Source organism: Hymenobacter coccineus, assembly GCF_001816125.1.
In the GTDB taxonomy this organism is placed as follows: domain Bacteria; phylum Bacteroidota; class Bacteroidia; order Cytophagales; family Hymenobacteraceae; genus Hymenobacter; species Hymenobacter coccineus.
Genome location: NZ_MDZA01000011.1, coordinates 1 through 57,671, shown reverse-complemented (window position 1 = coordinate 57,671; position 57,671 = coordinate 1). Strand labels below are relative to the sequence as shown.

Annotated in this window: 36 protein-coding genes and 3 pseudogenes (1 of these 39 running past the window's edge); 19 read left to right on the top strand and 20 right to left on the bottom strand. The window is 61.1% G+C overall.

From position 1 onward, the window contains the following. Both BEN49_RS00960 and BEN49_RS00955 read left to right on the top strand, forming a co-directional pair. Positions 1 to 240, top strand: partial view of a helix-turn-helix domain-containing protein gene (locus BEN49_RS00960; protein ID WP_070739473.1) — the final stretch only. The gene continues 690 nt to the left of window position 1, outside the view; the window shows 240 of its 930 coding nt (coding positions 691–930); its start codon lies beyond the left edge, outside the window; the stop codon is at positions 238 to 240. A gap of 109 nt (positions 241 to 349) precedes the next feature. Continuing rightward, complete coding sequence (locus BEN49_RS00955) at positions 350 to 1,228, top strand: SDR family oxidoreductase (protein WP_070739470.1); 879 nt, start codon at positions 350 to 352, stop codon at positions 1,226 to 1,228. Positions 1,229 to 1,275: 47 nt separating this feature from the next. Here BEN49_RS00955 and BEN49_RS00950 read toward each other — a convergent pair whose 3' ends face one another. The 3 genes from BEN49_RS00950 to BEN49_RS00940 form a co-directional block, all read right to left on the bottom strand. Next, a complete protein-coding gene (locus tag BEN49_RS00950; RefSeq protein WP_070739467.1) occupies positions 1,276 to 3,426 on the bottom strand; it encodes a glycoside hydrolase family 97 protein in 2,151 nt (716 codons plus the stop codon). Positions 3,427 to 3,528: 102 nt separating this feature from the next. After that, a complete protein-coding gene (locus BEN49_RS00945; protein WP_125916379.1) occupies positions 3,529 to 3,897 on the bottom strand; it encodes a hypothetical protein in 369 nt (122 codons plus the stop codon). A gap of 292 nt (positions 3,898 to 4,189) precedes the next feature. Next, positions 4,190 to 4,669 carry a BLUF domain-containing protein gene (locus BEN49_RS00940; RefSeq protein ID WP_070739461.1) on the bottom strand — a complete coding sequence of 160 codons (480 nt, stop codon included), beginning with the start codon at positions 4,667 to 4,669 and terminating at the stop codon, positions 4,190 to 4,192. Positions 4,670 to 4,925: 256 nt separating this feature from the next. Here BEN49_RS00940 and BEN49_RS00935 point away from each other — a divergent pair, with 256 nt between their 5' ends. Beyond that, complete coding sequence (locus BEN49_RS00935; protein ID WP_070739458.1) at positions 4,926 to 6,206, top strand: PQQ-dependent sugar dehydrogenase; 1,281 nt, start codon at positions 4,926 to 4,928, stop codon at positions 6,204 to 6,206. Between the two features lies 1 nt (position 6,207). Beyond that, positions 6,208 to 6,672, top strand: a complete 465-nt coding sequence (locus BEN49_RS00930) for a c-type cytochrome (protein WP_070739455.1) — start codon at positions 6,208 to 6,210, stop codon at positions 6,670 to 6,672. Positions 6,673 to 6,769: 97 nt separating this feature from the next. Here BEN49_RS00930 and BEN49_RS00925 read toward each other — a convergent pair whose 3' ends face one another. Together BEN49_RS00925 and BEN49_RS00920 are read right to left on the bottom strand one after the other, a co-directional pair. Then, positions 6,770 to 8,032, bottom strand: coding sequence for a sensor histidine kinase (locus tag BEN49_RS00925; RefSeq protein ID WP_070739452.1), 1,263 nt, complete (start codon positions 8,030 to 8,032; stop codon positions 6,770 to 6,772). A 195-nt stretch (positions 8,033 to 8,227) separates the two neighbouring features. Continuing rightward, positions 8,228 to 8,905: a response regulator transcription factor gene (locus tag BEN49_RS00920; RefSeq protein WP_070739449.1), complete on the bottom strand. Its 678-nt coding sequence runs from the start codon at positions 8,903 to 8,905 to the stop codon at positions 8,228 to 8,230. Positions 8,906 to 10,321: 1,416 nt separating this feature from the next. Between BEN49_RS00920 and BEN49_RS26465 the strand changes: the two genes are divergently transcribed. Both BEN49_RS26465 and BEN49_RS00915 read left to right on the top strand, forming a co-directional pair. Beyond that, positions 10,322 to 10,657, top strand: a complete 336-nt coding sequence (locus BEN49_RS26465; RefSeq protein ID WP_125916375.1) for a hypothetical protein — start codon at positions 10,322 to 10,324, stop codon at positions 10,655 to 10,657. Positions 10,658 to 12,760: 2,103 nt separating this feature from the next. Beyond that, the gene (locus BEN49_RS00915) at positions 12,761 to 19,318 is read left to right on the top strand and encodes a T9SS type A sorting domain-containing protein (protein ID WP_125916373.1); all 6,558 of its coding nucleotides are present in this window, start codon (positions 12,761 to 12,763) and stop codon (positions 19,316 to 19,318) included. Positions 19,319 to 19,797: 479 nt separating this feature from the next. Here the strand turns inward: BEN49_RS00915 and BEN49_RS00910 are convergent, their stop codons facing one another. After that, entirely contained in the window at positions 19,798 to 21,432 is a 1,635-nt protein-coding gene (locus BEN49_RS00910) for an IPT/TIG domain-containing protein (protein ID WP_158022699.1), read from the bottom strand. A gap of 1,862 nt (positions 21,433 to 23,294) precedes the next feature. Here BEN49_RS00910 and BEN49_RS00905 point away from each other — a divergent pair. Together BEN49_RS00905 and BEN49_RS30715 are read left to right on the top strand one after the other, a co-directional pair. Further along, a complete protein-coding gene (locus tag BEN49_RS00905) occupies positions 23,295 to 23,681 on the top strand; it encodes a DDE-type integrase/transposase/recombinase (protein WP_070739440.1) in 387 nt (128 codons plus the stop codon). A 69-nt stretch (positions 23,682 to 23,750) separates the two neighbouring features. Next, positions 23,751 to 23,915 (top strand): annotated as a pseudogene (locus BEN49_RS30715) (integrase core domain-containing protein); the annotation flags it as partial. 121 nt (positions 23,916 to 24,036) lie between these two features. On the opposite strand, the gene BEN49_RS00900 reads toward BEN49_RS30715, so the two are convergent. The 3 genes and pseudogenes from BEN49_RS00900 to BEN49_RS30710 all read right to left on the bottom strand — a co-directional run. Next, on the bottom strand, positions 24,037 to 24,465 hold the full coding sequence (locus BEN49_RS00900) for a response regulator (protein WP_070739437.1): 429 nt from the start codon (positions 24,463 to 24,465) through the stop codon (positions 24,037 to 24,039). Positions 24,466 to 24,497: 32 nt separating this feature from the next. Then, positions 24,498 to 26,945, bottom strand: a complete 2,448-nt coding sequence (locus BEN49_RS00895) for a PAS domain-containing sensor histidine kinase (RefSeq protein ID WP_083325648.1) — start codon at positions 26,943 to 26,945, stop codon at positions 24,498 to 24,500. 162 nt (positions 26,946 to 27,107) lie between these two features. Then, positions 27,108 to 27,548, bottom strand: a pseudogene (locus BEN49_RS30710) (transposase); the annotation flags it as partial. Between the two features lie 1,011 nt (positions 27,549 to 28,559). Between BEN49_RS30710 and BEN49_RS00880 the strand changes: the two are divergent. The 7 genes and pseudogenes from BEN49_RS00880 (at position 28,560) to BEN49_RS00855 (ending at position 39,175) form a co-directional block, all read left to right on the top strand. Then, entirely contained in the window at positions 28,560 to 31,715 is a 3,156-nt protein-coding gene (locus tag BEN49_RS00880) for a PAS domain S-box protein (RefSeq protein ID WP_070739425.1), read from the top strand. 340 nt (positions 31,716 to 32,055) lie between these two features. After that, positions 32,056 to 32,439, top strand: coding sequence for a Tn3 family transposase (locus BEN49_RS00875; RefSeq protein ID WP_070739422.1), 384 nt, complete (start codon positions 32,056 to 32,058; stop codon positions 32,437 to 32,439). Continuing rightward, positions 32,436 to 32,507, top strand: coding sequence for a hypothetical protein (locus tag BEN49_RS31125; protein WP_438831765.1), 72 nt, complete (start codon positions 32,436 to 32,438; stop codon positions 32,505 to 32,507). Before BEN49_RS00875 ends, BEN49_RS31125 begins: the two co-directional genes overlap by 4 nt. 899 nt (positions 32,508 to 33,406) lie before the next feature. After that, the gene (locus BEN49_RS00870) at positions 33,407 to 34,744 is read left to right on the top strand and encodes a TolC family protein (RefSeq protein WP_125916369.1); all 1,338 of its coding nucleotides are present in this window, start codon (positions 33,407 to 33,409) and stop codon (positions 34,742 to 34,744) included. A gap of 42 nt (positions 34,745 to 34,786) precedes the next feature. After that, on the top strand, positions 34,787 to 35,734 hold the full coding sequence (locus BEN49_RS00865) for an efflux RND transporter periplasmic adaptor subunit (RefSeq protein ID WP_070739416.1): 948 nt from the start codon (positions 34,787 to 34,789) through the stop codon (positions 35,732 to 35,734). A gap of 262 nt (positions 35,735 to 35,996) precedes the next feature. After that, positions 35,997 to 37,454: pseudogene (locus tag BEN49_RS29105) on the top strand (efflux RND transporter permease subunit); the annotation flags it as partial. Between the two features lie 200 nt (positions 37,455 to 37,654). After that, complete coding sequence (locus BEN49_RS00855) at positions 37,655 to 39,175, top strand: efflux RND transporter permease subunit (protein ID WP_317040371.1); 1,521 nt, start codon at positions 37,655 to 37,657, stop codon at positions 39,173 to 39,175. Here BEN49_RS00855 and BEN49_RS00850 read toward each other — a convergent pair. From BEN49_RS00850 to fbaA, 8 genes are all read right to left on the bottom strand, one after another. Beyond that, entirely contained in the window at positions 39,172 to 39,669 is a 498-nt protein-coding gene (locus tag BEN49_RS00850; protein ID WP_070739407.1) for a hypothetical protein, read from the bottom strand. The two genes, BEN49_RS00855 and BEN49_RS00850, sit on opposite strands and share 4 nt — an antisense overlap. Continuing rightward, complete coding sequence (locus BEN49_RS00845; protein WP_070739405.1) at positions 39,670 to 41,091, bottom strand: DUF3696 domain-containing protein; 1,422 nt, start codon at positions 41,089 to 41,091, stop codon at positions 39,670 to 39,672. Between the two features lie 108 nt (positions 41,092 to 41,199). Then, positions 41,200 to 42,231, bottom strand: coding sequence for a YncE family protein (locus BEN49_RS00840; RefSeq protein ID WP_083325645.1), 1,032 nt, complete (start codon positions 42,229 to 42,231; stop codon positions 41,200 to 41,202). A 212-nt stretch (positions 42,232 to 42,443) separates the two neighbouring features. Next, a complete protein-coding gene (locus BEN49_RS00835) occupies positions 42,444 to 43,283 on the bottom strand; it encodes a phosphatase PAP2 family protein (protein ID WP_070739402.1) in 840 nt (279 codons plus the stop codon). 290 nt (positions 43,284 to 43,573) lie between these two features. Then, entirely contained in the window at positions 43,574 to 44,860 is a 1,287-nt protein-coding gene (locus tag BEN49_RS00830; RefSeq protein ID WP_070739399.1) for a metal-dependent hydrolase family protein, read from the bottom strand. A gap of 105 nt (positions 44,861 to 44,965) precedes the next feature. Beyond that, positions 44,966 to 45,913 carry a DUF4062 domain-containing protein gene (locus tag BEN49_RS00825; protein WP_070739396.1) on the bottom strand — a complete coding sequence of 316 codons (948 nt, stop codon included), beginning with the start codon at positions 45,911 to 45,913 and terminating at the stop codon, positions 44,966 to 44,968. A gap of 62 nt (positions 45,914 to 45,975) precedes the next feature. After that, complete coding sequence (locus BEN49_RS00820; RefSeq protein ID WP_070739393.1) at positions 45,976 to 48,195, bottom strand: penicillin acylase family protein; 2,220 nt, start codon at positions 48,193 to 48,195, stop codon at positions 45,976 to 45,978. 198 nt (positions 48,196 to 48,393) lie between these two features. After that, positions 48,394 to 49,479 carry a class II fructose-bisphosphate aldolase gene (fbaA, locus tag BEN49_RS00815; protein WP_070739390.1) on the bottom strand — a complete coding sequence of 362 codons (1,086 nt, stop codon included), beginning with the start codon at positions 49,477 to 49,479 and terminating at the stop codon, positions 48,394 to 48,396. 310 nt (positions 49,480 to 49,789) lie between these two features. On the opposite strand from fbaA, the gene nagA reads away from it, so the two are divergent. Further along, positions 49,790 to 50,911: an N-acetylglucosamine-6-phosphate deacetylase gene (gene nagA, locus BEN49_RS00810; protein WP_070739387.1), complete on the top strand. Its 1,122-nt coding sequence runs from the start codon at positions 49,790 to 49,792 to the stop codon at positions 50,909 to 50,911. 81 nt (positions 50,912 to 50,992) lie between these two features. Here the strand turns inward: nagA and BEN49_RS00805 are convergent, their stop codons facing one another. Both BEN49_RS00805 and BEN49_RS00795 read right to left on the bottom strand, forming a co-directional pair. Beyond that, positions 50,993 to 52,144: a cytochrome-c peroxidase gene (locus BEN49_RS00805; protein WP_070739384.1), complete on the bottom strand. Its 1,152-nt coding sequence runs from the start codon at positions 52,142 to 52,144 to the stop codon at positions 50,993 to 50,995. Positions 52,145 to 52,410: 266 nt separating this feature from the next. Further along, positions 52,411 to 53,187, bottom strand: coding sequence for an MbnP family protein (locus tag BEN49_RS00795; protein WP_070739378.1), 777 nt, complete (start codon positions 53,185 to 53,187; stop codon positions 52,411 to 52,413). 423 nt (positions 53,188 to 53,610) lie between these two features. On the opposite strand from BEN49_RS00795, the gene BEN49_RS00790 reads away from it, so the two are divergent. Together BEN49_RS00790 and BEN49_RS00785 are read left to right on the top strand one after the other, a co-directional pair. After that, a complete protein-coding gene (locus BEN49_RS00790; protein ID WP_070739375.1) occupies positions 53,611 to 53,979 on the top strand; it encodes a DoxX family protein in 369 nt (122 codons plus the stop codon). A 92-nt stretch (positions 53,980 to 54,071) separates the two neighbouring features. After that, positions 54,072 to 55,853, top strand: a complete 1,782-nt coding sequence (locus BEN49_RS00785) for an ABC transporter ATP-binding protein (RefSeq protein ID WP_070739372.1) — start codon at positions 54,072 to 54,074, stop codon at positions 55,851 to 55,853. Between the two features lie 152 nt (positions 55,854 to 56,005). Here the strand turns inward: BEN49_RS00785 and BEN49_RS00780 are convergent, their stop codons facing one another. Beyond that, the gene (locus BEN49_RS00780) at positions 56,006 to 56,830 is read right to left on the bottom strand and encodes a polyphosphate kinase 2 family protein (RefSeq protein ID WP_070739369.1); all 825 of its coding nucleotides are present in this window, start codon (positions 56,828 to 56,830) and stop codon (positions 56,006 to 56,008) included. A 196-nt stretch (positions 56,831 to 57,026) separates the two neighbouring features. Here BEN49_RS00780 and BEN49_RS00775 point away from each other — a divergent pair, with 196 nt between their 5' ends. Then, on the top strand, positions 57,027 to 57,491 hold the full coding sequence (locus BEN49_RS00775; RefSeq protein WP_070739366.1) for a M48 family metalloprotease: 465 nt from the start codon (positions 57,027 to 57,029) through the stop codon (positions 57,489 to 57,491). Positions 57,492 to 57,671 lie beyond the last annotated feature (180 nt).

Here is a 57,671-nt window from a genome sequence, read left to right as displayed (position 1 = left end):
TACGCCGGCCACCTGGCCGTGCACGTCAACCACCTGAACCGGGTGCTGAAGGAAACGACCGGCCACACCACCACTGCCCTCATCGGCGGCCGGGTGGCGCAGGAAGCCAAGATGCTGCTGAAACAAACGAACTGGACCGCCTCGGAAATTGCCGGCAGCCTGGGCTTTGCCGACGTGGCCCACTTCTGCAACTTCTTCAAGCGCCAAACGGGCCTGGTGCCGGGGGCTTTTCGGGAATAGTGCGATTGTTTGAATTATTCAGCAGATGGTTTGGTCCGCGCAACGCCGCCGCCGCCCGCCTGCCGGACCTTTGTGGGGTACTTACTGATCACCCCAAACAGACCACCACATGCGTGTTTTCGTAACCGGCGCTTCGGGCTTCATTGGCTCGGCCATCGTTCAAGAACTACTCGGCACGGGCCACCAGGTGCTCGGCCTCGCCCGCTCGGAGGCCGCCGCTCAGGCCCTCATCGCCGCGGGCGCCGAGGCCCACCCGGGGTCCCTCGAAGACCTCGACAGCCTGCGGCGCGGCGCGGCCGCGGCCGACGGCGTAATCCACGCGGCCTACGGCCACGATTTCTCCGCCTACGAGGCCGCGGGCCAGGCCGATAAACTGGCCATTGAGACGCTCGGCAGCGCGCTGGCCGGCTCGGGCCGCCCCTTGCTGGTCACTGCCGGGCTGGCAGGCCTGGCCCTGGGCCGCCTCGGCACCGAAGAAGACACGCCCGGCCCTTCGCCCCGCTTGTCGGAGCCGGCCGCGCTGGCGCTGGTAGCGCAGGGCGTGCGGGCGTCGGTGGTGCGCCTGGCGGCCTCCGTGCATGACCTCGGTGACCTCGGCTTTGTGCCCACCCTCATCAACATTGCCCGCCAAAAGGGCGTGGCGGCGTACGTAGGTGAAGGGCTCAACCGCTGGCCCGCCGTGCACCGCCTCGACGCGGCCCACCTCTTCCGGCTGGCGCTGGAGCACGGCGTGGCCGGGGCCCGCTACCACGGCGTGGCCGACGAAGGCGTATCGATGCGCGAGCTTGCGGCCATCATCGGCCGCCACTTGGGCGTGCCGGTCGCCAGCAAATCACCCGCGGAGGCCGCCGACCACTTTGGCTGGATGGCCCGCTTCGTCGGCATGGACATGCCGGCTTCCAGCGCCCTCACCCAGCAGCAGCTAGCTTGGCACCCCAGCCACAAGGGCCTGCTGGCCGATTTAGAGGAGGGCAGCTACTTCAAGTAGCCGATCAGTAGCTCGGACTACAAAGTCCAAGCTACATTTTAGGGCCCCTAGCGCTTTTCCGTCAGGCTGATGGCGTAGCCGCCGCCCGGCGCGCAGTACTGCGTGAGCTTGGTTTTGCTGGTGACGCTGAGTTTGCGGATGGCGTAGGCCTGCGGGTTTTTCTCGTAATGCGCGTTTTTGCCGTCGGCATAAATCGTGGCCAGGTACGTTTTGCCGGGTTCCAGGAAGCTGAGGTTGATGCGGGAGGTGCGGCCCTGTTCGTCGCAGGTGCTGCCCACGAACCAGCTACTCTTGCCCTTGGCTTTGCGGGCAATGGTGATGTAGTCGCCGGGCTCGGCTTCGAGCACTTTCGAGTCGTCCCAGTCCACGGCCACGTCCTCGATGAACTGGAAGGCGTCGAGGTGCTTGTTGTAGGTTTCGGGCAGGTCGGCCGCCATTTGCAGCGGGCTGTACATCGTCACGTACAGGGCCAGCTGGCGGGCCAGGGTGCTGTGCACAAACGACTTATTCCCGGGATTATACGCGCTGATTTTCGTCTGGAAAATGCCCGGCGTGTAGTCCATGGGGCCCCCAATGAGGCGGGTGAACGGCAGGATGGTGGTGTGGTCGGCGTTGTTGCCGCCGAAGGCCTCGTACTCGGTGCCGCGGGCGGCCTCGTTGCCAATCAGGTTGGGGTAGGTGCGGGCCAGGCCGGTGGGGCGCACGGCCTCGTGGGCATTCACCATGATGTGGTGTTTGGCGGCCTCCGTGATGGCGTAGAGGTAGTGGTTGTTGAGCCACTGGCCGTAGTGGTGCTCGCCGCGGGGCAGGATGTTGCCCACGTAGCCGCTCTTCACGGCGGCGTAGCCGTTGTCGTTCATGAACTGGTACGCTTTTTCCATGTGCCGCTCGTAGTTGCGCACCGAACTGCTGGTTTCGTGGTGCATGATGATTTTGATGCCCTTGCCGGCCGCGTAGCGGTGCAGTTCCTGCACGTCAAAATCAGGGTACGGCGTCACAAAGTCGAACACGTAGTCCTTGCTCTGGCCGAACCAGTCCTCCCAGCCAATGTTCCAGCCCTCCACCAGCACGGCGTCGAGGTGGTGCTGGGCGGCGAAGTCGATATACTCCTTCACGTGGGCCGTGTTGGCGGCGTGCGTGCCGTTGGGCTTGACGGTGGCGTAGTTGATGGAATCGAGCTTGATGTTGCCGCCATCGGTGTAGGCCCACGTGCTTTTGCCGGTAATCATTTCCCACCACACCCCCACGTACTTGGTGGGCGTTATCCAACTGGTGTCCTTGTACTTGGTGGGCTCGTTGAGGTTGAGCACCAGCTTCGACTCCAGAATATCGCCGGCCCGGTCGCTGACGATAACCGTGCGCCAGGGCGACAGGCAGGGCGTCTGGAGGTAGCCCTTGTTGCCCTGCGCGTCGGGCGTGAGGTGCGATTCGAGCACGAAGGTCTTGTCGTCCAACTCCAGCGACATCGTGGAATAGTCGATCAGGGCCGCCTCGTGCAGGTTGATGTACAAGCCGTCCTGGCTCTTAAGCATGAGCGGCGTTTGCACGCCGGTGGGCGAGAACGTGGTTTGCGAGGAGTTGCCGGTCACGGCCCCTTTCATCAGCCCGCGCACCTCCGACAGTTTCGAAGTAGTGGTGCTGTACTCCTGGGTGTCGTAGTCGCCGGGCAGCCAGAAGGCCTTGTGGTCGCCGGCCAGGGCAAACTGGGTGCGCTCCTCCTTTACCACAAAATACGCCAGCTCGGGCTGCTTCGGAAACTCGTAGCGGAAGCCCAGCCCGTCGTCGAACACCCGGAAGTGCAGCACCATAATGCGTTTGGTGGCGGCCTGCGCGAGCGTGACGGTCAGCTCATTGTAGTGGTTGCGGATGGTTTTGGTTTCGCCCCAGACCGGCGTCCAGGTCTGGTCGAAGGCCGTGGTTTTTGCCTCGCGCACGGTAAAGCCGCTCGTCAGCCCAGGGCCCTCTTTCAGCTCCAGGCCCAAGTGGCTGGGCTTGATAACGGCGCGGCCCTTGTAGGTGAGGGCGTAGGTGGGCACGCCGCCGGCTTCCAGCGAAAAGGTGAGCGCCAGGTTGGCGTTGGGCGACTTAATTTCTTCGGCGTGCGCGAAATTCCAACAGCACACGAAGCTGACCAAAAGCAACGACTGGCGAAAGAAACGGCGGGGCGCCGACCGGCGGGCGGGGGACGGGTGGGACATGGCGGGGAAGTGCAGGAAAACCGGGACGGGAGCGGGCGGGCCAAACCGGCCCAGGACATCCGCCCCCCGCCCCAAAGGTAACCCAGGCCCCCGGCCGTCACCCTACGCGGTTGGGGCCCCGGCGGCGGCGCCACCCGCCGCCACCAGCCACGTGTAGGCCTCGGGCACGTCGTGGAAGGCCATGACCGTGGGTGCGGCCGCCGCCAGGGCCAGCGTCACCTCGGCCGAGCGCCAGCTGCCCGAATCGGCCGCGTACACCCAGGCCATGTGCCGCAGGCCGGCCGCGTGCAGGCCCGGCAGCAGCTCGCTAATGACCCACCCGGTGCTTTCCGGAAGCCATTGGCCGGTCACGTTGGTGTTGTCGTTCAGCAGCTTGCGGCAGCCCGTGGCTTGCAAAAAATACTGCACCTGCGCCGCGCCACACGCCACCGATTCGCGGGTTTGGGGCCCCGCCAGTCCACGTACAGCCACCCCCGGGGCACGTCGTGCCCAATGGTGACGAATGGCCAGGATAACAGCAGCGAATACGGCATGGCGCAGAAGTTTTTAGCCCGGGCCTTGGCATAAATCGGGCCATAGTATACAAGCTGGAGCGGCCTGAATCGGGCTGCAATTGCCCAGGAAGGCATTAAGTTGCAAATTGCTTGCAGCTTGGATTTGGAAACCCGCACGTGGGCACGGCGAGCATCTCCGCGGGGGGATTGGGCTACCGGAAAGGCTCGCGCTCGGGCTACCCAGTTCGGGGTATAGATTGCGCTTGCGCTTAGTCGAGCCCATGGGGCCAGAGGGGGTATTCGGCCAGTACTTCGGCAAGCAGCTGGCGCAGTGCGGGCGTCATGGCGTGGGCGCGGGGCAGCAGGAAGCGGGGCTTGGTAGGGTCCACGTAGCCGGTGAGGGCTTCCATGTCGGGTGGCACGAGGGCGGTGAAGCCCATGGCCCAGTCCGGAAACATGCGCTGCTCGGCGGGGCCATCCACCAGCACCTGCAGGTTGGTGTTGCGGTCGTCGAGGCGAATGCCCGATATCAGGCTGCGGATGGCGTCCTCGGGTCCCTCCAGAATCTGGAAGAACACGCCCGGGGTGTTGTCGGGCCCGTCGCTGTAGAGCAGCAGGCCCGTGATGCGGTGGGCTTGGTTGAACAGCCGGGCCTTGTGCAGCAGCTCCTGCAAGGCCTCAACGCCCAGCGGCGCCGTGGCGCGGCTCAGGTAGACGAAGTGGTGCAGGGCAAAAGGGCGGGTGGGCATGGGAGTACGAAGAAACGTAGCCCGCCCAGCGCAGGTTCGCCGCCAAACCGCCTGCGGAGGAGCACCAAAGCCATTTTTTTACAGATATTCAATGAATTATCGCTGGCAAGGTTGGTCTTATTTTTATCGGACCGGCGGTCGGCTGGGGCCCAGGAAACTTTGGGCGCCGCCCGGGGCTTGTAGGCCAACCACCGGCCGCCGTTTGGAGTACAAGCCTCGAGGCCTTGGTTTTGCCATTCTTTTCCTTTCTTTACTCATGAAAACTTCTGCTCTTCGCTACGCCTTGCTGCCCGCCGTACTGGCCGGCGGCGCGGCTTTGTTTGCCCTCGCGCCGGCCGCGCCCCGCGTGGCCCCCGACCCCGGCAACGCCGGCCTGAAGCTGCCCGCGGGCTTTGGGGCCTTGGTAGTGGCCGAAACCGGCGGCAAGGCCCGCCACCTCGCCGTCTCGCCCGAGGGCACGGTGTACGTGAAGCTCAACAAGCCCACCGCCCAGGGCGGCATCTTGGTGCTCAAGCCCACAGCCACCGGCAAGGCCACCGTGACCAGCGGCTTCGGCAACTACGGCGGCACGGGCATGTACCTGAAAAACGGGTACTTGTACGCCTCGTCCGACAAAGACGTGTACCGTTACAAGCTCGACGCCAAGAACCAGGTGGTGAGCCCCAGCCAGCCCGAGCTGGTGGTGGCCGGCCTCAAGCTGGGCCAGGAGCACGAGAGCAAGTCCATCGTGCTCGACGACGCCGGCAACCTGTACGTAAACGTGGGGGCCTACTCCAACTCGTGCCAGGTGAAGGACCGCGAGAAGGGCTCAATGGGCATTGCAAATTGCCCGGTGCTGGACTCGGCGGGCGGCATCTGGCAGTTCAAGGCCGATGGGCAGCGCCAGCGCCAGGCCCAGGGCACGCGCTACGCCACCGGCCTGCGCAACGTGGTGGGCCTCGATTGGAACGCGAAGGACAACCAGCTCTTCGTGATGCAGCACGGCCGCGACCAGCTACACGACATTTTCCCGGCCATGTACGACGAGAAAACGTCGTCGCAGTTGCCGGCCGAGTGCATGTACGCCGTAAAAGGCGGCGACAACGCCGGCTGGCCCTACATCTACTACGACCCCGCCAAGCACGAGAAAATGCTGGCCCCCGAGTACGGCGGCGACGGCAAGAAGGCCGTGACCGACAAGTACATCAACCCGGTGGCCGCCTACCCGGCCCACATGGCCCCCAACGCGCTGCTGTTCTACACTGGCACCATGTTCCCGGCCAAGTACCGCAACGGCGCCTTTATCGCCTTCCACGGCTCCTGGAACCGGGCCCCCGAGCCCCAGATGGGCTACTTCGTTGCTTTCCAGCCCTTTAAAGACGGCAAGCCGAATGGCCCATACGAGGTGTTTGCCGACAACTTTTCGGGCTCAGCGGCCAAAACGGCTTCGGGCCGCGCCGACCACCGCCCCTGCGGCCTGGCCCAGGGCCCCGACGGCTCGCTCTACGTGAGCGACGACTCAAAAGGCACCATTTTCCGCATCGTTTACAACAAGTAGCATGATCCGTTCTTCTCTTTTGGGGGCTTCCCTGCTGCTGGTCGCGGCCCTGGCGCTGCCAGGCGCCGGGCCCGCCGGGGCCCAAACCAAGCCCAAGGCCAAACCCAAAGCCGCCGCCGGGGCCCCCGCCCCGGCGCTGCTGGCCCAGGGCAAGCAAGTGTATATCCAGTACTGCCTCAGCTGCCACCAGGCCGACGGCGGCGGCGTGCAGAACATGAACCCGCCGCTCACCAAAACCGAGTACGTGCTCGGCGATAAAGCGCGCCTAACCAACATCCTGGTGCACGGTTTCGCGGAGAAAGTGGAAATCCAGGGCGAGACGTACCGCAACGTAATGCCGGCCCACGACTTCCTCACCGATGCCCAAATGGCCGCCGTGCTCACCTACGTGCGCAACTCGTTCGGCAACAAAGCCAGTGCCATCAGCGTGGCCGAAGTGAAAGCCACCCGCGCCGCCGGCAAGTAGCTTTTACCGTAGTAAAACGGCCCGTTCGGGGCCCCCGCTAATTGGTGCGGGGGCCCCGAACGGGCCGTTTCTTTTGTCAGAAATTGCGCGGAGGGCCCTACGCCCCGAACTGCACCCGCAGCACGTGCCGCCGGCCGGCTGGCTCGAAGGCGTAGCTCACTCCAAACCCGTAGTATACCCCGATTTGCTGCACGATGCTCAGGCCCAGGCCGGGCGAGTCGGCGGTGGCGCGGTGCTTGCGGAAGCGCTCAAAGAAGCGGGCCGGGTCGCCGCCCGGGTCGGCCCCGGGGTTGCTGATTTCCAGGTAATTGCTGCCCAGTATGGCCGTTACGTCGCCGCCCGGCTCGTTGTGCTTGATGGCGTTGTGCAGCAAGTTGTGCACCAGCGAATCGGCTAGGCCGGGGTGCATGTGCAGCACCAGCGGCGCGGGCGCGTGCAGGTGCAGGACTAGGCCCCGGGCTTCGAGCAGGGGCCCCAGCTGCTGGCTTTTTTCGGCCAATAGCTCGCCGAGCCGCACCGGCGCGGCGGCGGCAAACTGGCGGTTCTCGATGCGGCTGAGCAGCCCCAGCGCCTGGTGCAGGCGCGAGAGGCGGCGTGTGGCCCCGTACAGCTCGGCCAGCAGCGGCGCGGCGGCGGGGTCCTGCTCCAGGGCCGGCAGTTGCAGCAGTTGCTCCAGCTGGGCCTGCATGATGGCCAGTGGCGTCTGGGTTTCATGGGCGGCGTTGGCCGTGAATTCGCGCAGGTTTTCGTAGTCGGCCACCAGGCGCTGGCTGAGGTGTGTCAGGGCTAGGTTCAGCTCGGCAAACTCGGCGATGGCGGGCGTAGGCAGCGCCAGGGGTCGGTGCTGCTGCAAGTCGTAGCTGCGCAGGGCCCCCAGCGTGTGCCGAAACGGGGCCCACAACCGCTCCGTCAGCCAGCGGTTGAGCAGGGCCGCGCCGCCCAGCAGCGCCGCCAGCACCCCCAGCATGGTGGCCAGGATAACGCGCACCAAGTCATCGGTTTCCACCAGCGACTTGCGCACCGTAACCCATACAGGGGGCCCCACGGCCGGGCGCACCGCAAACGTGAGCTGCCGGTGCGGCACCGACTCGTGCTCCAGCGTGTCGCGCAGCAGCACGTCGCCGAAACCCAGCGGCCGGGGCCCCGCGCTCACCTCCAGCCCCGACTCGAACGGGGGCCCCGGCAGCGGCCGGCCGGCACGCACCAGCTGCTCCACTTCGTGGCGGCGAATATCCAGCTGTTCGCCCACCTCGTGGCGCAGCGCTTGGTTCACGCCCACGTACAGGGCCCCGCTGCCCACCGCAAACAGCACCGCCGCCAGGGCCAGGTAGTAGCGGTTGGTAGCGGCAAGCAGCTTCATGCGGTGAGTTGGTGAATGAGTGAGTTGGTGAATGCCTGCTGTCATACTGAACGCAGTGAAGGATCTACTCACCGCTGCACGGCGCGCAGTGAATAATTACTGCAAAACGTTCGGCTGTCCTCAGATCCTTCACTGCGTTCAGGATGACAGCCGATGTTCAAAACAACAATACGCCCGAAACCTGCATCTCAAAACCTACTCGCTGCTCAGCTTATACCCGACGCCGTACATGGTGCGGATGTAGTTATCGGCGCCTTTTTCTTGAAGCTTTTTGCGCAGGTTTTTAAAGTGGGTATAGATGAAATCGAACGAGTCGGCGGCGTCCACGGCGTCGCCGCAGAGGTGCTCGGCGATGGCTTCTTTGGTGAGCACACGGTCGGGGTTGGCGAGCAGGTAGAGGAGCAGGTCGTACTCTTTACGGGTGAGCGTGAGGGGTTCGCCACGGACCAGCACTTCGGCCTGATCGGGCCACACCAGCAGGTCGCGGAACACGATGTGGTGCTGGCCCTGGAACTGCCGCCGCCGGATGATGGCCCGCAGCCGGGCGTTCAGTTCCGAGAGGTGAAAGGGCTTGACGAGGTAGTCGTCGGCCCCCAGGTCGAGGCCGGCGATGCGGTCCTCCAAGGTGTCCCGGGCGGTGAAGATCAGCACCCCGGCCGGCGAGTTGTCCGCCTTGAGGGCCCGCACCAGGTCGAGGCCGTTGCCGTCGGGCAGCGTCAGGTCGAGCAGCACGCAGTCGTAGCGGTAGAGCTTGATTTTCTCGTAGGCCTGGGCAAAATCGGCGGCCACTTCCACCACGTAGCCGCCGGGGCGCAGCGACTCGAGCAGCACAGCGCGCAGGGCGGGTTCGTCTTCGACGAGCAAGAGCTTCATAAAAAGATAATCTGGCCGCGGGCGGGAAGTTTCGCCGGCCAGGGGGCGAAAAAACGAAGCAAACCTGGAGAGAATCTGTGGGCTGGCCCGGCGTGTCCCTCCTGACAGGGCTGCGCCCCCTTTTTGGGTAGACCCCAAGTGTTTTTAATAATTCTTCTAATTAGATCGGTTTTCAAGTTGGTATATGGTCCGGTCGGTCGGCTTTTTTAACCGGCCTACCAGTTTGACTAGCTACCACTGGTTTTCCCTGACGATAAGCGGTCGGCCGGCTGAAAAAGCGGCGACGGCGGCGGCCAGGCCGTACACTATAGCCGGTCTACTCCAAGCCGCGCTTGGCGGTCCCCGGGCAGGGCATCACGCCCTACCCATACCTGCTGCGCGAGCGCCCGGCCACGGCAACCACCGGAGTAGGGAGCGGCTGACATCACCTGCATTCCCATGGCCAGGGGTTTCCTCTACCTGGTCGCTGTGCGCGACTGGCACGCCCACTACGGGCTCAGTTGGGAACTGTCGAATACGCTCGACGTAGGCTTCCCACGGCGCTGAGCGAGGCCCTGGCCTAGGCGGCACGGTCATTTGCAGTACCAGCGCCCTGGCCGTCACCGGCGCCCGCGTGTATGTGACCGGTAGTTGCTGGGGGGGGGGGTCACCCGATTTGGCACCGCCGCGCGCTCATCTGTGCCTTCGGCGCCGCTGAAGCTCTATGTGGCCCGGTTTACCGAAAGCGGCCCCACCAGCCGCTACGACTGGGTTACCGCCGTCAGACCACCTGGTACTACGGTGCCTCCCCGAGAAACCTTGTGCGTTCCACCGCCCCGCAACAACGTAGATTGAAGTCAATACAGTGGCAGCAAGTGGCTCATGCGTGTACATAGCTGGCGGTTTCAACGGCCAGCTCCAATTCGAAGCACGTGTCCTGAGATTTGCCAGCCAAATCAATCTGGCAGCTTTCTTGGCCTTGTTCACGGATACCGGCCGCTAACAGCGAAAAGGTTGGCAGCCATGGGCAGGTTGAGCCTGTAGAGCATGATAGCCACCATTTAGAACGGGGCAGCTCTGTCAGGCCAGCCACCGTCGCACAGGATAAAATTGAATAAATCCAATATATGGAAGATATGTTTGGAGAAGATTTTCTTGTGGAAGGCAAGTATATAAGGCACACTTAAGATTTCCCTATTATTTGTAAGTATCTGACAATAAATCATATTATGCTCATTCATGAACAGCTTGCAGGAAAGATTTAAGTGAGATTAGTAAGCTAATTTGAACTATGGATAGGATAAGTTATAAAATATGATTATTATTAGTATTAACAAAAAAATGTCTATTACTTTGCCAGCGAAGTTCTTTCTCTATTAAGGCGTTGCTTGTGCCTGGAGTTATCACCTATTTTTTAACCTTACTACTTTTATAACCATGCAAAATTCCATCTTTAGTAAGCTCAATACTGCTCAGTTGCTGCCGACCCGGTTAGGTGGGAAGGCTTTATGGCGGCAATTGCTGCTGTGCTGTGCACTCGGTCTGGCCGCTTCGGCCCAGGCCAGCCCTGTTGCCGCAGGCGCTGACAAGCCCAGCAAGGCTATCGGTTCCAACGAGAAGGTAATAATTTGCCATAACGGCCATGATATCAGCGTGTCGGTTAGTGCCTCGCAAGCCCATTTGGATCACGGCGACCAATTAGGCAGTTGCTCGGGCGATGTCCCCGTAATACTGGCCCGCAATACTAATCAGCACCGCATTGCACGGCGCTAAAAGCGTCCAGTCTGCAAAGCTTGCAAGCAGGTACTATTGAAAGTTCTTCAAACCAACAAAAAGCCTTTCACCCAGACGGTGAAAGCTTTTGTTGGGTGTTCAGCACAGACCATCGTGTGTCCTTTACCAAGCACCATTGTAACCTTTTCTGCTGCTATGTTCATGAAGAAAGCATGGCTTGCTTGCATCTGGTTAAATGCTACCTCTCTCTCCTACTAAGTAGAACGCTTACCTCGATTTTTAGGAGCATTATCTGACATAGCTGCTAAATATTAGGGTAAATTTAATAGCATAATTATACAAAATTTATAACAGCAATATAAGGCCCGTTTATTACATAATTTATTGTAAAATTTTTATTAATTCAAGATAATTAAGTACCTGATATTTATTTAAGCAACTTAGCTTTTTTATACAAGTTAAAAGCGCAAACTTCGAATAATATCATTACACGAACAGATTTTCGAAACCTCAAGCTGTGCTGGCCTATTATTATTTATTAGTATTATTATCGTCTCAAAATCAAGCATATATGATTTGATCTTAGTTTAACAATAATCTGGATCGGGGCAGTATAGTCACTATAACACGCTAAAAAGTCCTTAAAGGATGTTCAACCGTACTGAAATAGCAGAAATGTAAAATAGGCGAAATAGTTTCGAATTTCTTGTCTTTTGCAATATGTTGATAATCAGATTATAGCAAATCTATTAGTTTTTTTTTATGAGAACACTCCTACTTGGATTATTCGCTATTTTATGGAGCAGCTTGGCAATGGGCCAGACCCTGTATACATTCAATGGCGGCGGCACGAGTGGCAGTTGGGATAACGCTTCCACTTGGACGACTGACCCAACGGGCTCGACCAGCATTGGGGCACGAATACCAGCTACCAACGATATCGTGGTTGTGACTAATAGCTTCGTGGTGCTGTTGAACAACAGCGTGACCGCTACTGGTCTTAACGTAACCGTGCAGCGGGGTGGAGTGCTGGACCTGACTAATACTGCTTCAGGCTTTGCCAGCACATTAACCCGGCTGGCTGGCCAGGGCACCCTACGCATTGGCCGGCCCTATTTCCCGGCGGTAACAACCAACGACTTCGACGATGCCAATACAGGCACGGTCGAATTCTATAACTGGCCTGCTGGCCCCACGGCGCTGCCGCTGCCAGCATCTGGCCAGTATAACAACCTGCGCCTGCTCAATACCACGGCAACAGCGTACACTACGCAGCTCGACAACAATCTGGTGTTGATAGGCAGCCTCACGCTGACGCGCACCAACACGACCGCAACTGGCCCTTTGGTCACATTAAATTTAGGAAAAACGGCTAGCACCAACCGTAGCCTGACCATTCAGGGCAACGTCACTATTGGAGTCGGCACCTTTCTAGGTGTGTCAGCGGTAGCGGGGTCACACACGCTGAGCGTTAACGGTAGCTTCGTCAACAATGGCACCGTGAACTTGCACAACGGTACCGACGACACGCAGAATGCCATCCTTTCGTTCGGCGGGGCAGTAGATGCCAATTTTGCTTGTAATGGCCCTACTAATTTGAGCCAGCTCCGTGTTAATAAAGGCATTGATAGTCAAGTAATGTTGAACGTTACTTCGACTGTAAATCCGTCGAATGCAACCGGCAACTTGCACCTAAACTATGTTTCGCCCGGCAACATCTTAGACTTAGTCGCTGGGGTGACCAAATTTGGCAACAACATCGTGCTGCCCAGAATTCATAACGGCATCGCCCAGGGTACGGGTACCGATAATGGGTTCTATAATCTTGGTTCTACCTCGACAAGCCCTACCTTATGGGTGGCAGGTGCCACAATCCAAAATAACAGCGCAGATGCACGGGCTTTCATCATTTATGGTACCCTGCATGTGAGCGCTGGCGCTTTCGAGTGCTTGACTCAGGACGCCTTGGTAATGCGGGAGGATGGCCAAATTCTTATTGAAGGAGGCACGTCTACTGTAGAGAAATACCGGCCCTCTAGCACTTCCTCTACGCACCGCGGCTCTTTTATTATTACCGGTGGGCTATTTGATTGTCGCGGTATCAATGCAACCCCCCTCAATGACCAGTTTGCTCGCTTTTCAATGCCCTACCTCACTCAGTCTTTCCGCATGACTGGTGGTACCATCCGGGTAGAAAACCCCAGCACAAACGGCACCGACGGTTTGTTTCATATCGGCATTAACCCCAACAATGCTGTCGTTTCTGGTGGTACTATCGAGGTATATTTACCCAACAACAACATAGATGGCAAGATTCTCACTACGGCTCCTCTCTGGAATCTCACCATCAAGAAGCCTGTCTTTTCGGGTAGTACTACCAGCAAGGCTATCCTAGCCAACATCGGAGTGCAGACTACCCCTACTGATTATACTTCCGGCGCTACTACCGCTGCCCAGCCGATAACAGTACTCAACAACTTCACACTCGACGGAACGAACCCCACCACCTTCAATGCAGCTAACCTGAATGTGACTATTCAGGGCACCCTCACCATTAACACGGGCTGCACTTACCTACCTGGCACAAACACGACAATTTTCAGCGGCGGGCAAGACCAATTGCTGGCTAACAATGGCAGCATCGGTACCACAGCCGATGTGGGTACATTCAATAACCTGACGATGAACAAGTCGGGCGGCACGCTCACGCTGGGCGGTACGGTCATGACTTACGCTACCCCTGCCACCGGCACACTCGCGCTGGTGAGCGGTGTGCTCAACGATGGGGGCAAGACGATCAACGTGGCCGGCGCCCTCCTCAACTCGGCCTCGCACACCAGCGGGGGCGGCCAGGGCAGCATTACGCTGACTGGCACCGCGTTGCAGACGATAACCGGCGACGGTAACGGCATTTTTGGCAACCTCAACATTAGCAACGCGACTACCCCCGTCGCGGTGCAGCTCGGGGCCAACACCACCATCTCGAACTACCTCACGTTTCTCAACGATGCCGTATTTGCTATTAAGGCCTACCGCTTGGCCATTACCAACGTTGATATGGGGGCAATTTCGACCACGACCGCATTTTCCAAGCTATGCATGATTCAGACGACGGGCAACCAGAGTGACCTGGGCCTGCAGAAGACTTTTGGTGGTGCCGATACATTCGTGTACCCGGTGGGGGTAGGCACCAAGTACATGCCCGCCACTATCCAGCTGGCCGTGGCCGTGGCGATAGCCAAGTATGGCCAAGTGAGCGTGAGCCCCACCAACACCCGCAACCCGTTCACGACCACCGCAAATGCACTGCCCTACTACTGGAAAGTGCGCAGCGTAGGCTTCGGGCCCTTACCCACGAGTAGTGTCAACCTCTCGTTCACAATGAATAACGCCGACGCCTCGGGGGCCGGCACGTATACCAAGTATGTGCCGGGCCGCTACAACCCCGTGGCGTGGACTACCAGCACCTCCAATAACATTCAGTTTGGTAGTGCGGCCACGGCCAACTCCATCATCAGATTTCGCTCGAACAACCAGTTCGACGGAGAATTCACAGCGGGCGAGCCGGCGGCCTTTGGCACGGTAACGGCGTTTTACAGCCGCGCCACGGGAAACTGGGAAGCGCCCGCTACCTGGAGCACCACGGGCTACGGGGGTGCCGCCGCCGCCACGGTGCCTGGCGCGGGCAACCCCGTCTTCATTGGTTCGGCCAGTAACGGAGCGTACCACACCGTAACGTTAACGGCCAGCGGCGCCAAATCAGGCTCCCTGGTCATTGACCGCGGCTCAACCTTGGACGTGGGCACCACCGGCACTACTACGGCTAGTACCAACAACAACTTTGGGGCGCTGCCTGACTCCAAAATCGGCGGCTCGGGGCGCCTGCGCATAAGTTCGACGTTTTCGCCGGCTGTTTTCCCCGACGGCGACTTCGGCTCGTTTATTCAGTACGGCGGGGGCACGGTAGAGTACTACACCACGGGCACCGTCGACTTTACGCTCCCTACTGCATCGGGCACACTGACCCTGAACCAGTACCGCAACCTGTGGCTGAATGCTGCCACCGGCCGCACCATCACTCTACCCAACCAAGACCTGCGCGTGTATGCCCAGCTTAAAGCAGGCACTGCTAGCACCTTTCCCGGCACGGTGCTAGTGAGCAGTGCGGCGGCCGGCAACCTGCGCGCTGACTCGCTGCTGGCCGTGCAAGCCGGTATATTCCGCCTCCAGGGCACAACCCCGCGCACCCTATCGTTTGATACAGATGTGCAGGTAGCCACCAGTGCTACGTTTGATGTGCTCACTAATGCCGCGCAAACCCACTCCACTAGCGTAGGCGGCTCACTCACCAATAATGGCACGCTGGACTTCAAAGTCGGTACCGGCCTGGCAAACCTCATCTTCACAAGCAGCCAGAACGCCACCTTCACCAGCGCTGGCCCCACGACCGACCTGGCCACGCTTACGCTTAACAAGGGCCTGGGCCGCACGGCGCTCCTTAGCCTAGATGGCGCTGGCACCCTCACTACCCCCACCAACGGCTGGCTGACGCTGACCAATGGCACGCTACGTTACGCTAAGCCTAATGCAACGCTGAATATTCACGACGGGGTGGCTACCCCCTACCTCATCACCGACAATGCCGGCCTGACAGTGGACGCTAGCGGGTGCACCGTGACGGTAGCTACGAACAACAACGCGGCGGCGGACTTGAAACTTGCGGGCCAGCTTCAGATACTGCAGGGCACGTTGAAGGTAGGTGCTGCCGGCAACGTAGGCAACGACCTAGAGTATGCTAGTGCTGGCGCGCCTGGTCTCCAAATAACTGCTGGCAACTTGTATGTGAACGGCCAGATTCGCCGTACCGTGGCCAACCTCGACGGTTCGTTGCGCTTCGACCAGAGTGGCGGCACTATCGACATCGATGGCCAGGGTGCCTCGGCCGCCCAGAACAACGAGCGTGGCTTGTTTGAAGTGCAAGGCAAGGGCAGCATTTTCCGCATGAGCGCGGGCACCTTGAACCTACACCGCTCGAACCAGAAAAGTCCCATCCTCACGGCCGACCTGTACTTGGCCCCCGACTCGACGGTAGTAACCGGTGGCACGGTGGTGCTGGGCAACCCAACGACAGCCCCTATCGGCAGCAGCGTGACCGTTAGTATAAACTCGACGGTGCCGCTGTACGACTTACGCATAGAATCGGGGGCTAGTGGTAATACGAACACTGGGCTACTGGCCGGCGTGATTCCTCTGACGCTGAAAGGCTCGTTGACCATCGGCAACAACTTTTCGTTCTTCAACGCTAATGGCCTGGGGTTGAATATCTACCAAAATCTCCTTAATAACAACACCTCTGCCAGCACGGCGCTAAATGCTGGGGGATTTCAACCCATCACCACCACGCAGACCACGAGCTTTCTGGGTGGCCTAGCCACGCAGCAGCTCACGGGCACTGCCAGCAACCTGACGGTTTTTGGTAGCCTGGTAGTAAATACCCCGCAAACCAACGGCACCCTGCAGCTCGGTGGCAATGTCCTAACAACTGGTACGCTAATGTTGACTAAAGGCACGCTCGACGATAATGGCAAGACTATTACGGCCCAGGGCGACGTGCTCAATTACGCGACGCACCTCAGCGGCGGTTCCGGCACGGGTAGCCTGGTTCTGGCTGGCACCGCTAACCAGACCATCGGTGGTGATGGCAAGGGTCGCTTTGGCAACGTAAATCTGAACAACACGGCCGGCGCCAGCACTACGGCCAATCAAGAGATTACCAAGGTGCTCACCATGACCAATGGGGTGCTCACCATCGGCTCGAATTTGCTGTGGCTCAGCAATCCGGCAGCCGGTGCGGTGACTGGCTTCGGTACCACGCGCTTTATCCGTACCAATGGCATCGTGGCTGACCTAGGCTTACGTAAGAGCTACCCCAGCGGTGCGCTCGATTTCACGTTTCCGGTGGGGGCCGCTGCCAAGTACACGCCCGTACGCATGAACGTGGCGGCTAACTCGGCCGCTGGCACTCTCATGGTGCAGCCCATCGACCTAGCTCACCCCTCTACGACCGACCCAGCAGCTAAAGAGTTGGGCTTTTACTGGAAAGTAAGCAGCACTGGATTTAGCTCACCTACTGTATCGCAGGTGTTCACCTACATCGACAACGGCGTGGGCAACGATGTGAATGGCACAGAAGCCAACTATAAGCTGGGCCGCTTCCTGGATGGTGCTTGGACGCCGCAGGGTGGGATAGCAGGCAGCGTCGTAAGCACCACGGCCAATACGCTCAGCGCGTCAACTACTTACTTTGATGGTGACTACACAGGCGGCGAAGCGTCGGAGTTTGGCGCAGTGCCTACTTTCTACAGCCGTAATGCTACGGCGAGCCTTTCGGCCGGAGCTATTTGGACTGATGCCGCAGCCTGGACCTACAATACTGACGGTACCGACTCATCTCCTCTACCAACCACCTTCCCTACCCTGGCCAACCCGGTGGTCATTCGCAGCGGCCACCTCATCACGTCGGGCAGCGCGGGCCGCGGCGCCGCCACCCTGCGCCTTGATGGCACCCTGGACCTGGGCCCCAACGCTGCTAACAACTTCAACACGGTGAGCGGCAATGGCACCGTGCGCATTGGCTCGGCTTTGTTTCCGGCTGGCAATTACTCCACGTTTATGGCCCCCAGCGGCGGCACGGTCGACTACTCGGGGGCGGTGCAGCTGCCCGCCCGCGACACCTATAACAACCTGACCTTTTCGGGCGGTAACGCCAAGCAGCTGAGCAACCTGGACCTGACTATCAACGGCGCACTGACCGTGGGGGTGGGCACCACTGTGGACAACCCCACCAGCCAGAATATCAACCTAACTTCGGCCACGAGCGGCGCCACCGTGAGCGGCACGCTCAACCTGAATGATGGGGCCCTGACGACGGGGGCATCTTTGACCACCACAACGGGGGGGGAACTCAATCTGGGCGTGAGCTCCGTCAGCATCGGGACTACGTTCGCCAACGGCGGCACGCTGAACAACGGGAGCGGTAATGTGACGGTGGGCACTGCTTTCAGCAACAGCGGCACCTATAATGCGAACGTTAAAGCCGGCAACCTCACTGTTGGCACCACCTTCGCCAACAGCGGTTCCTACACGGGTGGCGTGGGCACGCTGGTCGTCAATAGCAACTTCAGCAACACCACCAGCGGAACCCTCACCGTGGCGAGTGGCGACGTGAACGTGCTAGGCAGCTTCTCGAACGCGGGCACCTACACCGCTCCGGACCCGAGCAATACGAACTACCTGCGCGTTACGGGCGACTTTTTCAACCTCGCCAACAGCTATTTTGCGGCGGCTTCGAGCACCATCATCCTGCATGGCAATTTCAGCAACAGTGGCGACTTTGATACCAGTAGCGGCAGCAGCCTGGCCGTGTTCACGACCGACAACAACCGCACGCTGAACGGCACCACGACCTTTTACAACCTGCAAAAGGCCGGAGCCAAGTACCTCATGCTCGGCACGAATACCAACGTGACAGTGATCAATATGCTAACCATGCGGAACGGCCTCATCTACACGGGTACCAGCAACATCCTATCGCTTAGCAACGCTACCATGCAGCCGATTGTGGGAGCAAGCACGACTTCCTACGTAGCTGGCCGCCTGGCCATGGCCCTGCCCGACGCGGCTACCAGCATCCGGGTGTTTCCAGTGGGCCTGGGCAGCCGCTACCGGCCCGTCACCATCACGCCCCAGGCGGCCTCGACGAGCCCAGTGGTACTGGCAGAAATCATCAACGCCGCCCCGGCCGGCAGTCTCGACGCGACGCTTTCCAACATGTCGGCCAACCGCTACTACCGCATCCAGCTGCTGTCGGGCACCCTCAACGAACCCACAGTGCAATTGAGCTTCAATACCGACGTGGAAGACGAAGAAGTACACGTGCCTGGCAACCTGCGCGTGGCCATCTCCGACGGTGCGAGTGGCCCCTGGAGCACGGCTGGCGGCGCAGGGGTATTTTCGCCCGCCGACCCGCGTGGTTACACCGCCTCGGCGTCAGCACTGACCACAATTAACAGCACCTCGTTTTTCGCGCTGGCTTCTACCAACAAAGTAGACAACCCGCTGACCGGCACCCCACCAGTGACGCTGCCCGTTAAGCTGGTGCAGTTTACGGCCGTACGTCTAGGCGCGGCCGTGCAGGTAGCCTGGGCCACGGCATCGGAGCAAAACAGCGCCTACTTCATGGTGCAGCGCTCGGCCGATGGCCGCACGTTTACCGACTTAGAGCGCGTGGCGGCCCAGGGCACCACCACCAGCCGCCACAACTATGTCACCCTCGACACGGCGCCGCTGCCGGGCCTGAGCTACTACCGCATGCGCCAAGTCGATATCGATAACCAGGCGCATTACTCGCCTGTAGTGGCTGTGCGCTTCGACGGCGCGGCGCTTACCCCCGCCCTTGTGGCCTATCCTAACCCCGCTACTGGCAGTGGCTTTAGGCTGCTCGCCACCAATCTGCCTCCCCCGGGCGGCACGGTGCAGGTGTTCGACAACGTGGGCCGCTTGGTGCTGACGCACGTGGCCGCCGCTGGCACGGCCGAAGCTACCATCAAGCCGCGCCAGCCGCTGGCCAGCGGCCTGTATTTCGTTACGTGGCAAACGGCCGACGGCCTGAAGCTAACCACCAAGGTAGCGGTGGAGTAAGCTCCGGCCCTACCCACGAAAAAGCCCCAATTACCGCTGCGGTAGTTGGAGGCCTTTTCGTGGGCAGGGCCACTAGGCGCAGCCCCCGCCACGCGTCGGCGAGGATGCCGCTGGCCAGCAAGTAGCTTCGGTCGGCAGTCAGCACCGGGCCAACTAAAAATCCAATTATCTTTATAGCACTGCAAAACAGTCGTTTAAAAAATAAATTCCAGCTGACAGAATACAAATAAATTCAAACGGCTAAGCATTTTACTCGACTCCTTGAGTTATGTGTAAACCAATACAGTTCCATAAAATGCTCCGCTGCCTGACGTTCTGGTGATTTCCTCAACAGCTTTAGCCCTAGCCCCCCCCGCCCCAACGTTAACCGGCCAACTTGCGGCGCTATTTCTTTTTAACGCAAAAGGCCCCGCCCGAATTTTCGGGCGAGGCCTTTTGCGTTAGGCGCTCCAATTTTTTGGCTTGCGCCAGGGGTAAGGCTATTGTTTCACTAGCCGGCGTACAGCCGTTTCCGAACCCTGGCGCACTTCGAGCAGGTAGACGCCGGGGCCTAGGCCAGCCGGCAGGTACAGGGGTTGCTGGGGCCCCAGGGCCACGGGTGCCAACACCAGCCGCCCCATAAGGTCGCGCAGCGCAGCGGTAGCGGCGCCCGCTTTAGGCAGCTTTACCACCACATAGTCGATGGCCGGGTTAGGAAACAGGGCGAGGCCGGGTAGCGCCTGGCTGGCCACGGCCGCCAGCGTCAGGTTGAACGAGGCCGTGCTAGTGGCCGTGCCACCGGGCGTCACCACCGTTAGCGGGCCGCTCGCGTTGGCGGCGCTGCTGGGCAATACTAGCGTGATAGTGGTGGCCGACACAACGGTGTAGGCCGGCACTGCTAGGCTGCCAATGCTAACGGCCGTGGCACCTGTGAAGTTGGTGCCGGTAATAGTGACGGTAGTGCCCGGACCGCCCGCAGTGGGCGTGAAGCTAGCAATAGTGGGCGCCACCACAGGCACCATCACCGCGAAGGGGCTTGCGCTGGTAGCCGTGCCACCGGGCGTCGTCACGGCCAGTAGGCCAGAAGTGGCGTCCGCAGGCACTGTAAACGTGATGGTAGCCGCATCTATCACCGTGAACGCGGACACCCCTACTCCGTTCATTAGCAATACGCTGGCCCCGGAAAAATTGGCACCTGTAACCGTGACCGTAGTACCAACCGGCCCGCTACCGGGCGTGAAGCTGGCAATAGTGGGCGACGCAGCCATCGGCGCGAAAGCCATGCCCCGAAACGCCGTATTTGCCCTGGCGCCGGCAATGGCCGTGGGCAGGGCAATGAGCGTAGGCGCCGCGTTGTAGCCCGTGTTGTCGGTCAGGGAAAACAGCCCGTTGGCACTAGTGGCGGCCAGCGCTACCGCCGTGCCACGGGTTAAGCCATTGAGGCCGCGTACCGCAGTTGAGGCACTGCCGGCAATAGTGCCGTTGAGTACCCAACTGCCCGCTACTAAACTCCACTTCTGAATGCCACCGGACGTGCTGCGGTCGTCTGCCACGTACACCACATCCACGCCGGGCACGGCGTCGCTCAGGTCAGCGAAGTAGAAGCCGTTGGGGCTAGAGCCGGCTGTGGCACCAGGAAAGCCAGGCAGCACCGTCACGGCTTGGCCACCGGTCGTGGCTAGGCCGTTACCCACTTGGTTCAGGCCAAAGTAAGCAGCAGAATTAGTCGAGATGTAGAGGCCGCCGTTCGCCACGTTGATGCTGCGAATATTAATGGGCGCCGTATTGAGCTGCGTAGTCATGGCGCTGCCAAACGCCTGGTACTGCACGCCCGAATTGCCGCCCACGCTATAAAAGCTGGTGCCATTGACCGTGGCCGCCGTGCGAATGCTACTGCCGCTGAAGGCAGTGCCGGTACTGGTACTGGTATCAACGGTGCCATCAGCCGCAATGAGGGCAATTACCCGCGTGATGTCGGTGGCCGCCGAGGCGGCTACGCCCGTAGTACCTGGCGCAGCGCTGTAGCCCGTGAGCACCAGGTAACGGCCATCGGCCGAGCGGGTCATGCCCAGCTCGTAGCTGTTGTTGCCGCTGGCCGTCAGGATGCGGTTGGTGCCGCTTACCGAGGTGGGCAAGGCAATGGTTTGGACCAACGTTCCACTTGGGGTGTATTCATCTAGAAATACTTCCGTAGCTGCGTTGGAGAGAGAGGCAGATCCGTCACCCACGCGGGCAACTACAACGTTGCCTGAGGCAAAGGGTGCTGCTTGGGCTATCCTGGGCCATGGTAGAAAAGCCATAACCAAAGAGGCTAGGAATCGGAATGGATAAAAATATTTCATAAAATAATTAAATAAAATGAAATAAAAGGATTATTATGACGACTGCTCATTTTCAAAGGTATAGCAATAATTTATAAAAGCTCAGTAATTTAGCCACAATATATTAGCTAAGATCAAAGCTCCTGCTTATTGGTAAATACTTATAGATTAAGCAAACATTCATTAGTTGCACTTTTTTGCGTTTAAGTAAAAACTTGTAAATCACTTTACAAGACATTATTAGTAGTGACTGGTACAGGACTCAGAACCGGGTCTGTAGAGGGTTGGGTATTGTTACGCAAATAGGGGGAAACTTCCAACTTCGTTCTCGCTAACGAATTTTGACAGTCTGGAAGGACGTGTAGGGGCCGTATAACGGATCACTGGGCTATATGCCGTCGCTACCAATCGAATAACGCTTGCGGCCAGGTATCGCCGACTCCGCCAGCGGTGGGGCTTTTGTGCCCGAGGAGCGCGCCGCTCGTTTTCGGAACCGTTGCCGCCCGATTAGCCGCCGGGGGACGGCCAACCCGCCGACCAGTGGAGACCAGCAACCGCGCAAGGGGTAAGACCCGAGCACAGCACCTGGGTAACCAACGCGGTGGGGCTTGCCGGCGTTTTGCGCCCCGTTGGCCCACGAGCCGCACCCCGTGCCCGTGCCCCCAGCGCCCGCGGCCCCTACGACGGGGCCGGTCGCCACGCCCCAACACTCTGGCCGGCGCCTTCCGGGGACATCAAGGGACAGAGCGGGACGAAAATCCGGCGGAAACCATTCTGGTCGCGCCGAACGGGAAAATCTTGAGATAGTCCCAGAGGAATTAGAAAACCTGTTTTAGCCTTTTTCTAACTATTTTTTAGTGGTTAAAAAAGTTAAATAGTCAGGTATAACTTCACTAACCTAATGCGGGCATAGGTTGCTCTAAGTTGCCAGTTGCGAGGTTTGGGGTGAGCATTATGCTGGTCTTGCTACTACGTGACGACCTATCAGACCTAGTCGACCGAAGCAACCGGACGGTCCAGATACCTACCGGCTCAGGAACGAAAATTCAATTTCAGCTATGTTCAACCAGGAGCCATGCGCGGGGGTATCAATAAGAATGAGGTGGCCGAGCGCAACAGGGGAGCACTGAGCGCTACCTTCCCAAACCCATGGAAAAGCCTCTCCCTCCGAACGGTCGCACTACGATGCGGCCGTTCGGAGGGAGCCCCGCGGCTGGCCAGCGAAAGCCGCCCGACGCTCGCCGCCCGCGCCCTTGGCATCCACGCCAAACTACTTTACCAGTGGCAGAAAGTGGCCCAGCTGCCCTTGCCCACAGGCCCAGCCGTCTGTTGGCTAGGCGCGGATCCTGCGCCTAGCCAACAGACGGCTGGCCCAGGAACTGGAGGGTTTAAAAAAAGCTGCCGCCACCTTCTCGACTACCTCGACGCCGTGAGCCAGTTGCAGTTCATTGGCCAGCAACGGCTTCGCTATTTGGTGCAGCTGCTCTGCAAAGTGCTGGCCGTCGTAGCCGCTATCGTGCCTGGTGCCAGCGCGCAGAAACCACCGCCGGGCCTGCTTGGGAAACAGCGCTGGTCGACGCGTTTGGTGGCCACCAGCGGCGCTACGGCACCCGCTGGCTGCAAGCGAACCGCGCGAGTTGGGACACCGCGCGGGTCGACAAGCCTTACGCGCAGCGTTGCGTCGCCACGGCCGCAAAGCCCTGCAGTCGAAGGCCTCCACGCCACGCACGACGGGTTCGACCCATGGCAAGCATTGCGCCCCCAACCGGCGGCTTGACCGGCCGCGCCCGGCCCAGGCCAATCGCGCGTGGGTCAGCGACATTACCGATCTGCCGCTCGCTAGCGGCCAGCGGGCCTACTGCTTTGCCTTCCAGGATGTGTGCACCAAGCAGGTGGTGGGCTGGCAAGTGCGGGCCGACACGCCCGGGGCGCGGGTTACCGCCGCTTCGCAACGGGCGTTGCTCGCGCAACGGCCCATTCCGGGCCTGGTTGTTCACTCTGGCCGGGGCGGCCGGTACACGGGCAACGCGTACAAAACACTGCTGCGCGACGCCAAGGCCTAACCCTGGGACAGCCGCGGCGAGTGCTACGGCAATGCCCAAGCCGAGGGCCCCTAGTCGCGCCTCAAAACCGAACTACTCGAACCGCGCGAGTGGCCCGTCGTTATCGACCTAGCCGACGCGCAAGCCAGCGTGGCCGACTATTTTGACTACCACAACCACAAGCGCCGCCACTCCAGTAGCGGCTATTTAAAACCTTATCTATTTCACCAACAACAACTTGTTAATATCACCTAGTTTTCCCCCGCTCAACTAGACCACTTCAACGTTCCAAAGTTGTCCTGCTTTGCTGAACCATCCTACTCGTCCACCCACACCCAGACAAGTCACCCCATCTAGAACGCCGTGGTTTACTCGCCTAACTGTCTGCCGGCGCGGGGTAGTCGAAGTATTCCCTAACAATCTGGCCGATTTTTTCGCGGGTCAGCGGCTTGGTAAGGTAGCCGGCAATGGGCAAGTTCCGCATCTGCTCGACATCCTTGGGATTGAGGGAGGTGGTGAGCATGATGATGATAACGGCCGGGTTATGGGCGAGTGGGCGCTGGGCGTATGCTTGCAGAAACTCGAACCCATTCATGCGGGGCATTTTCATGTCGAGTAAAATGAGGGCGGGGCAGGTGGGTAACGCTACCGCTGCGCAGTGGGTGTGCAGCAGATCGAGCGCTTCCAGTCCGTTGCCCGCCACTAGCACGGTGTCGGTAACGGCCATGCGCCGGAGCAGGGCCTGGTTGAGAAAGTTGGTGGTTTCGTCGTCGTCGACAAGCAGAGTGCAGCTGATGGCGGCCATAGTATCTAGGAAGGCAAGAAGGTAAAAAAAGACTACGCAGCGAGGGTGATGGCGTGGGGCAGGAACGCGAAAAAGGTAGTACCGGCCCCCAGTTGGCTGTGCACCTCGATGCGCCCGCCAGCATTCTCGACCATGCGCTTGACCATATAGAGGCCGATGCCGGTGCCCTCCACGTGGTCGTGGAAGCGCTGGAACATAGTGAACAGGCGCGGCAGGTGGGCTGGGGCGAGCCCGAGCCCATTGTCGTGCACTTCTAACACCGTATAGCCCGCCCGGACATGGGCCCGCACGTCGATATGCGGAGTGCGGTGGGGCGAGTGGTACTTGAGGGCATTGCTGAGCAGGTTATACACGATGCTGCGCAGGTTCTTCTCAGAGAAATGGATGGTGGGCAAGGCTGGAACATCAACCATCAGCTTAGCCCCGGTGGCCAGCAGCAAGGGCACCAAGTCCTGGCGCACGTCCTCAATAACGGTGGCCAGATTAACGGAGGCAGTGGCAGGGGTGTGTTCCTTTTGCAGCTTGGACACATCCGTCAGGTGGTCGATGGTGCGCTTGAAGCGCTCCACCGCGTCGAGCATGCGGATGAGGGTAGGACTCACGTTTTCCTGCTGAATCACGCCGGGCGGCAGGTCCTCCTGCAGCAGGTAGAGCAGGCCTTCGATGTTGGAAATGGGTGCTTTAAGGTCGTGCGAGGCCGTGTAGATAAAATTATCCAGGTCGATGTTGGTGCGCACGAGCTGCTCGTTCGCCACACGGAGCTCCGCGGCCAATGCCCGAGCCTGCTGGCCGCCTTCCTCTACCACGCGCCGGGCCTGCACCTGGTCGGTGACCTCGTTGGCGTACACTAGTACGCCATCGACTCCCCCCCGCGTAGTGTGGCGGGCCTGGTAGGTGAAGGTGAAGTACAGCTCCTCCAGGGGGCCGCCGTCGTAGCGGGCCAGTTGCATGGGTAATTCCTGGGCTACGAAGGTTTCGCCGGTTTCATACACGCCCCGCAAGTGCTGGTAAATAGGCGCCCCGGCGATTTCGGGCAGAGCAGCTAGCACGGGCTTGCCGAGTAGCGCGCGGCCGGGGAAAATGCGCTGGTAGGCCGGATTGACAAGCTGAAACACCAGGTCGGGGCCATCGAGAATGACGATAGGCGTTGGCGCCTCCATAAAGAGATGGTGCAGTTGCTGGCGCTCGGCTTCGCGCTGCTGGCGGGCAAGTACCTGCTCGGTGACATCGAAGGCAAAGATGGAAATGCCAGCCAGCTGGTCGTTTTCGCGGTAGGCCTGGTAAGTGAAGGTGTAGTATACCTGCTGAACCGGCCGGCCGTCGGGCGGCGCGAGGCGCATGGGCAGTTCCTGGCCGAAGAAGGTTTCGCCGGTCTGGTACACGCGGTCGAGCAGGGTCAGAAAGCCAGCCTCTTTGGTTTCGGGCAGGGCCTCGGCCACGGACTTTCCGGTGAGCTGCCGGTCGGGGAAAAGCTGCTGGTAGGCGGTGTTGACGTATTCAAAGCAGTGCTGTGGGCCCCGTAACAAGGCCACTGCGGCGGGGGTATCGGCCAGGATGTGGAAAAACGCCTCACGCTCCTGGGCCAACCTCTGGGCCACTGCCAGCACTTGGGCCTGAAGCGCCTCGGCCTGCTGCCGGTTGCGCACCCGTTCGGTGACGTTGACGGCAAAGCTCATAACGCCTTCTATTTGTCCGGCCGCGTCGAACTTGGGCTGAAAAGTGAGGTCGAAGTACTCTTCCTGCAGCTCCCCCTGGTGAAAACGGTCGGAGCGAACGAGCTCTTCGAAGGCATGCACGGGCTGGCCCGTGCGGTACACGCGGTCAAATAACTCGTGCTGTTCCTCGGGCAGCTCGGGCAGGGCCTGGCGGCGCGGCAATCCCTGCAACGGGCGGTTGGGCAGCAGCTCTTGGGTGCGGGGGTGCACCAGGGTCCAAACGTGGTTGGGGCCGGCGAAGAGGTTAATCTGCGCTGGGGCCTGACTGAAGAGGCGAAGCAGGCGGTTGCGCTGCGCTACGGCTTCGGCGCGGGCTTCCTGCTCGCGGGCTTGGCTTTCACGCAGCGCCAGCTCCACGGGCGAGCAGGGCTGGTCGGCGGTGTCGGTAAAGCTTACCAGAAGGCCTGCGCCAGAGCGGCGGGCGGCCAGGTGGTAACAGTGAACATCGCCGCCGGCCTGGTCATTGACGTTGTACTCGCGGGTCTCGCCGCTGACAAAGGCGTCGACGTGGAACTGGAAAGTGCCGTGCGCTTTGCTATGGGGCCATTGCGCATTATGAGTCACCATAGGTCGCTCGGACAGATGCAACAGTCGCTGGGCGGCGGGGTTGAGATACTCGAGGGAGAAGTCTACTAGCTCGCCCGAACCGCTGAGGTCATAAATTGGGGCATAGAAAATGACGCCGGCAAGGGAGACGGCTAGCAGGTCGCGCAGTAGCTCGTCAGGCGGAGTAATGGCATTAAGCAGCCCTAAGGAATCAGGCATAGGAAGAAGATAAGGCAACGAAAGTAGCGCTACGCGGGCAGCTAGGATAGCCCTGCGTTAGCCAACGGCTACGGGACTAATAGGGCAAGCAAGGGAAGCTTCGGCCCGCACCATGGCAAACAATTCCTCTTGTGGCTCATTTCTAAAAAGGAGTAGGATAATTCAATCATAAAGTTTAGATATTGTCCGTTTAGTAAATCGCCGGAGCATTAAGTTACTCATACCTATCTTAATCTGGGCCTTGCTGTTACGCGGATTGGTTTCGCAATCGCGCCTGGCGAGGCGTCGGCACCTGCCTAGCCAAGCGAAGGTGCGCTCCACAACCCAGCACCGGGTCAGCACCACGAAGCCTTTTTGGCTCAGCGGTTTGCGCACCACTGCCACTGGCCGCCCGGGCGCTTCGGCTGCATGGGTGGCCAGTGGACCCTGGTAGTGGTCATCGACCCAGACCGGTTGTAAGTTCGGGGCGCGGGCTTTGGCCTCGACCAGCACCGAGCCGGCCCCCACCGGGTCTTGCACACTGACCAGCTGGACCTGCACGGCCAAGGGCAGCCCTTCGGTGTTGACCACGATACGGCGCTTACGACCAGTTACTTGTTTGCCGGCATCGTCGCCGTAGCAGCCCCCCTTTTAGCGCCCGTCCGCCCGGACTGCGTATCGATGGCCCCGGCCGTGGGCTCGGCTGCGCGGGTTGGCGTACGGCCCGGCACAACTCGTCCAATAGCTAGTCCCGGGTTCCGTCCGTGCGCCAGGGCGTGTGGCAACAAGGACTAGGCGCTGCCGGCGCGGCCTTGGCAAAAAAAGACGTTGAGCAATTCCCGTTTGGGAGGCAGCGGCGGACGCCCGTAGCCACTGGTCCGCACGCAGGGCTCCACCAGAAGCCATTGTTCGTCCGTCAAACCGGTTGAATAAGCCCGGCGATTCATCCGGTAAAGGTAAATCCCTATGTTTTTACCCTATACCCTCTAAAACCGAAGACCTGAGCCAGCGTCTACCCGATGTGGGGACTTGTGAGGTGGCCAAGTTGGACGGGACAGGTGGAGGACCTAGTTTTCTTCAATTGGTTGAATGAGGCGGCTTAGTAAGGCGCACCTCGCTGAACTAGGCTACTTCGAACTCAACCAGTAGCTTACCGAGTAGGAAAGCGTACAGATGCACATCAGGTCAGACCGTGGTTAAGACAATGATAATTAAAATATTAGCTAAATCGAGGGCAGTTAGATTAGCTGGCAAGTTCCGCGCAATGCGAGCAGAGGCAGTGGACGGCGACTACGCCGTAGATACTGCTGAGGTGCTGTCTTTACAAACAAGCTACGTTTGAGCAAGCGCAGCTGCGGGGTAGCGATGGGCTCTAAAACGCAGCTCTTTAACTGCCTAGCCAGCCGGTTGGGTGGGCCAGGAGTTACGCTGCTCCGAATATAAATTTCCTTACGGCACAAAAGTGGTACCTTACATGGCAGTCAGCGGTATGCTGCCTGTAAACTTGCGCTAATTTTTGTATTATATCAATACTAAATACCTTTTATTAAATAGGACTTGCCGCTGGTCAATGAGTAAGTTCCTACCCCACCTATAATTAAGTAAGCGCTTGCCTTCGCGGCCGGTGAACTAGCCATGATGAAGGAAAGTGAAAAAAAATATCGGCGCTTAATTGAAGCCAGCCAGGACTTGTTGGCTACTGTTAATGTGGGGGGTAACATCCTCGACACCAACGAGGCAGCCGTAACGCTGACGGGGGTAGAACGCGACACCTTGCTGGGGGCGAACTTCTTTGCCTTTTTTACCGAGCCGGAATTGGTGTGGGAGGCCTACCGGGAAGTGATGGCCAGCGGGGCGGTCAGCAACGTGCCGTTCACGCTGCGGCACACCAATGGCACGCTGACCGAGGTGTTGCTTGACGCCTCCGTGAACAAGAACGACCAGGGCACCGTACTGGGCGCCAGGATAGTGGCGCGGGAAGTAGCAGAGAAAAACTGGGCCACAGAACTGGGCATTGCCAATAAAGAGCTGGCTTTCCAGCACAATGAAAAGGAAAAGCGGGCCGACGAGCTCAGCATTGCCAACGAAGAGCTGGCTTTTCAGAACGACGAAAAAGAAAAGCGGGCCCAAGAGTTAAGTGTGGCCAATACGGAACTGGCGTTTCAGAACGACGAAAAGGAAAAACGCGCCGCTGAGTTGAGCATCGCCAACGCAGAACTCGCCTTCCAAAACAACGAAAAAGAAAAACGCGCGGCCGAGCTGGGCATTGCCAATGAAGAACTGGCCTTCCAAAACGACGAGAAGGAAAAGCGCGCCGCCGAGCTCGGCATTGCCAATAAGGAGCTAGCCTTTCAAAACGATGAAAAGGAAAAGCGCGCCCAGGAACTCCTCATTGCCAACAAGGAACTGGCCTTTCAGAACGATGAGAAGGAAAAGCGGGCCCAGGAACTAGGCATTGCCAACACCGAATTGGCGTTTCAAAATGACGAGAAGGAAAAACGCGCCGCTGAGTTGAGCATCGCCAACGAGGAGCTGGCTTTTCAGAATAATGAGAAGGAAAAGCGGGCCCAGGAGTTAATCGTGGCCAATGCGGAGCTGGCCTTCCAGAACGACGAAAAGGAAAAGCGGGCCCAAGAGCTAAGTGTGGCCAACATTGAGCTGGCTTTTCAGAACGACGAGAAGGAGAAGCGGGCCGCTGAACTGGTGATTGCCAACAAGGAGCTGGCTTTTCAAAACGACGAGAAAGTGAAGCGGGCCGCCGAGCTGCGCGTAGCTAATTACGCCCGGGGGCTGATTGAGGCCAGCCGCGACCCGCTCGTTACCATCAGCCCGGAAGGCAAAATCACGGACATGAACCTGGCCACGGTCTACATCACCGGCATGGAGCGTGAGCAGCTGATTGGGTCCGATTTCTTCGCCTATTTCACCGACCCGCAGATGGCGCGCGAGGTGTACCAGGAAGTATTTGCCAAGGGCACGGTGGCCGATTCGCCCCTCACGCTCCGTCATAAAGACGGCAAGCTGACGGATGTACTCTTCAACGGGTCGGTGTATAAGAACGACGAGGGCAAGGTGCTGGGGGTAGTGATTGTGGCCCGCGACGTAACTGACCAAAAGCGCATTGCCACCGAGCTGATTGAAGCCAAATTTGCGGCCGAGCGCGCTACCGTGCGGGCCGAAGAAGCCCAAGCCAAAGCCGAAAGCGCCACCGGCATTGCCGAAAACGCGGTGAAGGCCAAGCAGCAATTTCTCAGCAACATGAGCCACGAAATTCGGACGCCCATGAATGCCATCATCGGCTTTACGAAGGTGGTGCTGAAGACGGAACTCACCGACAAGCAGCGTGAATACCTGACGGCCATCAAGCTCAGCGGCGATACGCTGATTGTCCTCATCAACGACATCCTGGACCTGGCCAAGGTGGACGCGGGCAAGATGACCTTCGAGCAAATCCCATTCAAGCTCTCGGCGTCGGTGGCGGCGATGGTACACCTGTTCGAAACCAAGATTCAGGAGAAAAACCTGACGCTGGTGATGGACTACGACGCTAAAATTCCGGAAGTGCTGGTGGGCGACCCAGTGCGGCTGCACCAAATCATTCTCAACCTGGTAAGCAACGCCGTCAAGTTTACCAGCGAAGGCACCATCACCGTGGGCGTGCGGATGCTGGTGCAGGACCCGGAAAAAGTTATCCTGGAGTTTGCCGTAACCGATACCGGCATCGGCATTGAGGAAGAAAAGCTGGGCACTGTATTCGACGATTTTCAGCAGGCCACCAGCGGCACGAGTCGCCTGTACGGCGGCACGGGCCTGGGCCTGGCCATTGTCAAAAACCTGGTGGAGCCCCAGGGCGGCACCATCCACGTAAAAAGCCGGGTGGGGGTAGGCTCGACCTTCAGCTTCATCCTAAGCTTTGGCAAAACCACCGAGAAAGCCGACGCCGAGTCGGGCCTGACCATAGCGCTGGAAACCGGGTTTCAGGACATCAAAATTCTGGTGGTGGAAGACATTGCCCTGAATCAGCTTTTGATGAAGACGCTGCTGGAAGACTTCGGCTTTGAGATGGAGGTAGCGGCCAACGGCCGAATAGCGCTCGAAAAGCTGCGCGCTACCCGCTACGACATCGTGCTCATGGACCTACAAATGCCGGTTATGAATGGCTTTGAGGCCACCGAATACATCCGTAACGAGCTGCACCTAACCGTGCCCATTATTGCGCTGACGGCCGACGTGACGACGGTAGACGTGGAGAAATGCAAGGCGGTAGGCATGAACGACTACATCTCGAAACCGATTGATGACAAGCTGCTCTACAGCAAAATCATCAAGTACCTAAAGCAAGCCGATTTCGCTCAAACCGCCGTGGCGCCGGCCGCCGGCCACCTGCAAGCTCCGCCTCAGACCTGCGTCAATTTCGACTACCTGAAACGGATAACTAAAAGCGAGGCCCGCATGGCCGAAATGATTGGCCTCTACCTACAGGAAATTCCGCAGTTGGTGCAAACCATGAAACAGGCCATTGGCGAAAAGGACTGGATTGCCCTGAAGCGCGCCACGCATTCCATCCTTCCCACCTTTGCCACGATGGGCATGGACCCAGCATTTGAGGACATCACCAAAGCCATTCAAGCCCTGGCAGTGAGCCTGATTTCCGTGGGTGATGGCGCCAGCCGAGAAACCATGACCGGCTTGCTGTCCTTATTTTCGAAGATAGAAACTGCCTGCGCCCTAGCCGCCCAGGAACTGGAGGCAAAGCTACGCGCACTCTCACGCAGCCTTACCCAGGCGTAGGCCACTGGATAGCAGGTGACGTTGCCGAGTAAATCAGGTCAACGTATGGCCTTGCTTTTTCTTCGTCTTGAAAAATGGCCTCAGGCTCGTTATTAGGCGTAGGATTCAGAAAAGCACACCTTTGGCCTTAGTTAAAAGTTTGACTCAAAGGTTAAACAGGTTGATTGCAAACATAACACTCCCACTTCAAAACAGTATTTTCAAAGGTCAGTAGGGCTGGTTTGTTCAGCGAGACGAGGTTGCGTTAGTAGTTTGGACAAAGAATGAAATGTGTTGAAACACAAGGGTTGAATCCAAAAGTTTAGCAAAATCTGCTTGATAGGGAACGCCAGACTTCACAATGGCACAAGCTTGCTTGAGCAACATATTGCAGACGGCAATTAGGGCCATCTTTCCGTTCTTGCCTTTGGCGACGAGGCGGTCATACAGTACTTTACAAGCCGCATTAGCTTTCTTGGCTGAGAAGCTGCACAGCAGCGGCGACGAGCAGAAACAAGACCTGGCCGTGGACTCGCTCGGTGGCAGCGCCTCATTCAATTACTGCGGCAACCGATGCGGCCTAACGGCTCACTCTTACGTGGACGAGACGCTGCTCGTCTTCGACTCGACCGTATCCAGTGCCGCCGACTGCGAGGCGACGCACCTGCTGGAGGGCCTGCTGCGCCACGCCGTGCGGCCCACCGACGTCCACAGCACGGCTACACGAAAGTCATCTTTGCTGTGACCCGCCTGCTGGGTATTACCTACGAGCCGCGTATCCACCAACTCGCTAATCAGCAAGCATATAGATAAGATCCGGTGGCCGCCCACCGCCAACTGGAGCAGACGCCAGCTGCCGGCGGGCGTGCCGCGGCTGGCGTACCCTAAACGGCGCTGGGCGGGTCGGTCGTCAACGCTGCCGTGGGCGTCTTGGCGAGCCCCTCGGTGCAAAAAATCGCGCGCCTATTTGGCAACTCCGAGGCGGAGAAGGAAGAGCTGTTCAAGGGCCCCCCGCTTCCGGAATACGCGTTTTAACTAACTCATAAGCAAGTTGATTGCGGCCGCGGTGCGGATAAAGAAACACAACCTGGATGCGACGGCTATATCGACTACCTATTGGCTCTACTTTGGCGAGTTAGGGAGCAGGTAGGGCTGTGATAAATTGGGGGCATGGAGTTGCCTATAACTGAAAAAAGCGGGGAATTACGTAGCGGGCCACGCCACCCGCTTTCGGCCGCGTTGGCCCGGCCAGCTCGCGCATGGCCCGCCCTGTTTCAAGGCCTTGTTTCGCGCTCGCCGAAGCACTGTGGCGCGCCGGGCCGGGCGCTTGCCCGGTCCCAGCCACGACGCCCTGCACCACTTTATCCGTGCCTCGCCTTGGGACGGGCTGGCCAGGCCGACCTTCGCCCAGCGGCGCTGCCTTTTATGCTCGGGGCCCAACGCGAAGGCCACGCAACGATTCCCTGCCTGTCCTTTGCCAGTGCCAAACTGCCACTGCCCGGAAGCTGCGGAACCTGCTCCAAGCAGACGAGGCCCTGCTGGCTGCCGTTCGCCAACGCACCGCTGATACCGCCCGAAATTCACCCCCAAACTGCTCACCTAACTTGCCAAAGCAGAAGTAGGGCCCCGGCGCCAGAATCGCCAACTTTGCTTCAGATTTGCGGGGGACTTTTGCAGCGTTCGGTGCTGGTTTCTCCTATTTTTTATTCGCCGTGGTGCTTTCTGTTTTTCGTTGGCTAGCCGTGGGGGCCCTGGCGCTGGGCCTGGGGGCCGGGGCGGCCCGTGCCCAAGGGGCGCCGCCGCCCACCTTGGGGCCCCTGCCAGCCGCGGCGCCTACCGAGCCGGGCAGCCCCCGGGCGCTGCCCGACTTCCTGGACGTGGCCTACGCCCAGAGCCCGCTGCTGGGCGACTTGCGCAACCAGGTGCTGCAAAACCGCCTCGACAGCCTGCGGCGGAAAGCGCAGAACGGCGTGCAGGTGGCCGGCATCGGGGCGGCGGTGGCCTCGCCGTCCATCACGAACAGCAGCGGCGAGCAAGTGGTGGGCTACGACCAGGCCGTGAGCAACGGCGGCAACTACGCCACCTTGGCGCAGGCCACCAAGCCGGTGCTCAACCGCTTCCAGCTGCAAACCGACTACCGCATCCTGGGCAACCAGGGGTTAGTGCTGCGCAACACCGGCCGCCTCTCGACCCTGGATTTGCGCCGCTCCGTGACCGACCAGTTCCTGACGGCCTACGCCGCGCAGCTGCAATTCGACTTCAGCCGTGCCCTGCTCGGGCAGCTGCGCCAGCAAGACCAGCAGCTGCGTCAGCTCGTGAACGCGGGCGTGTTCAAGCAGACGCAGTACCTGAGCTTTTACCTGTCGGTGCGCACCCAGGAGGTGACGGTGGAGCAAAACCGCCTCGGCTACCGGCGCGAGTTGGGCACGCTGCGCTACCTGTGCGGCGTGGCCGATACGGCCCTGGTGGCGCTGGCCGTGCCCGGGGCCCCGGTGCGCCGGCCGCTGGCGGGCCTGGCCTCCATCACCCAGCGCCAGTACACGCTCGACAGCCTGCGCTACCAGCTCGACCGCCAGGCCGTGGACGCGAGCTACCGGCCCAAGCTGAGCGCGGTGCTCGACGCGGGCGTGCAGTCGTCGCAGCCCGGGCTGCTGGCCCTGGGGCACAGCACGGGCCTGGGGGCGGGATTCCTGCTGGCGCTGCCCATTTTTGACGGCCACCAGCGGCAGCTCCAGTACCAGCGCATCGACCTGGGCGAGCGGAGCCGGCGCGGCTACCGGCAGTTCCTGACGGTGCAGCGGCAGCAGCAGTACGACCAGCTGGGGGCCCTCATCCGGGCCTCGGAGGCGCTGGCGGCGCGCATCCGCGAGCAGCTGCGCATTGCCGAGGCCCTGGTGGGCGCCGCCCGCCAGCAACTGGCCACCGGCGACGTGATGATCCTGGACTACCTGAACCTGGTGACGAGCTACCGCACCCTACAATTCAGCCTCACGCAGGCCGAAACCGACCGGCTCCGCAGCCAGTACGCGCTGGATTATTTGGCGGAATAGGGGCCCTGGGGGCCCGCCGCATTCGTTTTTTCACTCTTGCCTATGCTCCGCTTCGTTCCGTTCGCCCTGCTCCTGGCCCTGGCCGCCTGCCACTCGGGGGCCCCCGAAGCCGACGCGCCCGCCGACGGCGAAGAGACCACCGTGAAGCCCCGCGCCGTGGTGACGGTGGGGGCCGTGCAGCGCGACACCGTGACCGACGTGCTGCGCCTGAGCGCCCTCTCGGCCTACCCGGCCAAGGACGTGCTGCGCGCCACCACCACCGGCTACCTGCTGGCCCCGGTGCCGGTGCCAGGCCAGCGCGTGGCGCGCGGCCAAACCATTTTCACCCTCCAAACCAAGGAGAGCCGGGTACTGCACCTCGACCAGCTCACCGGCGACCCACGCCTGCGCTTTTCGGGCATCATCCGCATCAAGGCCAGCCAGGCGGGTGTGCTGGCCACCGTGGACAAGCTAGCTGGCGACTACGTGCAGGACGGCGAGCAGCTGGCCCTGAGCTACGACCGCGCCCGCTTTGGCTTCGTGCTCGACGTGCCCGTGACGCAGCTGCGCTACGTGCGCGTGGGCCAGGCCTGCCGCATCTACCTGCCCGACGGCCGCACCCTGCCGGGCCGCGTGGCCGAGGTGCTGGCCACCGCCGACGCCGCCCTGCAAACCCAGCGTTACACCGTGCGCCCCACCGGCCCCGTGCCCGAGCTGCCCGAAAACCTGGCGGTGCAAATCGACCTCGACCGCACCGCCCCGCGCCTCACCCCCACCCTGCCGCGCGCCGCGGTGCTCTCCGACGAAACCCAAACCGAGTTCTGGGTGATGCGCCTGCTCAACGACTCGACCGCCGCGAAAGTCCCGGTGCGCGTGGGGGCCCAGCAGGCCGACCGGATTGAAATCAAGTCGCCCACCTTCGGGCCCCAGGATAAGATTCTGCTCTCCGGCAACTACGGGCTCGACGACACAGCGGCGGTGAAGGTGGAGCGGCAAGCTGTTGAGAAATGATAATTCATGCCATTTAGGGCCCCCAGGCAATCATGCTGAAACTAGGTCGTCATGCTGAAACTAGGTCGTCATGCTGAGCGCAACGAAGTGGAGCCGAAGCATCTCTCCCGTGGCAGTAATCATGATTAGTTGAGCAGTATAGATGCTTCGGCTGCGCGGACGCCAGATGAGCATGACCGTTTTGTTAACCCAATGAGCTTCTTAGCAATGGCTCATACCGCTGCGTGCCGCCCTGATCCTCAAAATTCTACCACTCTCCCCCATGCCGCGCCCCTCCTTCTTCCAAGCCTACAAGGCGCCCATTGCGGTGATGCTGGCGCTGGCCCTCGCACTGGGCGGGCTGGCCTACCGGCGGCTGAACGTGGCCCTGTTTCCGGAGGTGACGTTTCCGAAGGTGAAAGTGATTGCCGACGTGGGCCTGGCCCCCACCGACCGCGTGATGGTGACCGTGACCAAGCCCCTGGAAGACGCCATGAAGCAGGTGCCGGGCCTGCGCCTGCTGCGCTCGACCACCAGCCGCGGCTCGTGCGAAATCTCGGCCTTCCTGAACTGGGGCGTGGACGTGGTGCAGGCCCAGCAGCTCATCGAGAGCCGCCTGAACCAGGCCCGCGGCAACCTGCCGGCCAACATTAGCATCAGCGTCGAGCGCATGAACCCGGCCATTTTGCCGGTGATGGGCTACACGCTGGAGGCCCCGGGCCGCTCGCCGTTGGAGCTGCGCCGGCTGGCGCTGTTCACCATCAAGCCGTTCATCTCGCAGGTGGAGGGCGTGGCCGCGGTGCAGGTGCAGGGCGGGCGCACCAAGGAGTACCTGGTGGAGCTAATTCCCAACCAATTGGCCGCCCTCGGCCTGGGCCCCGACGACGTGCAGACGGCCCTGAATAACACCAACTTCGTGCAGAGCAACGGCTACCTGGCCGACTACCGCCGCCTCTACCTGACGGTGACGGACGCCACCATCCAGCAAAAGGAAGACCTGGAAAACGTGGTGCTGCGCAACGACAACCGCCGCGTGGTGCGCCTGGCCGACGTGGCCACGGTGAGCATCGGCGAGCAGCCCGAGTACACCCGCATCAACGCCAACGGCCACGACGCGGTGCTGATTTCGGTGCAGCGCCAGCCCGCCGCCAACGTGGTGGAAGTCAGCGCGGGCGTGGCGGCCAAGGTTAGGGCCCTGCGCGCGGGCCTGCCCAAGGGCATCACCCTGGAGCCGTACTATGACCAGGCCGATTTCGTGTCGGAAGTGGTGCGCTCGGTGCAGGATTCGCTCTGGATTGGCCTGGCGCTGGCGCTGGTGGTCACGGCGCTGTTCCTGCGCTCGTGGCGGGCCTCGCTCACGCTGGTGCTCACGCTGCCCGTGGCGCTGGCCCTCACGCTGGCCGTGCTCTACTTCGGCCTCGGCTACTCGCTGAACATCATGACCTTAGGGGCCCTGGCCGCCGCCATCGGCCTGATGATTGACGACGCCGTGGTGATGGTGGAGCAGCTGCACCGCGTGGGCGAGGAGCACCCGGGGGCCACGCCCGGCGAGGTAGTGCAGCGTTCGGTGCGCCACCTGCTGCCGTCGCTGGTGGGCTCCAGCCTCAGCACCATCGTCATTTTCCTGCCTTTCGCGCTGCTGGGCGGCGTGGCCGGGGCCTATTTCAAAGTGCTGGCCACCACGATGGTCGTGGCGCTGATTTGCTCGTTTTTCGTGGCCTGGCTGGGCCTGCCGGTGGTGTACCTGCTGCTGAGCAAGCAGCCCAAAGCGGCCCGCCCCGGGGCCCCGGCCAACGACGACTTTGGGCCCCTGGATGCCCCCGCGGACGCCACCACCGTGGCCGCCGACGACAGCCTAGAGCTGGCCACGGGCCCCGCTGCGCCCTCGGCCCCGCTGCGCGGGGCCCCGCCGCCGAAGCCACGCACCACGACATTCCGTGGGTGCGCTCGGTCATTCGCCACCCGGCCTACAGCGTGGTGGGCATCCTGGGGCTCATTGGGCTCATGGCGTTCATCATCCCGCGGCTGGCCACTGGCTTTTTGCCCGAGATGGACGAGGGCGCCATTGTGCTCGACTACAATTCGCCGGCCGGCACCAGCCTCGACGAAACCGACCGGATGCTGCGCCGCGCCGAAACCCTGATCCAGCGGGTGCCGGAGGTGGCCAGCTACTCGCGCCGCACCGGCACCCAAATGGGCTTTTTCATCACCGAGCCCAACCGGGGCGACTACCTCATCCGCCTCAAAACCAGCCGCGACCGCACCACCGAGGAGGTCATCGCCGACCTGCGCCAGCGCATCGAAACCACCGAGCCGGCGCTGGTCATTGACTTCGGCCAGGTAATTGGCGACATGCTCGGCGACCTGATGAGCACCGTGCAGCCCATCGAAATCAAGGTGTTTGGCCCCGACGCTACTCAGCGCTACGCCCTGGCCAACCAGGTGGCCGCCGTGGTGGAAAAAACGGCCGGCACGGCCGACGTGTTCAACGGCATTGTGCGCGTGGGGCCCTCCGTGGACGTGCGCCCCGACCCGCGGCGGCTCGCGCAGTTCGGCCTCACGGCCACCGCCTTCCAAACCCAGCTCCAAACCCAGCTCGGGGGCACCGTGGCCGGGAACGTGCTCAGCGGCGAGCAGCTGCTGAACATCCGCCTGCGCTACCCGGGCGCCGCCCAGGCCACCCTGGCCCAGATGCGCGCCGAGCCCGTGTTCCTGCCCAACGGCCAGCGCCGCCGCCTCGACGAGCTGGCCACCGTGGCCGTGAGCACGAGCAGCGCCGAGCTGGAGCGTGAAAACCTGCAAGCCATGACCCCTGTAACGGCCCGCCTCGACGGGCGCGACTTGGGCTCGGCGGTGCGCGAGATTCAGCAGAAAATTGCCCGCCAGGTGCCGCTGCCGCCCGGCTACTTCGTGCAGTACGGCGGCTCGTTTGCCGAGCAGCAGCAGTCGTTTCAGGAGCTGCTCACCATCCTGGGCACGGCCTGCCTGCTGGTGTTTGCCGTCGGCCTGTTCCTGTTCCGCGACCTGAAAGCCGCGGGCCTCATCCTGCTGGTGGCCATCCTGGGGCCCGCCGGTGGCAGCCTAGCCCTGTACCTCACGGGCACGCCCCTGAACGTGGGCTCCTACACCGGCCTCATCATGGTGGTGGGCATCATCGGCGAAAACGCCATCTTCACCTTCCAGCAGTTCAACGACTTCCGCGCCGAAGGGGGCCCCGTGGCGGCGGCCATCGGCTACGCCATCGCCGCCCGCCTGCGCCCCAAGCTGATGACGGCCCTGGCCGCCATCGCCGCCCTGCTGCCGCTGGCGCTGGGCATCGGCGCGGGGGCCCAGCTGCACCAGCCGCTGGCCATCGCCGTCATCGGGGGCCTATTGCTGGCCCTGCCCCTGCTGCTAGTGGTGCTGCCCAGCCTGCTGCGCCTGGCGTATGGGGGCGGGGAGCAGTCTGCTCCTGCCACCTAGTTTTGACGGGGCGCGGTCATCTCAGCAGGGCAAATAAATTCTACACTCACGCCATGAGCTTTGAGGGCCTCTCGGTGATGGTGCCAATCAGAATCAGTTGCATTTACCACCAATGGTTTCGCCGGGTGGGTAAGGGCAGTTGCTACAAACTTGCGGTCGGATAAGTCAAAAGCCGCAAGAGCCGGGTCCGTGGGAAAGGCTTCGTACTGGTTTTCCGGCGTGCGGATGAGAGTGACCGTGTGGCAGCGCTCAACATTTGTGCGATTATTATAAACCCACCGCAAGAACAAGTTGCCAGCCCGGGGCCCAACTTTAGGGGTAAGGTTACGTTCGTATTCCCGAAGAATTTCCCAATCCGCGTCGAGAACGAGAATCTCGTTTGCCATAAGCTGGTGGAGGCGGGCAATGGCACTCCGAACGCAGGCCGGCGAAGCATCGGGATGGCCATCATTAGCAACCACGCCCACGTTGGTATCCATCAAAATCGGTTCCATCTAAACCGAAGAAGCTTGGCGGCGTTTCATTTCGGCATCGAGCATGGCAGCTGCATCAGCAAAAGGGTCGCCGAAAAAGCCAACCGGCCAATTACTGATATTGCCGTAGTCGTCAAGGGCCAAGGGAGTCAATTTGGAACGGCCTGCCTCAATATCAGTAAAATAGAGTTGAGCCTTGTTGGCGTCAAATCCCTTTTGCTCATCTACACCAAATTCGGCCATACGCCGTTGCAGGCGCTGCAATAAGTGCTCGCTATGGCTTTCTAGTATAATCTGAATATTACGCCTTTTAATCGCGTCAATAAATACATCAGCCAACCCCGCCTGCACAGCCGGATGCAAATGAATTTCAGGCTGTTCTAATATCACTGTACTGCCCTCTGGCACATAAAATAATAACACTAACACAGGCAGAATTTGTGATACACCAAATCCCACATCAGTTAAAAAGACGCTCGCAGATTCAGCTGTGCGCTGGATACGCACTTCGTACTCTTTGCGATTCGGCGCAATTGGCTGGACTTTGAAGGAATAAATCAGGCCGAGTTCTTTTAGCCAATGGGCTACGTGCTCTTCAACAGTGCGCTTGGGTTGGCCTTCGCCCATATCAATAGTGGGCCCTTGATTACGAGAAGACAGTAAGGCCGCTATGGCACGTTCGCCACGGTTACCTACACTTTGAGTTTGTTCACCTGCCCAAACATATAGGCGACTAGGGTATTCTCTCAAAGGCCCTAAATAACTTATACTGCCAAACAGCCTTTCTAGCTCATAGACCCCGTAGTCGAGTAGTTTCGGCATTTCTTGATTAAAATGCCTTTGGCTATCAAAAATTAGATGCGAAAGATTGAAAGCGTTATAAAACTTGCTTGGCTCAACTGTTAAATTAGTTTTGCGGGGTTTGAAACCTTTAGAATTCCTATAATATGTATATAAATTATGCGATAATCTTATAAAATTAGCATCTACTTTTTTCTTACTTTTAATTATTTCTACTATGTTATCCCCGTGATGATAATTAAATTTTGATAACTCAACATAGTCACCATTCCTTTTGATATCTGCCTCAAAAGATATAGCTTCTGGCAATGATCCTTCCTCCAGCGTATTAAATGAATTAACTTCTGTATAATAGGTATTGTCAGGTACCCATGCAAAACCAAATTTTAATAATCCTGGATTTCGATGCATGAACAGAATATCATACATCGTCCCTAAATCCACGTATGTTTTATCATCGCCTAGATTTAAAACTCGCGACCTATCCGATGATTCTACCGTCTGCTTGAGCATTAGCAGGAATTGCAAAATGCTGGACTTACCGGATGAATTGGTGCCAAAGAAGCCGGTGAGGCTGCCGAAACGAATATCGCTGGTATCCTGCCAGGACTTGAAATTCTGGATGCGAAGGTTTTCTAGCATGGTCGCGGGGTAATTAGGTTGGCAAAACTACCTACTCAAACGCAGGGCTACGAAAACTATGATCTACAATACCCAAAAAGGCCCTCTGGCGATACCAGAGGGCCTTTTTTACACGGGCTGGGACCCTACTCCAGCACCAGCACGCGGAAGGTGTTGGGCAGGGTGCTCATGCGCGGGTGGGGCACGGCGGGCGTGGGGGCCGGGGCGGGCCCAGGTCGGCGGTGGGCAGTGAAGGCGGTGGGTGGCCGCGTCGAGGGCGAGGGTGCGGGCGCCGCGGGCGGTGGCCAGCGTCTGGGCCACGCTAAATTGCTCGGGGCCGTCTTCGTGCACCACCGTGACGGTGCCGCTGCCGTTGGAGCTGACGGCTACCTGCCGGCCTTCGTCGAACACCACGCCGTCGACGCCGCTGCCAATGGGCAACACGGCTACGGGGCGGCCAGTATCGGCGTCGAGCACCACCATCTTCTCGTTGCCGCACACGCTGAACAGGCGGCGGTGGGCGCGGTCGAGGGCCAGGCCGCTGGGCTCTTCGCCGGGGCCCACGGGCCAGCGGTGCAGCACGGCCAGGGTTTTGGCGTCGAAGGCCACGACTTCGTTTTTGTCTTCGAGGTTGACAAACACCGTGCCTTTGCCGTCGCTCACGCCCGCCTCGGGGGCCCCGCCCAGCTCGGCGGTGCCCACGGGCTGGCCGGTGGCCGCGTCGAGCACAGTGGCCGTGGTGGCGTCGTTGTTGAAGACGAACACCCGCTTCGAAAACTCGTCGTAGCACAGCGCGTCGGGCTTGGCCCCGGCGGGCACGCTGGCCGTCACGCGCAGGGTTTGGGGGTCAAAATCCACCACGGTGTTGGTTTTGCCGCAGCTGATGTAGCCGCGCCCCTGCGCCACCACGATGCCATGCACACCCGCCGTGTTGGGGATGATGCCCACTTGTTGGCCGCTGGTCAGGTCCAGCACTTCCACCTGGGTGGCGTGCGAGGCGTAAACGCGCCCGCCGGCGTGGTCCACGGCAATGTAGTCCCAGCCGCCTTCGCCGCCCACTGGCCAGGTGGTGGCCACGCGGTAGGTGGGCGCGGGGCCGGGTTGGCTGGGGGCCCCGGCGAGGGCCCCCAGCAGGGCAATTGACAGCAGCGGTTGGGTCATGGGGATTGCAGTGGTAAGCCGGCGGTTTGCAATGCGCTGTTTGGAGAAATTTCCAGGTTAGCGGACGTTTTTGGAATGAATTAAAAATTAAAAGTGAAGGATTAAAAATCTCGCAGCCTGATTTTTAATCCTTCACTTTTAACTAAGCACATAGGCACAGTTGTCCAAAAACCGCTCTGGGCCATCACACCGGCCAAACGCCCCCGGGCCCGCTACTTGGGGCGCCAGGTGAGGCACAGGCCGGGCGCGCCGCCGTAGTAGCTGGGCACGATGCCAATGTCGCGGCCGATGCCCTTGCGGCCCCAGCGGTTGCGGTGGGTAAGGTAGGCCAGGTGGGCCGACATTATGCCGAAACCCGCCCCGGCAAACACGTCGCTCTGCCAGTGCTTCTCGTTGATCATGCGCAGGGCCCCCACGCCGGTGGCGATGGTGTAGGCCCCGATGCCGTACCACGGGCTCTTATCGCGCAACTCGGTGTGCACGATGCTGGCCGCCAAAAACGCCTGGGCCGTGTGCCCCGACGGGAACGAGAGCTTGTCGGAGCCGTCGGGCCGCTCCTCTTGGGTGAGGTGCTTCACGGCGAAGGTGCTGGCCAGCATGATGGCCTCGCTCTTGGCCAGGATCAGTAGCAGGTTCACGCGGTCGTTGTGCGACTCGACGCCGGCCAGCACCACGGCGCCCAACTCCAGGTAGGGCGCAAAAATCAGGTAGTCGGCAATGCGGCTGTTCGATTTCGGAAAGACGCGGTGGATGTCGCGGTTGGCGTCTTCGTTGGTATAAAAGCCGCCCCCGTTGAACGTGTAGGCCCCGTAGCCGATCAGGATGGCCGGCACGATGCTGGCGCGCACAAGCTTGCGCTGGAAAAACGGCTTTCGCTCGGAGGAGGACACGCCGGCGGGGTTTTCATATTTGTGGGTGGTGTCGGCGGCAGCGGGTGGCGGCGCGGTGGGCAAGCCCTGGGCCTGCGCCCCGCCGGCCATGGCCCATAAAAGCAACGCGGCCGCGCTCATGCGCTGCCCTTGTTTGCGAATGGTGATAAAAGAAAACTGCATCGGATACCCTGCTAAATAAGTGCAAAATTTATGGTTGATTCTGTCGCAAACCTGTGGCTGGCCCCGGGCCCCACGGCCACGCCGTCCGCTCCAAAGCCCCTACGGCGCCGCTGGGCCCTTGGGTTTCCAAATTGTTAAGCAACCGGCTCGCCGCCGGGGCCCTACCGTCGCTTCAGCACCGGAGCGCCAGCCCGGGGCCCCACACCAAAAGCCGCGCAGGCGTGGCCAGTCCACACGGCTAAGTGGCTGGTTCGCAACGCGCGGACTCGCAGCGTCTACGCTACCGTTGGCTACGGCTGTTGGTAGAGCACGCCGCCCTTCATCACGAGCCGCACTTGGCGCAGGGCTTCCACGTGCTGGGTGGGGTCGCCGGCCACGGCCACCAGGTCGGCGAGCAAGCCGGGGGCGATGCGGCCGCGGTCGGCGAGGTGGAAAATCTGGGCGTTGCCGGCGGTGGCGGCGCGCAGCACCTGCTGCGGCGTGAGGCCGTAGTCGGTCACCAGCAGCTCCAGCTCGCGGGCGTTGTCGCCGTGCGGAAACACGCCCACGTCGCTGCCCATCACCAGCGTCACGCCGGCTTGCAGTGCCGCCTGCACGGCGCGGTGCTTGGCCAGCACTCGCTCGGGCACGGGGCCCTGGCCTCTTTTCCAGCCGCGGTACTGCGAAATGGCGTCGGTAGCGGCCACCGTGGGGCACAGGGCCACGCCACGCTGCTTCATCAGGCGGAACACCTCGGGCGTGCCGCCGTCGCCGTGCTCGATGGTTTCGACGCCGGCCAGCACGGCGCGGCGCATGCCCTCGGCGGTGCTGGCGTGGGCCACCACGCCGCGGCCCGTGGAGCGGGCGGTTTGCACAATCAGGGCGAGTTCTTCCTGCGAAAACGTGGGCGCGGCCGTGCCGCCGGGGCCCCAGCGGTAGTCGGCGTATACTTTCACGACGTCGGCCCCGCGGCCAATCTGCTCACGCACCGCTTTGATGATGCCGTCCACGCCGTCGGCTTCCTGGGCCCCCTGGGGCAGGTCGTCCACGGCGGCCAGGCGGGGGCCGTAGCTGCCGGTGGCCACCAGGGCGCGCGTGGCCACCAGCAGCCGGGGCCCCGGGATAATGCCTTCGTCGATGGCTTGCTTGAGGCCCACGTCGGCGTAACCCGCGCCCTCCGTGCCCAGGTCGCGGGCGGTGGTGAAGCCGGCCAGCAGCGTGCGCTGGGCGTGCACGGTGGCGCGGGCCACGCGCAGGGCCAGCGGCTCCTTCAGCACCTGGTCGTCCCAGGGCGTTTCGTTGTAGGGGTGCAGCAACAGGTGCGAGTGCCCCTCGATGAGGCCCGGCAGCAGCGTGAGGCCGGGCAGCTCCAGCACCCGCGCCCCGGCAGGGGCCCCCAACTGTGCCGCTGGCCCCGCAGCAGTAATTTTGCCATTTTCCACCAGCACGGCCCAGCCCGGATGCAAGTCTTGGCCGTCGAATACGGCGGCGGGCCGCAGCAGCGTGGCGGTGGGCGGCGCGGGTACCACCACGGGGCCCTGGGCGCGGGCGGTTAGGGCCCCCAGAGCCAGGAGGCAAAAAACTAAAATCCGGTGCATTATTTCCTAGTGGTTTAGGATGCTGTTTATAGCAGGTTTCAAATCAGTATACCTGCACCATACAGATAAGGGTGATTGGTTTGTTAAATGGAAATGCTATCAAACTCACAAAGAATAATTGTTTTTAACATAAATACGTTTGGCTTTTTGTGTCATTTTCATTTCATTATGATTCCCCTCTTTTTCATAAAAAATCAGATCGAGCATCTCAAGTTCAGAAGTTGCTGCTCTGAACATTTCAATATCATGTGTGGTAATTTCGCGCACAATTTCAATACCTCTGTTTTTATCAGGTTTAAGCACTGCCATTAATATTTCGTAGAGTTGATAGGTCTTTGAAGACGCCCCAATCTTGAGTTCATAATTAATTTCTCGAAGCTTATTCTCTAAAGCCTCAAGATTTTCTGTTACTCGTAAAGAATGTAGTTGCTCAATCAACTTTTTGTTTTCCTTGCTCAACCGAGCTAATTCCTCTGCTACCTGCGGACTGGCCGCTTCTGTAGCCCGCACCCACCCAACACGCGGATTAATAGCGATTTCATTGCCCAACGACGCAAACACCTCGAAAGCAAGTTCTTTAGGTGTCTCCCAAAAATTTATTACCCGATTGCTACTAACCTTTTTTTTGAAAGCATCAAGTTTACGCTTTGCTTTCGTTTCTACAAGGTGCGCGGGCCACGCCGCTTCTTTGCGGATTACAAACCCCAGGCGGGGTACGCCTTGCTCCCCAGCATAATCATATTCTTTTTCGGTGTAGCTGAGGCCGCTGGCTGGATCTTTTGAGCCGTAGCGGTGTGCTAGTATCACGAGGTAGTAATCGGAACTGTCGATGTAGCTTTTGATAGTTTCCCATTGGGTTTGGTCACCCGCGTTAAACATCTCCATACCAACGGGCAGGTGACCGAGCTGCAACACGGCCTTCACTACTGCGTCGCGGTGCTCCTTGAGGTCGTCAAAGGTAGAGCTGATGAAAACCTGGTATTTCTTGGCCATGAGTTGAATGATATGATGCGCAACGACGCAGCCCTGATAAGATGCTTCCTTCGTCAGCATGACAGACGATTATCAAAGCGTTCGTATTACCGGCTATCCACTAACGATGTTGCTGGGGGCCCTTACTCCCCCGGGTGGTACTGTCGCTCCACGTGCTTGGCCACGTCTTCGGGGTAAAACCACACGTCCTTGAACTTGCCCTGGGTGTAAAGCGGGGCCTGGTCGGTGAAGTGCGAGGCCCCGGGGCGGCTGTCCTGGCCGCCGGTAATGACCGAGCGGGCTATGACGCGGGGCCCAAATTCTACCACCGCCACGAAGCTGTTGCCCACGTAGCCGTAGCGCTTCTTGGTGTTCGGGGCCGGGCGGGCGCCGAATGCGGCCAGCGAGCCCCAGGCCGACGAGGTGAAGGCCACCGGCAGGCTGGGCCGCGCGTCGTCGTAGGTTTCGGCGATGCGGCCGGTCAGGCGTTGGTAGCGGTTCACCTCGCCCCAGGCCACGTCCCAGCGGCCAAAGTCGCGGGTCAGCTCGGCGATGGTTTCGCCCAGGGCGGCGGCTTTTTCCTCGGGCGTCACGTGGTCGATGACGAACTGTGTGAACTCGATGTAGCCCAGCGGGGCCCCGGCCGGCACGCGGGGGCGCGCCAGGCGCTGCATGCGCTCGGCCCAGTAAATGGCCAGCGTTTGGCCCACCGAGGCGGCGCCGTAGTTCATGTTCCAGGCGCGGAGCACGGGCAGGGCGGCGGCCACGCCGGCGGGCAGCGGCGAGTCGCTGGCCGCGTCGAGCAGCAGCTGGCAGTCGCGCAGGGCGGCGGGCAGCAGCTTTTCGAAGCCGGCCAGGTGCGGGTCGTTGGCGGCGGCGATGAGCGTGTCGAGGGTGAAAACCGGGCGCCGGCTCAGCACCCGCACCGCGTTGATTTCGCGGTAGTTGTCGGGCTCGGGGGCCATGTAGGCGGGGTACTTGGCCGGGTCGGGGCTGCTGCCGGGGCCCGCCACGGTGAAGGGCGTGCCGTTGCAGTTCTGAATGAAGCCGCTGGCAGGGTTGCGCACCTGCACGAGGTCTTCCACCGGGTGCAGGCCCTGCCACTCGGTGGCCTTAGTGGTGCCGTCCACGGGCTGGGCCCAGTCGGGGCCCGCGGGGCGGCGGGGCATGAAGTTGCCGTGCCAGTAGGCAATGGTGCCCTTGGCGTCGGCAAACACCGTGTTGTTGGAGGCGTTGCCGTTCAGCCGCATCACTTCCTTAAAGCTGGCGTAGTCGGTGGCCTTGGTGCGCAGGTACGACTGCTTCAAAGCCGCGCGCGGGTCGTCCATCATCTTCACCGTCACCCACTTGTCGCCTTGCTGGCCCACCACGGGGCCGTGGGGCGTGTAGTAGGTCGTGAACTTGCGGCGCACCAGTTGGCCATCCTTCAGGTAGGCCAGCGCCACGGGGGCAGTGCGCACGGGCAGCGTTTTGCCGTCGTACTGGTAATAGTATTTCCCGTCCTTTTCCGTCACCGTTTCCAGGTACTCGTCCATCGAATCGGCGTAGCTGGAGGTGTGCATCCAGCCGCACTTGGCGTTAAAACCCTGGTAGATAAAGAACTGCCCCCACGTCACGGCCCCGTAAGCGTTGAGGCCGGCAGCGCTGGTCATCTGCAATTCGGAGCGGAAGTAGAACGAGGTGTGCGGGTTAATCAGCAGCAGGGCATGACCCGAGGCACTCTTGGCTGGCGCAATGGCAAAGCCGTTCGAGCCCACCGAGCTGCGGTCGAAGGCCTCGTCGCTCCCCGCCGGGGGCCCCTGCCACGAGGTCGGCTTCTGCTGGCTGTAAAACGCCTTGATGCGCTCGGCCGGCACCACGCTCACGTTGCCCCCGATGCTGCCCTCGCTGAAGAGCAGCGGCATCCAGGGCTGGAAGCGGCGGATGCGCCGCGGGTGCACGTCGGGGTGGGTGGCCAGGTAGTAGTTGGTGCCGGCGGCGAAGGCGTTGAGCAGGCTCTTCATCCAGGCCGGGCTGCGGCCGTACACCGCCACGGCCCGCGTGCTGTCCATGAACAGCCGGGCGCGCAGGTCTTCGTAAAGCGCCGCTTCGCCGTCTACTTCGGCACGGCGGCCCAGGGCGGTGAGGTAGTTGTCCTCCACCCGCGCAAAATCTTCCTCGCACTGCGTGTACAGGGCCCCAAACACGGCGTCGGCGTCGGTTTTGCCGTTGATGTGGGGCACGCCCCAGGTGTCGCGCACCACGGTAACTTGCCGGGCCAGGAGCTTCCAACGGGCCACTTCGGCGGGCGTAAAGGCCTGCGCTTGGGCCTGGGTTAGGGCCCCCAGGGCGAGTAAGGCGGTGAGAATGAGAGTTGGTCGCATATGGATAATTTCTTAGCACGTCATGCAGAGCGCAGCGAAGCATCTTTACCGTGTCAGTAATCATAATTAATTACTGGCGCGGTAAAGATGCTTCGCTGCGCTCTGCATGACCGTCCTTTTTAGTCAAAGTCAACCCTACAAAGAAAGGCCGCCCGTGCAATACGGGCGGCCTTTCCGGGAAATGCAACGCTGGGGGCCCTAGCCGCGGCGGTTCACGGCGTTCAGGTCTTCGAAGGCCTGCTTGAGGCGCGCCACGAAAGTTTTCTCGCCTTCGCGCAACCACACGCGGGGGTCGTAGAACTTCTTGTTGGGCGAGTCGGGGCCGGTGGGGTTGCCCATCTGGCCTTGCAGGTAGCCCTCGTTCTTCACGTAGTAGTCCTTGATGCCTTCCCACAGCGCCCACTGCAAGTCGGTGTCAATGTTCATCTTAATGGCGCCGTAGCTGATGGCTTCGCGGATTTCCGCCTGGCTGGAGCCCGAGCCGCCGTGGAACACGAAATCGATGGGCAAGGCCGCCTCAATCTTGTGCTTCTCGCGTAGGAATTCCTGCGAGTTGTGCAGGATTTTCGGCTCCAGGCGCACGTTGCCGGGCTTGTACACGCCGTGCACGTTGCCGAAAGCGGCGGCCACGGTGAAGCGCGGGCTGATTTTGCTCAGCTCCTCGTAGGCGTAGGCCACTTCCGAAGGCTGGGTGTAGAGCTTGCTCGAATCGACGTCGGAGTTGTCCACGCCGTCTTCCTCGCCGCCGGTCACGCCCAGCTCAATTTCCAGCGTCATGCCCATTTTGGCCATGCGGGCCAGGTACTTGGCGCAGATTTCAATGTTCTCCTCGATCGGCTCTTCCGACAAGTCGAGCATGTGCGAGCTGTACAGCGGCTGGCCGTACTGCTCAAAATGCTTCTCGCCGGCGTCGAGCAGGCCGTCGATCCAGGGCAGCAATTTCTTGGCGGCGTGGTCGGTGTGGAGCACCACCGGCACGTCGTAGAGGGCGGCCATAGCGTGCACGTGCTGGGCCCCCGAAATGCCGCCGGCGATGCTGGCCTGCTGCTTGTCGTTGGGCACCGATTTGCCGGCGAAGAACTGGGCGCCGCCGTTCGAGAACTGAATCATGACGGGCGAGTTCAGGTCGCGGGCGGCTTCGAGCACGCCGTTCACGGTGTCGGTGCCGGTCACGTTCACCGCGGGCAGGGCGTAGCCCTCAGCCTTGGCGCGTTGGAAAAGCTGTTGCACTTCGTCGCCGTGCAGCACGCCGGCGCGCAGGCGGCCAAAAGAAGGAGTTGACATGGGATGGTCTTGAACTGAATGAGGCGGCAATTTATGGGTTTCAGCGTTTTCGGGGCCCCACCACGATTTTATTTTATAATGCACTGCCTGTTCAAACCGTGCCACTACCCCCGGTGCAGGCCAGCCCTACGACCCTGTTAGGCCCACCAGCCCCGGCAATTTCCCCGAAACAACGCCCCGATTTATTGCTAGAAAATATCTGCCCAATACCCGCCGGGCTAGTTGGGGCCCCGCGCCAAAGTCCACCGGCGGCCGGTTAGCTTCGCCCTATCTACGCGGCTTTGCTGCGCCCACGTCCTCCCCCACCGCCATGCGCTACCTGCTCACCAATTGCACCGTGTACACCGGCCACGCCGTGCTGCCCCACCACGCCGTGCTGGTTGACAACGGGCTTATCGCCGCCGTTTTGCCCGCGGCCGAGGCCCCCGCCGACGTGCCGCGGCACGACTTAGGCGGCGCCAACCTCTGCCCCGGCTTCGTCGATTTGCAGCTCTATGGCGGGGGCAGCATCCTGTTTTCCGTCGAGCCCACCGCCGCAGCCCTCGCCGACCTGCGGGCCCATACGCTGCGCCACGGCACCACCAGCTTCCTGCCCACCATGCCCACCAACGCGCCCGCCCTGATGCAGGCGGCCATCGCGGCGGTGCGCGCGGCCCTGCCCACCACGCCCGGCCTGCTGGGACTGCACCTGGAGGGCCCCTACCTCAACCCCATCAAGAAAGGCGCGCACCGCGCCGAATTTATCCAGCGGCCCGCGCCGGGGCCCCTGGCCGAGCTGCTGGCCGCCAGCGCCGGCGTGCTCCGCATCATGACGCTGGCCCCGGAAATGGCCGCGCCCGACGCCGTGGCCCAGCTGCGGGCCGCCGGCGTGGTGTGCTCGGCAGGCCATTCCGACGCGACGCTGGCCCAGGGGCAGGCGGCATTTCGGGGAGGGTTTGCGGCGGCCACGCACTTGTTCAATGCCATGTCGGGGCTGCTGCACCGGGCCCCAGGGCTGGTGGGGGCCATCCTGGACGATGAGGCGGTGGCCGCCAGCGTGGTGGCCGACGGCGTGCACGTCGACTACGCCGCCATCCGCATCGCCCACAAAATCATGGGCGAGCGGCTGTTCCTCATCACCGACGCGGTAAACGAATCGACCCACGGGGCCTACCAGTTCCGCCGCCAGGGCGACCATTTTGTGGACGCCAACGGCACGCTCGCCGGCTCGGCCCTCACGCTGCTGGCGGCCGTGCGCAACTGCGTGCAGCACGTGGGCATCGCCCTGCCCGAAGCCCTGCGCATGGCCAGCCTCTACCCCGCCCGCGTGCTAGGCTTGGCCAACCACCTGGGCCTAATCGAGCCCGGCTACCGGGCCGACCTGTGCGCGTTCGACCACGATTTCAACGCGCAAGCCACCGTGCTGCACGGCGAGCTACACCGCTGGCTGTAGCGTGGACGCTGCGAGTCCGCGCGGTCGAACGTCAGCCTTAGCAATCGTGCAACGCGCGGACTCGCAGAGTCCACGCTGCATTCAATCGGTGGGCTGGCTGAAGCGGGGGTCCTGGATGAACGTGGAATCGGTCAACGTTTTCAAAAACAGCACGATCTGCTTCTTTTCCGTGGCCGTCAGGCCCAGGGGCTGGCCGATGCCGAGGGGGCTGTTGGTGCCGTTGAGGATATTGGCGTCGAGGTTGGGGCTGCCGTACTCGATGTGCTCGTTGTAGTGGGCCAGCACGTCTTCGAGGGTGGCGAAGCGGCCGTCGTGCATGTAGGGCCCCGTGAGGGCGATGTTGCGCAGCGACGGAATGCGGAACTTGCCCTGGTCGGAGGCCAAGCCGGTGGGCACGGCGCGGCCCAGGTCGGTGAAGGTGCGGTCGAGGCCGTTGTTGACGAAGTCGTGGTTGGTTTGCAGGTCGCCGGCGTGGCAATCGGCGCAGTTGCCGCCGCGGCCCAGGGCCGTGCCGCTGGGGTGGGTGATGAACAGCTGCAAGCCGCGCACCTCATCGGCCGAGAGCACGCTACGGTCGCCGCGGCGGTAGCGGTCGTAGCGCGAGTTGCCCGATACCAGCGTGCGCACAAACTGCGCCAGCGCCTTCAGCAGATTGTCTTCCGTGAGGGCCCCCGCCCCAAAAGCTTTGGCGAACCGCGCCACGTAGGCCGGCTGGGCCTGGAGCTTGGTTACGCTGGCGGCCAGCGTCTGGTGCATCTCCACTTCGTTGGTGAGCGGGGTGTGGGCCTGCACCTCCAGGCCCGCTGAGGCGCCGTCCCAGGTCAGTAACGGGTCCCAGAGCAAGTTACTGAGCGACATGGCGCCGCGCGGGTGCCGGGCCCCGTTCACGCCCACGGCGTGGGCCAGCCCGTCGGTGAAGGCCAGCGATTGGCGGTGGCACGAGGCGCAGGAAATGCTATTGTCAACAGACAGCGTTTTTTCGTAAAACAAGTACCGGCCCAAGTCCACGCCTTCCACCGTGAGCGGGTTGTCGGCAGGCAGTAGCGGGCTGCTGGGAAAGTTACTCGGAAGCACCAGGGCGTAAGGCGTGGGCGCGGCGGTTGGGGGCGTGGGGGTGGGCGCGTCGCCCCCGCCACCGTCGCGGCTGCACGCGGCCACGGCAATTACGCCCACCAGGCCGGCGGCCACCCACCCGCGCGTTCGGCGCAGCACTTGCGAAGAAAAATGCCTCATATGGTAAAATGGCGGGGCGAAACGGCTAACTGAGTTGTCCGTTGCTCGTTGTCGGTTATTAGTCAGCTGTTAGACTTGTTCCTAAAAGCAGAAAAGAACGTCATGCAGAGCGTAGCGCACATCTTCTTAGCGCCAGTAATCAGGATTAGTGACGCGGGAAAGATGCTGCGCTACGCTCTGCATGACGTGCTATGGTTGGACTTGGGCATTTTTATTCGGAAGCAACGCTATTCCCTAACAACTGACGACGAGCAACTGACAACTCGTTAATTACTAGCCACGCGCTCCAGGGTGAACAGGCCGGCGGCGTAGTTATCAGCCACGAGGGGGGCGCTGACGCCACCCATCGCATCGGAGATTTTGCTGAAGTCGATATTCTTGCTGGGGGCCCCGGCGTTGTCGAACAGGGCCAGCACGTTCACCCGCAGGTGCACGGTGGGCGCCTGGGTGGCCGATACCGCCAGCGGGGCGGCGGCGAAGGTGATGGTGCGCTGGGTGCCGTTGTCGCCCACGTGGAAGCGCAGGCCGCCCTCGGTGGCGGCCGCCGGGTGGGGGGCCTGGGGCGAGGTGCCCTCCATTTTCAGGAATACGTAGCCCGCCGTCCAGTCCCAGTACAAGTCGTTGTTGGGGTCGAGGGCCCCGGTTTGGGCCCCGGCGGTATTGCGGGCCGCGTCCACGCCCACCACGAAGCGCAGGCCGGTATAGTCGGCCAGCGGCACGCCCGGCACCACCAAGTGCAGGGTGGCGGTTTTAGCGGCGTCCACGAGGTAGTAGCTCTCGGGCGCGGCGTAGGCGGTGCCGTCGGCGCGCAGCAGCTGCACGTTCGAGAGCAGGTACTTGAACTTGGTGACCTGGAAGGTTTGGCCGTCGGCCTTGGTGTAGCGCGTGCCGTCGAAGGCCAGCGGCGCGGTGCCCACCACGTGCGTCAGGTCCAGCGCCACGCTGCCGGTGGCGACCGTGGCGGGGTCGGCGTCTTTTTCGCAGCCAGCTGCCAGCGCCACCAGCGGCAACAACAGGGCCCAGGCCCGGAAACGGAGATTCATCGGTACAAGCAAAAAATAATAATAAGCGCCACGTTGCCAGCCCTAACCGCCGCCGGGGCCCCAAAGTGCCCGGCGGCGGGCAGGCAACGCCAGGCGGTCGTTTTCAAATATACGCCCCCTGGGAGGGCCCCGGAAAAGAAGGCCCGAAGCCGCTACACCGCGGGCCAGGCCGTGCCCGGGCACCGAGGTTTCGGGGGCACCGGCGCGCGCACGCCCAGCCGCAGCCGCTCTTCCCCCACTCCCTCACCGCACGTTGCGGGAGCCAGGCGGGGCCTTTTGAACCGAAGCGAAGGAGCCAAATAGCGGTGCTGATGGGCAAGCGGGTAGCGGCAGCGGGGGCCCTGGAGTAGCTCAAGCGGGCCGGGGACCAACAGTTTGCGGGCAAGCGCCCTATCTTGCTCCCCTCACCTTAGCCCGCCTCTCATGTCCGCTTCTGCCCGCAACATCATCGCCTGGGTTCTGCAAGTGCTGCTCGGCCTTGCCTTCATTGCCTCCGGCGTTCACAAATTTATGGACCTGCCCGGCACAGTGAGCATGTTTAGCAGCATGGGGCTGCCCGGGGCCCTGGCCTACGTGGTGGCTGGCGCCGAGGTGTTGGGCGGCATTGGCTTGCTGATTCCGCGCTTCACGCGGCTGGCAGCGGCCGGGCTGGTCATCATCATGATTGGGGCCGTGGTGATGCACGCCACCAAAATTCCCGGCGGGCTGGCGGGCGGCGTGCCGGCCATTGCGCTGCTGGCGTTGCTGCTGGTGCTCATCGTGCTGCGCCGGCCCGCCCCGCTGGCCGTCTAAACCTCCGCCGCTGGGCTTTGGTTGTAGAAGCTTACTTGCGCGCTTTTTCTGCGCACTTTTTCGCCGGGCCCCGGCCTGGCGCTTGTTTTTCTATGCAATTACTTTTTAGTTACCTCCGGCGCTATTGGGGCCTGCTGGCCCTGGCCTTGGTGCTGGCCACCGTCAACCAGGTTTTCTCGCTGCTCGACCCCTACATTTTCCGCAAGCTGGTGGACCAGTTTACGGTACGCTACCCCGACATGAACGGGATGCGCAACGTGCCGTTCGCCCCTTTTTTCCGGGAGGCCATTCCGCTGCTGGCCATGATGTTGGGCGTGGCCATGGTGTCGCGCATTGCCAAGAATTTCCAGGATTACTACGTCAACGTCATTACGCAGCGGCTGGGGGCCACCATGTATTCCGACGGCCTGCGGCACTCGCTCGACTTGCCCTACCAGGTGTTTGAAGACCAGCGCTCCGGCGAGACGCTGGGCAAGCTCCAAAAGGTGCGCCTCGACGTGGAGAAGCTGATTCAAAGCTTTGTCAACGTGCTTTTTACGGCGCTCGTGGGCATTATTTTCGTGATGTGGTACGCTATCAGTGTGTACTGGCCCATTGCGCTGGGCTATTTCCTCACCATTCCGCTGCTGGGCATTTTGAGCTTTGCGTTGAGCAAGCGCATCAAGGTGATCCAGAAGACCATTGTGGCCGAAACCACGTCGCTGGCCGGCGCCACCACCGAGAGCCTGCGCAACATCGAGCTGATCAAGAGCCTGGGCCTGGCCCAGCAGGAAACCGACCGCCTCAACGGCATCACCGGCAAAATCCTGAAGCTGGAGTTGCGCAAGGTGCGCTTTCTGCGGTCGCTGAGCTTCGTGCAGGGCACGTTCGTGAATTTGCTGCGCAACGTTATCATCTTGCTGCTGCTGTACTTACGGGTGCAGAACCACATCAGCCTGGGCGAATTTTTCTCGTTCTTCATCTACTCGTTCTCCATCTTTGGGCCGTTGCAGGAGTTTGGCACCATCATCGGCAACTACCGCGAATCGGAAGCGTCGCTGGCTAATTTCCAGAAGATCCTCGATACCCCGCGCGACGTGAAGCCCGAGCACCCGGTGGAAATCGAAAAGATTGAAACCCTGGCTTTTGAAGACGTGCGCTTCAAGCACCTGAGCGCCGACGTGCCGGCCCTGGACGGCATTTCCTTCGGCGCGAAGCTGGGCGAAACCATTGCCTTCGTGGGGCCCTCGGGCTCGGGTAAAACCACCCTCGTGAAGCTGCTCGTGGGCCTGTACCCGCCGCTGGACGGCCGCATCCGCTACAACGGCGTACCGAGCGACGAGGTAGACCTCGACGCCCTGCGCGAGCAAATCGGCTTCGTGACGCAGGACACACAGCTCTTCGCCGGCACCATCCGCGAGAACCTGCGCTTCGTGGCCCCCAATGCAACGGACGAAGAATGCCTGCGGGCCCTGCACGAAGCGGCCGCCGACACGCTGCTGGCCCGGGCCCCCCAGGGCCTCGACACGGTGCTCGGCGAGGGCGGCGTGAAGGTATCGGGCGGCGAAAAGCAGCGCCTGAGCATCGCCCGGGCCCTGCTGCGCCGCCCCACCCTGCTCGTATTCGACGAGGCCACCTCGGCCCTCGACTCGCTCACGGAAGAGGAAATCGGGCGCACGGTGCGCGAGCTGTCCGGCTCGCGCCAGCACATCACCATCCTCATCGCCCACCGCCTCAGCACCATCCTCCACGCCGACCGCATCTTCGTGCTCGAGCGCGGCCACGTGGCCGAAGCCGGCCGCCACGCCGAGCTGCTGGAAAGCAAAGGCTTGTACTACGCCATGTGGCGCCAGCAAATCGGCGAGCGGGCCCCCGCGGTGCTGGCCAAAGCATAAACGCCAAGTCGGCGCCGGTCGTTAGCACGGGTTGCCATTGGCAACCCATAAACAATTAGCCCGTCCTATTTCAACTGCGCAAACGCCAGTTGAAATAGGACGGGCTAATTGTTTATGGGTTGCCGCGCGCAATTAATCAATAAATAATTCCCTTACTTAATTACCTGCGCTTTCACGTCGAAATCGGCCTTGGGGGGCTTGGGGTCCATATCTTCCAAGGTGGCCACTACAATTTCGGTGATGGCTAGGTCGCGCGTCCACTTGTGGTTGGCGGGCACCACAAACCAGGGTGCATCGTCGGTCGAGCAGTGGGCCAGCGCGTCGCTGTACACGTCCTGGTAGTCGTTCCAGCGGGCGCGCTCCTTGAGGTCGCCGGGCTCAAATTTCCAGCGCTTGGCCGGCTCGTCGAGGCGGTCCTGGAGGCGTTCGGCCTGCTCTTCTTTGGAAATGTGGAGGAAGAATTTGAGGATGCGCGTGCCGTTGCGAATCAGCAGCTGCTCGAAGTTATTGATGTCGTCGAAGCGCTGGTAAGCAGTTTTCTTGTCTATTAGTTCGTGCACGCGGGTTATCAGCACGTCTTCGTAGTGCGAGCGGTTGAACACCCCGATGTGGCCCCGCGACGGCGCTTTGAGGTGCACGCGCCACAGAAAATCGTGCGCCAGCTCGGCCGCCGACGGGGCTTTGAACGCGGCCACTTGCACGCCGGCCGGGTTCACGCCCGTCAGCAGGCGGCCGATGGCCCCGTCCTTGCCGCCCGTGTCCATCGCCTGGAACACCAGCAACAGGCTGCGCTGGTGCTCGGCGTAGAGGTTTTCCTGAAGTTCGGCCAGGCGCTGGCGCAGGCCGGCCAGGCGCGGCAGCGCCGATTCCTTGTGGGCGTACTTGTCATCGTAGAGGCCCTTGTCGTCGGGGGAGACGTCGGCCAGCTTGAAGTGCTTGCCTTTGACGAGCACGGCGGGAGTTTCGGGGTATTTCATCCTTGTTTTACGCGAATAGTGGACGGGCCGCCGAAGGTGCAAGCCGGTGGCCCCAAAAAAATAAACGAAAAGGCCCCTGGTCTGCGTTAGGTAATCAGCGGCCCAGCTGGCCGCTGTGGGGCCCGGCGGTTTTTTTCTGGCCGGTTGTTTGCCCTCTCTTCCTTCGCCGATTTTTCCCGCTTCTTCACCGTTCGCTATGCCAACGCTCATTTCCCTTTTTCTTCGCCGCACGGCCCTGGGGCTGCTGCTGGCCTGCGCATTCGCCGGCACCGCCGGGGCCCAAACCGGGGGTGCCACCGGCATTATCCAGGAAATCACCAACGTAGTGGGCTTGCAGCCCCGCTTCGAGCTGCGCGCCACCCACGACGTGGACAACGCCGCGGCCGTGGTGTACGGCGGCAAGCGCTACCTGCTCTACAACCCCGATTTCCTGGCCGCCGTGAACCGCGCCGGCCGCACCGACTGGGCCGGCATCAGCATCCTGGCCCACGAAATGGGCCACCACCTCAACGGCCACACCCTGCGCGCCGGCGGCTCCAACCCGCAGGACGAGCTGGAGGCCGACGAATTTTCAGGCTTCGTGCTGCGCAAACTGGGCGCCAGCCTGGCCCAGGCGCAAGCTGCTTTGGCCGCCGTGGCGACGACCAGGGCTCCCGTATAAAAAGGGGGATTTCAAGCAATCCGAAGGGGGTAGTAATCCTTCGCCTCGTGGCTCAACCAGGTGCACCTTTCAGGGCCGCGAGCGAGGGATTGCTATTCCCTTCTTTTACAAGCTACCGTCCGTCGTTTGCAACACGTAAACGGGATTGCTCTGTTTGAATCACCGTTTAAATAGACTTCC

Excerpts from the sequence above, each read along its gene's own strand:
- BEN49_RS00865 (WP_070739416.1), top strand. The coding sequence starts at position 34,787 with ATGCTCCGCTTCGTTCCGTTCGCCCTGCTCCTGGCCCTGGCCGCCTGC.
- BEN49_RS00955 (WP_070739470.1), top strand. The coding sequence starts at position 350 with ATGCGTGTTTTCGTAACCGGCGCTTCGGGCTTCATTGGCTCGGCCATC.
- BEN49_RS00825 (WP_070739396.1), bottom strand. The coding sequence starts at position 45,913 with ATGCTGACGAAGGAAGCATCTTATCAGGGCTGCGTCGTTGCGCATCAT.
- BEN49_RS00935 (WP_070739458.1), top strand. The coding sequence starts at position 4,926 with ATGAAAACTTCTGCTCTTCGCTACGCCTTGCTGCCCGCCGTACTGGCC.
- BEN49_RS00845 (WP_070739405.1), bottom strand. The coding sequence starts at position 41,091 with ATGCTAGAAAACCTTCGCATCCAGAATTTCAAGTCCTGGCAGGATACC.
- BEN49_RS00790 (WP_070739375.1), top strand. The coding sequence starts at position 53,611 with ATGTCCGCTTCTGCCCGCAACATCATCGCCTGGGTTCTGCAAGTGCTG.
- BEN49_RS00835 (WP_070739402.1), bottom strand. The coding sequence starts at position 43,283 with ATGCAGTTTTCTTTTATCACCATTCGCAAACAAGGGCAGCGCATGAGC.
- BEN49_RS00850 (WP_070739407.1), bottom strand. The coding sequence starts at position 39,669 with ATGGAACCGATTTTGATGGATACCAACGTGGGCGTGGTTGCTAATGAT.
- BEN49_RS00805 (WP_070739384.1), bottom strand. The coding sequence starts at position 52,144 with ATGAGGCATTTTTCTTCGCAAGTGCTGCGCCGAACGCGCGGGTGGGTG.
- BEN49_RS00880 (WP_070739425.1), top strand. The coding sequence starts at position 28,560 with ATGATGAAGGAAAGTGAAAAAAAATATCGGCGCTTAATTGAAGCCAGC.
- BEN49_RS00930 (WP_070739455.1), top strand. The coding sequence starts at position 6,208 with ATGATCCGTTCTTCTCTTTTGGGGGCTTCCCTGCTGCTGGTCGCGGCC.
- BEN49_RS00820 (WP_070739393.1), bottom strand. The coding sequence starts at position 48,195 with ATGCGACCAACTCTCATTCTCACCGCCTTACTCGCCCTGGGGGCCCTA.
- BEN49_RS00785 (WP_070739372.1), top strand. The coding sequence starts at position 54,072 with ATGCAATTACTTTTTAGTTACCTCCGGCGCTATTGGGGCCTGCTGGCC.
- BEN49_RS26465 (WP_125916375.1), top strand. The coding sequence starts at position 10,322 with ATGCAAAATTCCATCTTTAGTAAGCTCAATACTGCTCAGTTGCTGCCG.
- BEN49_RS00875 (WP_070739422.1), top strand. The coding sequence starts at position 32,056 with ATGGCACAAGCTTGCTTGAGCAACATATTGCAGACGGCAATTAGGGCC.
- BEN49_RS00775 (WP_070739366.1), top strand. The coding sequence starts at position 57,027 with ATGCCAACGCTCATTTCCCTTTTTCTTCGCCGCACGGCCCTGGGGCTG.
- BEN49_RS00950 (WP_070739467.1), bottom strand. The coding sequence starts at position 3,426 with ATGTCCCACCCGTCCCCCGCCCGCCGGTCGGCGCCCCGCCGTTTCTTT.
- BEN49_RS00780 (WP_070739369.1), bottom strand. The coding sequence starts at position 56,830 with ATGAAATACCCCGAAACTCCCGCCGTGCTCGTCAAAGGCAAGCACTTC.
- nagA (WP_070739387.1), top strand. The coding sequence starts at position 49,790 with ATGCGCTACCTGCTCACCAATTGCACCGTGTACACCGGCCACGCCGTG.
- BEN49_RS00895 (WP_083325648.1), bottom strand. The coding sequence starts at position 26,945 with ATGCCTGATTCCTTAGGGCTGCTTAATGCCATTACTCCGCCTGACGAG.
- BEN49_RS00840 (WP_083325645.1), bottom strand. The coding sequence starts at position 42,231 with ATGACCCAACCGCTGCTGTCAATTGCCCTGCTGGGGGCCCTCGCCGGG.
- BEN49_RS00900 (WP_070739437.1), bottom strand. The coding sequence starts at position 24,465 with ATGGCCGCCATCAGCTGCACTCTGCTTGTCGACGACGACGAAACCACC.
- BEN49_RS00940 (WP_070739461.1), bottom strand. The coding sequence starts at position 4,669 with ATGCCCACCCGCCCTTTTGCCCTGCACCACTTCGTCTACCTGAGCCGC.
- fbaA (WP_070739390.1), bottom strand. The coding sequence starts at position 49,479 with ATGTCAACTCCTTCTTTTGGCCGCCTGCGCGCCGGCGTGCTGCACGGC.
- BEN49_RS00925 (WP_070739452.1), bottom strand. The coding sequence starts at position 8,032 with ATGAAGCTGCTTGCCGCTACCAACCGCTACTACCTGGCCCTGGCGGCG.
- BEN49_RS00915 (WP_125916373.1), top strand. The coding sequence starts at position 12,761 with ATGCCCTACCTCACTCAGTCTTTCCGCATGACTGGTGGTACCATCCGG.
- BEN49_RS00795 (WP_070739378.1), bottom strand. The coding sequence starts at position 53,187 with ATGAATCTCCGTTTCCGGGCCTGGGCCCTGTTGTTGCCGCTGGTGGCG.
- BEN49_RS00920 (WP_070739449.1), bottom strand. The coding sequence starts at position 8,905 with ATGAAGCTCTTGCTCGTCGAAGACGAACCCGCCCTGCGCGCTGTGCTG.
- BEN49_RS00830 (WP_070739399.1), bottom strand. The coding sequence starts at position 44,860 with ATGCACCGGATTTTAGTTTTTTGCCTCCTGGCTCTGGGGGCCCTAACC.